Origin of the sequence: Streptomyces luteolus (genome assembly GCF_029968015.1) — a bacterium.
GTDB classification, from domain to species: domain Bacteria; phylum Actinomycetota; class Actinomycetes; order Streptomycetales; family Streptomycetaceae; genus Streptomyces; species Streptomyces luteolus.
Window position 1 is genome coordinate 167,739 of record NZ_JASCIS010000004.1, and the last position, 55,273, is coordinate 223,011.

60 protein-coding genes and 2 pseudogenes (1 of these 62 running past the window's edge) are annotated in these 55,273 nt (G+C 69.8%); 43 read left to right on the plus strand and 19 right to left on the minus strand.

Annotated features, from left to right (window positions below):
- The 29 genes from QIT00_RS05375 to mtnA form a co-directional block, all read left to right on the plus strand.
- Positions 1-39: the end of a PD-(D/E)XK nuclease family protein gene (locus tag QIT00_RS05375; protein ID WP_282533919.1), read on the plus strand. 1,035 nt of this gene lie to the left of the window's left edge; 39 of the gene's 1,074 nt are visible here — the last part of the coding sequence; the start codon falls outside the window, past its left edge; the stop codon is at positions 37-39.
- 120 nt (positions 40-159) lie between these two features.
- A complete protein-coding gene (locus tag QIT00_RS05380) occupies positions 160-765 on the plus strand; it encodes a hypothetical protein (RefSeq protein WP_282533920.1) in 606 nt (201 codons plus the stop codon).
- A 2-nt stretch (positions 766-767) separates the two neighbouring features.
- A complete protein-coding gene (locus QIT00_RS05385; protein ID WP_282533921.1) occupies positions 768-1,100 on the plus strand; it encodes a hypothetical protein in 333 nt (110 codons plus the stop codon).
- Positions 1,097-1,888: a helix-turn-helix domain-containing protein gene (locus QIT00_RS05390; RefSeq protein WP_282533922.1), complete on the plus strand. Its 792-nt coding sequence runs from the start codon at positions 1,097-1,099 to the stop codon at positions 1,886-1,888. Before QIT00_RS05385 ends, QIT00_RS05390 begins: the two co-directional genes overlap by 4 nt.
- A gap of 56 nt (positions 1,889-1,944) precedes the next feature.
- Positions 1,945-2,217, plus strand: a complete 273-nt coding sequence (locus tag QIT00_RS05395; protein WP_282533923.1) for a hypothetical protein — start codon at positions 1,945-1,947, stop codon at positions 2,215-2,217.
- Positions 2,218-2,316: 99 nt separating this feature from the next.
- Positions 2,317-3,363, plus strand: a complete 1,047-nt coding sequence (locus QIT00_RS05400; RefSeq protein ID WP_282533924.1) for a hypothetical protein — start codon at positions 2,317-2,319, stop codon at positions 3,361-3,363.
- Between the two features lie 117 nt (positions 3,364-3,480).
- Positions 3,481-4,245 carry a PP2C family protein-serine/threonine phosphatase gene (locus QIT00_RS05405; RefSeq protein WP_282533925.1) on the plus strand — a complete coding sequence of 255 codons (765 nt, stop codon included), beginning with the start codon at positions 3,481-3,483 and terminating at the stop codon, positions 4,243-4,245.
- Positions 4,242-4,958 carry a hypothetical protein gene (locus tag QIT00_RS05410; protein WP_282533926.1) on the plus strand — a complete coding sequence of 239 codons (717 nt, stop codon included), beginning with the start codon at positions 4,242-4,244 and terminating at the stop codon, positions 4,956-4,958. The genes QIT00_RS05405 and QIT00_RS05410 overlap by 4 nt, the downstream gene beginning before the upstream one ends.
- Positions 4,955-5,500: a hypothetical protein gene (locus QIT00_RS05415; RefSeq protein WP_282533927.1), complete on the plus strand. Its 546-nt coding sequence runs from the start codon at positions 4,955-4,957 to the stop codon at positions 5,498-5,500. The genes QIT00_RS05410 and QIT00_RS05415 overlap by 4 nt, the downstream gene beginning before the upstream one ends.
- A 35-nt stretch (positions 5,501-5,535) precedes the next feature.
- Positions 5,536-5,919: a hypothetical protein gene (locus QIT00_RS05420; protein WP_282533928.1), complete on the plus strand. Its 384-nt coding sequence runs from the start codon at positions 5,536-5,538 to the stop codon at positions 5,917-5,919.
- Complete coding sequence (locus tag QIT00_RS05425; RefSeq protein ID WP_282533929.1) at positions 5,916-6,311, plus strand: hypothetical protein; 396 nt, start codon at positions 5,916-5,918, stop codon at positions 6,309-6,311. The genes QIT00_RS05420 and QIT00_RS05425 overlap by 4 nt, the downstream gene beginning before the upstream one ends.
- A gap of 219 nt (positions 6,312-6,530) precedes the next feature.
- Positions 6,531-7,523 (plus strand): N-6 DNA methylase, encoded by a 993-nt coding sequence (locus QIT00_RS05430; protein WP_282533930.1) that lies wholly within the window; start codon positions 6,531-6,533, stop codon positions 7,521-7,523.
- Positions 7,520-8,320, plus strand: coding sequence for an adenine nucleotide alpha hydrolase family protein (locus QIT00_RS05435; protein ID WP_282533931.1), 801 nt, complete (start codon positions 7,520-7,522; stop codon positions 8,318-8,320). Before QIT00_RS05430 ends, QIT00_RS05435 begins: the two co-directional genes overlap by 4 nt.
- Before the next feature lie 37 nt (positions 8,321-8,357).
- The gene (locus QIT00_RS05440) at positions 8,358-9,050 is read left to right on the plus strand and encodes a hypothetical protein (protein WP_282533932.1); all 693 of its coding nucleotides are present in this window, start codon (positions 8,358-8,360) and stop codon (positions 9,048-9,050) included.
- Positions 9,051-10,785: 1,735 nt separating this feature from the next.
- Positions 10,786-11,193, plus strand: a complete 408-nt coding sequence (speD, locus tag QIT00_RS05450; RefSeq protein ID WP_282533933.1) for an adenosylmethionine decarboxylase — start codon at positions 10,786-10,788, stop codon at positions 11,191-11,193.
- A gap of 101 nt (positions 11,194-11,294) precedes the next feature.
- A complete protein-coding gene (locus QIT00_RS05455) occupies positions 11,295-12,416 on the plus strand; it encodes an NAD(P)-dependent oxidoreductase (protein WP_282533934.1) in 1,122 nt (373 codons plus the stop codon).
- A gap of 1 nt (position 12,417) precedes the next feature.
- On the plus strand, positions 12,418-13,251 hold the full coding sequence (locus tag QIT00_RS05460) for a class I SAM-dependent methyltransferase (protein WP_282533935.1): 834 nt from the start codon (positions 12,418-12,420) through the stop codon (positions 13,249-13,251).
- Complete coding sequence (locus tag QIT00_RS05465) at positions 13,248-13,967, plus strand: class I SAM-dependent methyltransferase (protein WP_282533936.1); 720 nt, start codon at positions 13,248-13,250, stop codon at positions 13,965-13,967. The genes QIT00_RS05460 and QIT00_RS05465 overlap by 4 nt, the downstream gene beginning before the upstream one ends.
- A gap of 47 nt (positions 13,968-14,014) precedes the next feature.
- Entirely contained in the window at positions 14,015-15,142 is a 1,128-nt protein-coding gene (locus QIT00_RS05470; RefSeq protein WP_282533937.1) for an aromatic ring-hydroxylating oxygenase subunit alpha, read from the plus strand.
- Between the two features lie 14 nt (positions 15,143-15,156).
- The gene (gene mtnB, locus QIT00_RS05475; protein WP_282533938.1) at positions 15,157-15,846 is read left to right on the plus strand and encodes a methylthioribulose 1-phosphate dehydratase; all 690 of its coding nucleotides are present in this window, start codon (positions 15,157-15,159) and stop codon (positions 15,844-15,846) included.
- Positions 15,843-16,433, plus strand: coding sequence for a 1,2-dihydroxy-3-keto-5-methylthiopentene dioxygenase (locus QIT00_RS05480; protein ID WP_282533939.1), 591 nt, complete (start codon positions 15,843-15,845; stop codon positions 16,431-16,433). Before mtnB ends, QIT00_RS05480 begins: the two co-directional genes overlap by 4 nt.
- Complete coding sequence (mtnC, locus tag QIT00_RS05485) at positions 16,430-17,167, plus strand: acireductone synthase (protein WP_282533940.1); 738 nt, start codon at positions 16,430-16,432, stop codon at positions 17,165-17,167. Before QIT00_RS05480 ends, mtnC begins: the two co-directional genes overlap by 4 nt.
- Entirely contained in the window at positions 17,164-18,369 is a 1,206-nt protein-coding gene (locus QIT00_RS05490) for an aminotransferase class I/II-fold pyridoxal phosphate-dependent enzyme (protein ID WP_282533941.1), read from the plus strand. Before mtnC ends, QIT00_RS05490 begins: the two co-directional genes overlap by 4 nt.
- 42 nt (positions 18,370-18,411) lie before the next feature.
- Positions 18,412-19,203 (plus strand): S-methyl-5'-thioadenosine phosphorylase, encoded by a 792-nt coding sequence (locus tag QIT00_RS05495; RefSeq protein ID WP_282533942.1) that lies wholly within the window; start codon positions 18,412-18,414, stop codon positions 19,201-19,203.
- A gap of 73 nt (positions 19,204-19,276) precedes the next feature.
- Entirely contained in the window at positions 19,277-20,503 is a 1,227-nt protein-coding gene (gene metK, locus QIT00_RS05500) for a methionine adenosyltransferase (protein ID WP_282533943.1), read from the plus strand.
- Positions 20,504-20,694: 191 nt separating this feature from the next.
- Positions 20,695-21,315 (plus strand): TetR/AcrR family transcriptional regulator, encoded by a 621-nt coding sequence (locus tag QIT00_RS05505; RefSeq protein ID WP_282533944.1) that lies wholly within the window; start codon positions 20,695-20,697, stop codon positions 21,313-21,315.
- Between the two features lie 111 nt (positions 21,316-21,426).
- Positions 21,427-22,686, plus strand: coding sequence for an MFS transporter (locus QIT00_RS05510; RefSeq protein ID WP_282533945.1), 1,260 nt, complete (start codon positions 21,427-21,429; stop codon positions 22,684-22,686).
- Positions 22,687-23,339: 653 nt separating this feature from the next.
- Positions 23,340-24,161: an AfsR/SARP family transcriptional regulator gene (locus QIT00_RS05515; protein WP_282533946.1), complete on the plus strand. Its 822-nt coding sequence runs from the start codon at positions 23,340-23,342 to the stop codon at positions 24,159-24,161.
- A gap of 26 nt (positions 24,162-24,187) precedes the next feature.
- Complete coding sequence (gene mtnA / locus QIT00_RS05520; protein ID WP_282533947.1) at positions 24,188-25,702, plus strand: S-methyl-5-thioribose-1-phosphate isomerase; 1,515 nt, start codon at positions 24,188-24,190, stop codon at positions 25,700-25,702.
- Here mtnA and QIT00_RS05525 read toward each other — a convergent pair.
- Positions 25,635-26,189, minus strand: a complete 555-nt coding sequence (locus QIT00_RS05525) for a transposase (protein WP_282533948.1) — start codon at positions 26,187-26,189, stop codon at positions 25,635-25,637. The genes mtnA and QIT00_RS05525 overlap by 68 nt on opposite strands.
- A gap of 1,068 nt (positions 26,190-27,257) precedes the next feature.
- Between QIT00_RS05525 and QIT00_RS05530 the strand changes: the two genes are divergently transcribed.
- The gene (locus QIT00_RS05530) at positions 27,258-27,533 is read left to right on the plus strand and encodes a hypothetical protein (protein ID WP_282533949.1); all 276 of its coding nucleotides are present in this window, start codon (positions 27,258-27,260) and stop codon (positions 27,531-27,533) included.
- Positions 27,534-27,560: 27 nt separating this feature from the next.
- Here QIT00_RS05530 and QIT00_RS05535 read toward each other — a convergent pair whose 3' ends face one another.
- Entirely contained in the window at positions 27,561-28,241 is a 681-nt protein-coding gene (locus tag QIT00_RS05535) for a DUF899 family protein (RefSeq protein ID WP_282533950.1), read from the minus strand.
- A 231-nt stretch (positions 28,242-28,472) separates the two neighbouring features.
- On the opposite strand from QIT00_RS05535, the gene QIT00_RS05540 reads away from it, so the two are divergent.
- Positions 28,473-29,270, plus strand: a complete 798-nt coding sequence (locus QIT00_RS05540) for a bestrophin-like domain (RefSeq protein ID WP_282533951.1) — start codon at positions 28,473-28,475, stop codon at positions 29,268-29,270.
- A 33-nt stretch (positions 29,271-29,303) separates the two neighbouring features.
- On the opposite strand, the gene QIT00_RS05545 is transcribed toward QIT00_RS05540, so the two are convergent.
- From QIT00_RS05545 to QIT00_RS05580, 8 genes and pseudogenes are all read right to left on the minus strand, one after another.
- A complete protein-coding gene (locus QIT00_RS05545; protein ID WP_282533952.1) occupies positions 29,304-29,810 on the minus strand; it encodes a phospholipase A2 in 507 nt (168 codons plus the stop codon).
- Between the two features lie 256 nt (positions 29,811-30,066).
- A pseudogene (locus tag QIT00_RS05550) lies at positions 30,067-30,282 on the minus strand (DUF6332 family protein); the annotation flags it as partial.
- 228 nt (positions 30,283-30,510) lie between these two features.
- Complete coding sequence (locus QIT00_RS05555) at positions 30,511-33,084, minus strand: ABC transporter permease (protein ID WP_282533953.1); 2,574 nt, start codon at positions 33,082-33,084, stop codon at positions 30,511-30,513.
- Positions 33,085-33,197: 113 nt separating this feature from the next.
- Positions 33,198-33,983: an ABC transporter ATP-binding protein gene (locus QIT00_RS05560; protein ID WP_282533954.1), complete on the minus strand. Its 786-nt coding sequence runs from the start codon at positions 33,981-33,983 to the stop codon at positions 33,198-33,200.
- 307 nt (positions 33,984-34,290) lie between these two features.
- Positions 34,291-34,959, minus strand: a complete 669-nt coding sequence (locus tag QIT00_RS05565; protein WP_282533955.1) for a response regulator — start codon at positions 34,957-34,959, stop codon at positions 34,291-34,293.
- The gene (locus QIT00_RS05570) at positions 34,956-36,653 is read right to left on the minus strand and encodes a sensor histidine kinase (protein WP_282533956.1); all 1,698 of its coding nucleotides are present in this window, start codon (positions 36,651-36,653) and stop codon (positions 34,956-34,958) included. The genes QIT00_RS05565 and QIT00_RS05570 overlap by 4 nt, the downstream gene beginning before the upstream one ends.
- Before the next feature lie 274 nt (positions 36,654-36,927).
- Positions 36,928-38,349 (minus strand): NAD(P)/FAD-dependent oxidoreductase, encoded by a 1,422-nt coding sequence (locus QIT00_RS05575; RefSeq protein ID WP_282533957.1) that lies wholly within the window; start codon positions 38,347-38,349, stop codon positions 36,928-36,930.
- The gene (locus tag QIT00_RS05580) at positions 38,346-38,984 is read right to left on the minus strand and encodes a rhomboid-like protein (RefSeq protein ID WP_282533958.1); all 639 of its coding nucleotides are present in this window, start codon (positions 38,982-38,984) and stop codon (positions 38,346-38,348) included. Before QIT00_RS05580 ends, QIT00_RS05575 begins: the two co-directional genes overlap by 4 nt.
- Positions 38,985-39,027: 43 nt before the next feature.
- On the opposite strand from QIT00_RS05580, the gene QIT00_RS05585 reads away from it, so the two are divergent.
- Genes QIT00_RS05585 through QIT00_RS05605 form a run of 5 tightly spaced genes read left to right on the plus strand, consistent with a single transcriptional unit; the run spans position 39,028 to position 43,190 of the window.
- A complete protein-coding gene (locus tag QIT00_RS05585) occupies positions 39,028-40,002 on the plus strand; it encodes an aminoglycoside phosphotransferase family protein (RefSeq protein WP_282533959.1) in 975 nt (324 codons plus the stop codon).
- Positions 40,003-40,038: 36 nt separating this feature from the next.
- Complete coding sequence (locus QIT00_RS05590) at positions 40,039-40,512, plus strand: GNAT family N-acetyltransferase (protein WP_282533960.1); 474 nt, start codon at positions 40,039-40,041, stop codon at positions 40,510-40,512.
- 58 nt (positions 40,513-40,570) lie between these two features.
- Complete coding sequence (locus QIT00_RS05595) at positions 40,571-41,860, plus strand: DUF7224 domain-containing protein (protein WP_282533961.1); 1,290 nt, start codon at positions 40,571-40,573, stop codon at positions 41,858-41,860.
- On the plus strand, positions 41,857-42,444 hold the full coding sequence (locus tag QIT00_RS05600) for a hypothetical protein (RefSeq protein WP_282533962.1): 588 nt from the start codon (positions 41,857-41,859) through the stop codon (positions 42,442-42,444). The genes QIT00_RS05595 and QIT00_RS05600 overlap by 4 nt, the downstream gene beginning before the upstream one ends.
- Positions 42,441-43,190 carry an ATP-binding cassette domain-containing protein gene (locus QIT00_RS05605; protein WP_282533963.1) on the plus strand — a complete coding sequence of 250 codons (750 nt, stop codon included), beginning with the start codon at positions 42,441-42,443 and terminating at the stop codon, positions 43,188-43,190. The genes QIT00_RS05600 and QIT00_RS05605 overlap by 4 nt, the downstream gene beginning before the upstream one ends.
- Positions 43,191-43,278: 88 nt before the next feature.
- Here QIT00_RS05605 and QIT00_RS05610 read toward each other — a convergent pair whose 3' ends face one another.
- From QIT00_RS05610 to QIT00_RS05620, 3 genes are read right to left on the minus strand one after another with little or no spacing between them, the layout of a single operon-like run.
- A complete protein-coding gene (locus QIT00_RS05610) occupies positions 43,279-43,596 on the minus strand; it encodes a hypothetical protein (RefSeq protein WP_282533964.1) in 318 nt (105 codons plus the stop codon).
- The gene (locus QIT00_RS05615; RefSeq protein ID WP_282533965.1) at positions 43,581-43,802 is read right to left on the minus strand and encodes a hypothetical protein; all 222 of its coding nucleotides are present in this window, start codon (positions 43,800-43,802) and stop codon (positions 43,581-43,583) included. Before QIT00_RS05615 ends, QIT00_RS05610 begins: the two co-directional genes overlap by 16 nt.
- The gene (locus QIT00_RS05620; protein ID WP_282533966.1) at positions 43,799-44,017 is read right to left on the minus strand and encodes a hypothetical protein; all 219 of its coding nucleotides are present in this window, start codon (positions 44,015-44,017) and stop codon (positions 43,799-43,801) included. Before QIT00_RS05620 ends, QIT00_RS05615 begins: the two co-directional genes overlap by 4 nt.
- A 118-nt stretch (positions 44,018-44,135) precedes the next feature.
- Between QIT00_RS05620 and QIT00_RS05625 the strand changes: the two genes are divergently transcribed.
- From QIT00_RS05625 to QIT00_RS05640, 4 genes are read left to right on the plus strand one after another with little or no spacing between them, the layout of a single operon-like run.
- Positions 44,136-44,966 carry a helix-turn-helix domain-containing protein gene (locus QIT00_RS05625; protein WP_282534034.1) on the plus strand — a complete coding sequence of 277 codons (831 nt, stop codon included), beginning with the start codon at positions 44,136-44,138 and terminating at the stop codon, positions 44,964-44,966.
- On the plus strand, positions 44,963-45,172 hold the full coding sequence (locus tag QIT00_RS05630) for a DUF397 domain-containing protein (protein ID WP_282533967.1): 210 nt from the start codon (positions 44,963-44,965) through the stop codon (positions 45,170-45,172). The genes QIT00_RS05625 and QIT00_RS05630 overlap by 4 nt, the downstream gene beginning before the upstream one ends.
- A 23-nt stretch (positions 45,173-45,195) precedes the next feature.
- Entirely contained in the window at positions 45,196-45,405 is a 210-nt protein-coding gene (locus tag QIT00_RS05635) for a DUF397 domain-containing protein (RefSeq protein WP_282533968.1), read from the plus strand.
- Positions 45,406-45,618, plus strand: a complete 213-nt coding sequence (locus QIT00_RS05640; protein ID WP_282533969.1) for a DUF397 domain-containing protein — start codon at positions 45,406-45,408, stop codon at positions 45,616-45,618.
- Here QIT00_RS05640 and QIT00_RS05645 read toward each other — a convergent pair.
- Together QIT00_RS05645 and QIT00_RS05650 are read right to left on the minus strand one after the other, a co-directional pair.
- Entirely contained in the window at positions 45,615-46,856 is a 1,242-nt protein-coding gene (locus tag QIT00_RS05645) for a GNAT family N-acetyltransferase (protein ID WP_282533970.1), read from the minus strand. The two genes, QIT00_RS05640 and QIT00_RS05645, sit on opposite strands and share 4 nt — an antisense overlap.
- Before the next feature lie 10 nt (positions 46,857-46,866).
- A complete protein-coding gene (locus tag QIT00_RS05650) occupies positions 46,867-48,381 on the minus strand; it encodes an MFS transporter (protein WP_282533971.1) in 1,515 nt (504 codons plus the stop codon).
- 341 nt (positions 48,382-48,722) lie between these two features.
- Here QIT00_RS05650 and QIT00_RS05655 point away from each other — a divergent pair.
- A pseudogene (locus tag QIT00_RS05655) lies at positions 48,723-49,408 on the plus strand (pentapeptide repeat-containing protein).
- A gap of 202 nt (positions 49,409-49,610) precedes the next feature.
- Here the strand turns inward: QIT00_RS05655 and QIT00_RS05660 are convergent.
- The 3 genes from QIT00_RS05660 to QIT00_RS05670 all read right to left on the minus strand — a co-directional run bounded on the left by QIT00_RS05660 (position 49,611) and on the right by QIT00_RS05670 (position 51,995).
- A complete protein-coding gene (locus QIT00_RS05660) occupies positions 49,611-50,108 on the minus strand; it encodes a hypothetical protein (RefSeq protein WP_282533972.1) in 498 nt (165 codons plus the stop codon).
- A 70-nt stretch (positions 50,109-50,178) separates the two neighbouring features.
- On the minus strand, positions 50,179-50,808 hold the full coding sequence (locus QIT00_RS05665) for a response regulator (RefSeq protein WP_282533973.1): 630 nt from the start codon (positions 50,806-50,808) through the stop codon (positions 50,179-50,181).
- Positions 50,805-51,995, minus strand: coding sequence for a sensor histidine kinase (locus QIT00_RS05670; RefSeq protein ID WP_282534035.1), 1,191 nt, complete (start codon positions 51,993-51,995; stop codon positions 50,805-50,807). The genes QIT00_RS05665 and QIT00_RS05670 overlap by 4 nt, the downstream gene beginning before the upstream one ends.
- 403 nt (positions 51,996-52,398) lie before the next feature.
- Here QIT00_RS05670 and QIT00_RS05675 point away from each other — a divergent pair, with 403 nt between their 5' ends.
- Both QIT00_RS05675 and QIT00_RS05680 read left to right on the plus strand, forming a co-directional pair.
- Positions 52,399-52,971 carry a GlcG/HbpS family heme-binding protein gene (locus QIT00_RS05675; RefSeq protein WP_282533974.1) on the plus strand — a complete coding sequence of 191 codons (573 nt, stop codon included), beginning with the start codon at positions 52,399-52,401 and terminating at the stop codon, positions 52,969-52,971.
- A 299-nt stretch (positions 52,972-53,270) separates the two neighbouring features.
- Positions 53,271-54,665, plus strand: a complete 1,395-nt coding sequence (locus QIT00_RS05680) for a M1 family metallopeptidase (RefSeq protein WP_282534036.1) — start codon at positions 53,271-53,273, stop codon at positions 54,663-54,665.
- Positions 54,666-54,704: 39 nt separating this feature from the next.
- On the opposite strand, the gene QIT00_RS05685 is transcribed toward QIT00_RS05680, so the two are convergent.
- A complete protein-coding gene (locus QIT00_RS05685) occupies positions 54,705-55,232 on the minus strand; it encodes a GNAT family N-acetyltransferase (protein ID WP_282533975.1) in 528 nt (175 codons plus the stop codon).
- Positions 55,233-55,273: the final 41 nt, after the last annotated feature.

Consider the following 55,273-nt stretch of genomic DNA (forward strand, 5'->3'; position numbering starts at 1 on the left):
CGCACCATCAACGTCTCGCGCCTCTCTGACGCTCCCTGACACCCCGACCAGCTGGCCACCGGGGCGCGGGCCGCGGCGCCCGGTGGCCGGCCTGCCCCGACACCCCGACAACCAGATCCCCGAATCCCCGCTATCCACCCAACCGCCGGAAGGTCTTCCATGGACACCACGGTCTTCAGCGAGCCCTGCACGAACCCGCTCACCGACACACCAGAAGCCCGCATCGACGCCGCACTGGATCTGCTCACCACTCAGGACGGTGGCGGCACCGACAACCCTGTGCCCGCACTCCTCGCCATCCTCCAGCCCTCGACCGACGCACTGGGCACCGACGCGCAGCCCGCAGGCCCTCCGCCCGCCGTACTGCAGGAGCGCATCGCCGACCACCTCGCCTCCTGCTGGCCTCGCCTGGGGCATGCCGATTTCTCGACCGACCTGGCCAGTGACGCGATGAAGGTCGTCGCTCCCGTCATCGACCAGCTGCAGCGCTCGGCCCGGTCATGGCGGCAACGTGCCGTCGCGGCTCTCATCGAATGCGACCAGGCCCGGGACATCGCGGTCGTCCTGGAGCAGACGAACGCCGAAGCCGTCCGCCTGCTGCGATCAGGCCGCCACGAGGCCGCTCTCGCCGTTCTCGAGAGCGACGGCATCCCGCCCGAGCCGCAGACCGGTACGGACGAGGCCGCGAGCGGTCCCGAGGCCGAGCACCAAGCCGCACGGGACTCGGACCACGGCCGCACCTTCGACGACGCACAGCGAAGGTGATCATGTCCACCACCTACGTGTCGGGGCCACACAACACCGCTTCCGCATCCGTCGTCGGGGCTACCGACCCCTCCCGCCAGGCGCGGGTCCGTCACATCCACGTCAGCACCACGGAGACCGGAGCGTCCGGCATGGACTTCCTGGCCGTCGAACGTGCCGTCAACGGCGATTTGCCAGTGCCCGAGCTCAACCACGCCGAACAGCAGCTTGCCGCGCGCCTCATGACGAGCGAGGGGCATGCCCTCGCGGCAATCGCCGACCTCCTCGGCACCGAGCAGCGCACAATCTCGCGCTGGCGTGCCGCGTGGAAGAAGGAGCAGGGGGACCGGACTTGAGCATTGAGGCCGTGGCGTGGGCTTTCCGCCAGAGCATCACCAATCCCGGAGCGAAGCTCGTCCTGCTGGCGTTGTGCGATTTCGCAGACGAGGCCTGGTCGTGCTTTCCAGGACAGGAGACCCTCGCGATCAAGACCAGCCAGGGGGAGCGCACGGTTCGTCGGCACCTTGAGTGGCTGGAGCGGGAGGGCTTCATCGTGTCCAGGCCCCGGTTCTCCCACGGGCGCCGTACGAGCAACCGCTACACCATCCAGAACCCTCGCCCGAGTGCACCTCCTCCCAAGGATCCTCCCAAGGAGGCGCCGAAGCGGGACGGCGAAGGGGCGAAACCGGCGGCCAGAGTGACCGGAGGCCAGATTGGCCAGCGGCCAAGTGAGGCAGACCAACCGGCCAATCTGGCCGGGGAACCGTCAGAGAACCACCAGCAGAACAACCCCCTGCCCCACCGCGAGAGCGATCACGAGGCCCCGGACCGAGGGAGCGTCTGCGCCGCACATCCGCACGCACCCGGCGTGAACTGCCGTGGTTGCGGCACGAATCCGCGGGCGCAGCGCAGGGCAGCTGACGCCGACGCTCACCAAGAGGCCGCAGAACGCGAACACCTGCGCACCCAACTGTGGTTGCAGGGACTGCGCGCACGCCGAGGGCAGGTCGCGCGGCAGGAGCGCGACGGCACGCTCGCCGAAGCCCGTCGGGCCGCCCGCGAGGCGATCCAGCGACACGGCGAAGGCCACGCAACCCAATCCGTCACCGATAGAGGAGCCTTGACGGAGAATGATCAAGATTGATAAAGTTATATCAATCAACCCAATCAACACTCACCGACCGGCGAAGGGTTCAGCCAGTGTTCAAGCCCGTCACCCCGCACATGCGGGAAGCGCTCGAAACGAGCCTCGTCCGCGAAGGCGTCACCCCAGGGCAGTTCACCGAGGCGCAGCGACTGGCCACAGAGGCGGGTGAGCGCATGGCGACCGCGTACGGCGAGGTGGTCGGACGCGAGATCAGCCCGCCCGAATTCGCGCGCGACGTCCTCGGCATCGAAGGCACCGGACACCTCCTGATCGCCGCGTTGCGCGAGGTCACCGGCCGAGCCGGCCTCTATCGGGATCTGCTCTGACGAGCAGTCTCATTTCTATGGCCTTTCCATACGTGGAGACAGTGCCTAGCCATTCCTGACCCTTGCAGGGCCCGACAACACCAGAGTGCGAGGAACCAAATGGACATCACCGACATCGCCGCGATAGTCCTCGCGGCCCGCGTCGTCGGCATCCCCACCCAGCGCCAAGCAGACGGCGCCACCGTCCACAGGCTGTCACTCCACGGCCAACAAAGAGGCCAGTTCGCCCACTTCAGCCTCCGCGAAGGCCATCACCGATGGCGCCTGGAGTCGGTCACCGACGACCACGGAACCAACCCCCTGCCGCGCACCCTCGGCAGACGCCTCTCCGCCCGACTCACCGACCTCCACAGCCAGGCCACCGACAGCCCCACCTCCCCTAGCCCCGCCAGCCCCCCGCCCGCGGCGGGACCTGGCGGACCAGCTCACACACGAAGGAAACAGACCGTGGACCAGCACACACGCGAACAACTGCTGTACGCCGAAGCCGCCAAGCGCGACGTCAGCCCCCTCCAGATCCACGAGGCCGTCAGCCTGGTCGCCAACTCGCTGCAACACGACCTGCGCGCTCACGAACAGGCCATCGGGCGATCCATGACCGCACAGGAGTGGACGGACCGGCACTCCCCGGACGTATTCCGTCAGATGTGCCGCCGAGCCGCCGAAGTGGTGGGGCTCGGCGACGGCAGGGAAGACCTCGTCTACACGATCGTCTCGGCCGCGATGGAAGCAGAGGAAGCGCTCCGGAACGACGCGCGCCCCTGGCAGTTCGAAGCCCGCCCACTCACCCATCCCGCCGAGGTCACCTTCCCCGCGTACGCGGTCGCCTACCAGGAGTCATACGGCCTGCCGGACCACCACCCGAGCTCGGTGATCCGCTCCGGTGGCCGCGTACGGATGGCCATCGTGCGCGCCGTCAGAAGCGACGGAGGCGCGGCAAGCCTGGAGGAGGTCACCGGCGTGGTGAGCTTCACCTACAGCGGCCTGCCCGGGGTCTTCATCGCCACCCCGGTCCCCGACCCCGGCCACCCCCGCTGCTCGGGCTGCGGCCAATGGGCCACCGAACACAGCCCGCCCGACAGCGACGCCTGCACCCACTTCCAAGCCGCAGCCACGGACACCACCCCGACACCCCAGCCGGCGTAACCGCCCTGATCGCGCCCGAGGCCGCGCCGGTGCGAGCGGCCGGCCTCGGGCTCCGCTCCGGTCCACAGCGCGGGCACATCCCCGCGACTTCCACGAAGAGAGAGCAGGAACTCACCCATGCCCAGCCACAAGTGGCTGACCGGCTCCGCCCAGAGCAAGGGCCGCAGAGACATCCAGGCTGACGCGTACGCAGTCAGCCGCAACGACGCCGTGGGACGTATCGCCGCCGCCGTCACGGACGGGATCGGCGACACCGAAGAAGCAGCCACGATCGCCCGGCTCGCCGCCGCAGCGGCGGCAAAGGCCACCCTCGCCCACGACCCCGGCCAGGGCTGCCAGGCGGCACGCGCCCGCCGAGCCACCCACTACGCCTCCATCCAGCAGGGCCAGTACGTCCAGCAACACAACGTCGCGCGCGCCGCGGAACCGGCCGACGCCTCCATCGTGACCGCGATGCTCGCCGCCGATCACAGCCGTCTGTGGATCTCGTGGGCCGGGCTGTGCCGCGCCTACGTCCTGTACGAGTCCGGAGTCCTGGAACGCGCCACCTTCGACCACCGCGCCGCCACCCCGATCCACGAGGCAACTCGACGCGGGAGACACCCCGCGCCTTACGGGCCGGAAGTCACCCGCACCGTAGGCCGCAACGAGTTCGTCACCGCCCACCTGCCCGTACGGCACGTCACCCGCCTGCTGCTGTGCAGCGACGGCGTTCACCGACACCTGGCCGAACACGCCATCGCCACAGTCCTGCGCGACTCCAGCACCGACGCCACCGAGGCGGCCAACATCCTCGCCCGCGCCGGCGGACTCACCGGCGCCGACAACGCCACCGCCGTCGTCATCCAGCGCGCCGACCACCAGCAGCAAGGACGCTCATGAACGAGCAACCGGAGGTCACCGAGACGCTGCGCCACCGCGCCACAGCAGTCCGCGCCTTCAACCAAGCCCAGGCCCACTATGAGATCAGCGTCCTCGACCACATCGCCGCCCGCATCCGCGCGGCCTTCCCCACCGCCACACACCTCACCTTCGCCCACTACGCACGGGCACAGCAGGCAGACCTACGAGCGCTCTGGCAGCCCGGGGCCGACGAAACCCAGGCACGCATCCCAGCCGAAGTCGCCCAGGCAGCACTCGACTTGGACGAGATCACCGACGACCTGACCGACGCGCTCTCCGGCCTGACATCCGCAGCGTGGAGCGCGGTGCGCCCCGAACCGGACGCGGATGGCCTGTGGGTACTCGATCTGCCTCCCGCAGACCGTGCGTCGAAGATCGCCGAGCTCGTTCGTACGCACCATCCGGACGCCGCCCTGCTCACCGTCGACTACTCGGCCGACCCCTGCCGCGTCCGGGCCGTCACCAAGGCAGAGATCTGGGAAGTGGCTCGAACGGTCGACGGACCCATGGTCGCCGACGACCAGCACCCGCTGTGGCCGCCCGAGACCGAACGGCAGATCAGCGCCCTCGCCACCCAGATGCAGGCCCTGCCGCACCTGAGCGCACAACACCTGCTGCCCATGGGCGGGCCGGAAGACCGCACCGCGCTTCTCTTTCTTCCCGCGGTCGACAGGAAGGGAAGCTTGTCATGAGCCTGACTGTTCAGTGCACCACGGCGCCGACAGTTCCTGCCCAGCACGCGCAGGCCCTGGCCGTCACCGTGCTCAGTACCTGGCCGACCACGATCGGCCTCACCATCGAACACGTCACGCACCACGACCACGGCCCCCAAGGCTCCGTCACCCTGGCCGTCGTACGCACGACTGCTCCCACCCCCAGCGAGTTCCTCGTCCGCTGCGACGGCTACGGCCATGTCACCCGAGGCTGCGAGCACACCCACCCCGACGGCGCCCTGTGCTGGAGACCGTCGGCCTCGCATCTCTCGCTCCGCGACCCCGGGCTGTGCGACCAGCACCTGCCTCCGCTCTCCGAGGGCGATTGGGTCCGCCATCCCGATCTCCCCGCGTACGGCCTCGTCACCTCCCTGAACACCGAACAGGCCACGGTGACGGTCGACTTCGGCCAGGGAGACGTAGTCCTCGCCGCTGTCCGCGTGCCCCGCGTACCACCGCACATCGCGGACGAACTCGACCACGGCCCTCTCGGCAAGCCCATCACCGTCCTCGACGAATAGCTCCCGTGCAGGAAGAGCCAAGGAAAGGAGAACCTATGACCAGCAGCGGAAACGCCCTGATCACCATCAGCTTCGACCGCCCTGTCGAAGCCAGGGAGCTGCGCCCCGGCGACGTGTTCAGCCTCGACACGACACCCAGGACACCTCTTGTCGTGCGTTGGGTCGAGGACCTCGAGGTCGCCCCCGACGTACATCTCGTGGACATCGCGCTCCCCGGCGCCGGACCCCGTCTTCACCTGCCCCGGCAGACGCACGTACGGATGCACCGCATAGTCCGCACCATCACCATGAAGTGCCTGCTGTGCGGAACCACGGAGACCCTCGACGTCAATCTGCCAGAGGAAGGCGAACCGCTCACCCTCGTCTGCGAGCGCCACGTCCCACCGGACCTCACCTATGACCAGGGGGGCGAATCGTGACCCTCACCTACCTCAGCGCCGTCCAACTCCTGCGCCAGGCCGACGAGGACAGAGCACGCTCGCTCTACGCGGACGTGATCGCGGCCCTCGAAGAACACTGCACGGATGTCGGCGTGGACTGGTGCGGCAACGAGCTGAACATCACCGTCCAGCTCACCGGCGACGGAGAGCAGTACGTCGCCATCGCGGGCCGCCACTCGCTTCCCTGGCACGACGACCGCTCGGAGCTCGGCGGCTGGAGCGCCGTCCACATCGACAACACCTACGGCACGTCGAAGGTCATCTACGACACGACGACGCCCGAAGGCGACCCGTCCGGCGACCTCGCCCTGAGGCCTCTGGCCGAAGAGGTCGGCGCCTACGTGACCGCCTGGAAGTCCGAATACGCGTAACGAACCCCTGACTCCCCGGGGCCGCGCAGGTGCGAGCGGCTCGGCCCCGGGGCTCCCACCCATGCCACGAATCGGAAAGAGACCCATGCTCACTTTCACAGTCGGCTCAAGACCGGCTCAGCAAAATGCCGAATGCCTGGACTTCAGCGGATGCGCCTGGAGCCGGGAGAACGTCATCGTCCCCACGTCGGCCGCCTCGGCGATCGGCCGGTGATGGGCGTGACGCAGTACGACCTCTTCGGCGAGGTGCAACAGAAGCTGGAGGAACGCGAGAAGCGGCGCGCGACCGAAGCCGCGAAGCCCAAGCTCCGCCGACGTCGCCCCGGCGACCGCAGCCTCTTCATCGCGGGTGACCCCAACCGGTTCGCCCACGAGATCGCCGAGAACGTCATCGCCGCTTGGTACAGCCACTACGGCGGAAGTCGCATGGAGATTCCGCTCGGCACGGTGGCTGCGCTCTCCTTCTTCAGGGAGCCCCTCGTCAGCGACTGGCTTCTGACTCTTGTGCCGGTGCAACTCCCCGCCCTCTTCCGGGAGATCTGGGGAGTCCAATGGTTGCACCGACCGGATCTCATCGAGGTCGCTCGCCCCCTTCACGACTGGGTGGAGGAGGAGCCAGATGAACACCAACTCCGTGCCGTCCAGGCGGTGATCCACACCTCGATCTACAACGGGCTGTTCGACCTCACTGCCCAGGACGATCCGTCAGCCCGAGCCGAGGCCGACATCCTTGGCCCCCTCCTCACCGGCCTACGGCACAAGAGCGACAAGAAGTGGCGCGGCGAGTACCACACACCTCCCAGCCTCTCCGACCTGATGGCGCGCGTACTCATCGACAACGGGACGTCGCAACCCGGCATGGCCGTACGAGAGCCGGCCATCGGCAGCGGCGGCATGTTCCGCTCCGTCGCCCAGGCCATGCGGGACCGCGACCTCGATCCGCACGACTTCCGCTGGCTCGGCAACGACGTCGATCCCCTGGCCACAGCCTGCGCCGCCGTGAACGCGATCAGCTGGGACCTCGGCCCCAAGGTCGCCATCTGGTGCGGCAACACCCTCGCCACAGAGGACGGCGGACTGAGCGATGCCCTCACCAGGCGCGCTGACACCATCCGGCACCGCAACGCGGTCGTGGAACAGGCTCAGTTCGAGCACAAGGCGCGCCGCATGCTTCGCGCTCTGGATCGCCTTGCCGAGGGAGCGGCCGCATGAAGATCGTCTCCTACGGTGGCGGAGTACAGTCCACCTCGCTCCTCGTCCTGGCTGCCAAGGGTGAAATCCCGTACGACACCTTCCTGTTCGCCAACGTGGGCGACGACAGCGAGCACCCCGAAACGCTCCGCTATGTCCGTGAGGTAGCACAGCCTTACGCGGCAGCTCACGGTCTCAGGCTGGAGATCCTCGAACGGCGACGCCGAGACGGTCGCACTGAAACGCTCCGTCAGCAGCTCCTCCGGCCAGAATCCCGCTCCATCTCCATCCCCGTGCGGATGAGCAACGGAGCCCCAGGGCGACGCTCCTGCACAGCCGACTTCAAGATCAAGGTAGTCGGCCGCTGGCTCCGGGAGCACGGAGCGACGCCCACGGACCCCGTCACCGTGGCCATCGGCATCTCGGTCGACGAACTGCATCGGGCCAACCGGCGGCGCAGCGAACCGTACGAAGCGATCGAGTACCCACTGCTTGACCTCGGCCTACGCCGAACCGACTGCATCCAGATCATCGAGAACGCCGGTCTCCGAGTCCCGCCCAAGAGCGCCTGTTACTTCTGCCCCTTCAAAACGATCAAGGCCTGGCACGAGCTACGTCGAGACGAACCAGACCTCTTCGCCCAGGCCGCGGAACTCGAAGCTGCGCTGATCGAGCGCCGCATCTCTCTGGGCAGGGACGCGGCCTACCTGACCCGGCGAGGAGTCCCGCTCGATGAAGCCATCCCGCAGGACACCGCCCCTCTCCCGCTCGCAGACGACGAAGACGCGGACTGCGACTCCGGCTGGTGCATGACCTGACCACCCCGGTACGCCGCAGCGAACGACAAGGACAGCAGTGAGCACCAAGAGCCCCGACAGCAAGAAGAACCAGACCATCGACTTCGCCCACTTCGGCCAGTTCGCCGAGAACACCGCTGAACAGCTCGGCAGCGGCTGGACCGTCGACCCCGACAGCGTGACCAGTCCCGTCGCCTTTCTCACCCACCCCGATGGCCGCCGCGTCGGCCTGCGCCACCTGTGGCGCGGACAAGCCGTCCAGACCTGGGCTGCCGATGTCCCGCCCCGCGAGTACGCCAACGAGAACGACGCCAAGGTCATGGCAGCCAACAGTGTCCACCTCACGGAAGGCAGCCGCTACAACGCCGGCGTCACCTTCACCCACACGTCGCCCGCCGCGGCCACCGCCAAGAAGATCCGCACCCGCCTCTTGCCTGCCTACGACAGCAAGCGCCCGTCCCTGCGCTCCTTTCCCAGCAAACGCTCCCGCACGAACACCACACCACAGAGCGGCTCGGCCACCACGTCCACCTCCGAGTCCCGGAAACAGCGGAGCCCTCGAAAGCGCCGGACCGCAGCTCCAGCCACCGGCGGCGCCAAGACCACTGCAGCGCCCCGCTCCAGGCGCACCCAGAAGGAGCCGGAGAACACCACGACGGCGACTGCTCAGGTCCGCGGCGGAAACACCGCGATCAAGGCGCCCAGTAAGCGGCCGCGCACCACCGAACCCGAAATCGCCTGCACCCCCTGACGCCAGCTGAACCGGCCCACCGCCCCGGGGGTGCGGGCGACTCCATCGGAAAGCCCGCGCCCCCTTCATCCAGAACAGACAGAGCGCCACCATGACGTACCCCGTGTAAGGCGCCCTCTCTGGCGAACGCCAAGCCCTTCGTGGCCGAGCCGAAGCCCGGGACCGACACCATGGCCGCCGCCCAGCGAGTCCAAGAATGGCTGAATGAGAACACACTGGACAACTTGGGGGGAACCTGGATGAACGTGACACCCGCCTTCGAGCCTTAGTGCGCTTGCCGACAGCACGCAGTCCCCATTGCCCCGCCGCACGTACGCCCCCGGGCCACTCGCGCCGTCCCGCAGATCGCGACGAGCGCGAACGAGTCGAGCGCCCGCCCTCCCGAGTCCAGGGCATCGACCTCCGAGCAGGGGCCAGGCCCGAGTAGCGGCAGCACGCCGCTCTCGGGCACACTTCAAATCGAGGCTTCATGGGGGAGTAGAGAAGACGCGCGTGTCAGAACGGCACTGCGTAGGCCCCGATTTCGCCGCCCCCTCCGTCACCTGCGGCGTCGAACATGATCGCCCTCCCCTCGGCTCGACAGCCCTCACCCCGACCGAAATGTTCGGCCCACGTTGGGCCGAAGGCCCTTCGTTTGGCCGTCGTTTGGCCGGACCGCCCGAGAGCGATCTTGACGGTGCGGGACGCGGCGGGACGGGAAGAGACTGGATAGGAGCAGGTCAGGAGCCCCATCCTGACGTTGAGGCGGGAAAGTCCCAGGCCAGAGCCTTGATCAAGGATCTTGGTGCTTGATCGCTTGTAATGCGTAGGTCGTCGGTTCGAATCCGACAGGGGGCTCCGGGAAGGCCCAGGATAGATAGCTTCTGACCTGGGCCTTTGCTCTTTCCGTGATCGATTCTTGGGTGCGGCGCGACCCGCTTGGAGCGCCATGATCGGGCCCGGTGGACGGGTGCGCAGCGGGCGTGCAGGCCGGTGGACAAGGAGGTGGCCGCCGACGGGTGCTGGGAGAGCGGTACCCGGAGCGCATCAGTGGTCAAGGGGCAGCGCTCCGTTGCGAGTGCTCTTGTGGGGTTCTTATCAACAGGCTGTGGCACGGCGCCGCCTGATGGAAGATCGGTCAGTCGGAAGAGCGGCGGGTTGAGGACCCGGTCGCGGACGTGGTGCGCTTCGAAGCGGAGGCCGCCGGCGAGTTCATCCTCGGCGTCCGGGACGAGAGCGTGCAGCTTCTGCGGGCACGTACAGCCGGGACGAGGCCAGAGGGCTGATCGCCAACGTCGCGGCGCTGCGGACGATCGTGGACGAAGCCCGTCTGAGCGTTCCGAGGTGGTTGGTGAACCGGCTTCGCATATAGACCGGAGCCCCGGTCAGCTCCGTATGCCGCGATGGTCCCGTCCTCGACCAACGCGGCAAGGGCGTCGAACACCTCGTCGTCCGCGTAGACCGGGTTCGGCGGGCAGTGGAGTCGCACCAGGTCGAGTCGCTCGATTCCCAGGCTGCCATGTACGACAGCGCCTGCCCGGGCATCCCGAACTGGCCTGCAGTCTGATATGCCTCCGCCGCCCGCGAACCTCCTTCCGAAATGATCAGTTAGCGGTTCGTTAGGGGAACGGGAGGGGCCGACTAGGGCGGGCTGGTTCGGTAGCACCAGGGCGCGGAAACGGATAATTGATTCCGCATCCCGGAATAAGCACCGTTGACGCCGTCACCGGTGCACCACCGAGTCAGGAGGACCGACGTGACCGTTGCGCCTGAGACCGTGGAGAAGCTCCCGGGCGAATACCGGATGGATGACTACGGCCTCTCCTATGCCGGAATCCACATCACCCTCGACATGTGGGGTGCCGAGTCACTCGATGACGAAGTGATCGTGTCCAACGCTATGCGGGACGCCGTCGAGGCCTGCGGTGCCACCCTCCTGGAGCTGAAGCTGCACCGTTTCGCCCCGCAGGGTCTGACCGGAGTGGCCGTCCTGAGCGAGTCGCACCTGTCCATTCACTGCTGGCCGGAGACCGGGTACGCGGCGATCGACGTGTTCACCTGTGGCGACTCCGATCCGCGGAAGGCGATTCCCGTGTTGCGCAAGGCGTTCAACCCCGACCACGTGCAGGTGGCTGAGCTGAAGCGCGGCATCAACCACGTGTGAGCGAACTCCTCTGACGGGTCCCGGGTCGTTCCTGGGGCCGGTTCCGTGCGAGGCGCCGACTGATCCGAGCCAACAGTGCACGTTGAATTCGTGGAGGGAAAATGGCAGCGAGTAAGCGCGTTTCCGTACTCAAGGAGACACGGGCAGGGGAAAAGCGAGTCATCGCTCTGCCGGAGCAGGTGAGGGAATTCCGGAATGCCGGATTCGACGTTCTCGTCGAGGCCGATGCCGGGGCCGGAACAGGCGTCCTCGACCGGGACTACAAGGCCGCGGGCGCGGAGGTCGTCACCACCGAACAGGCCTGGCGCGAGAGCGATTTCGTGCTCAAGTACAAGGCGCCGGGGCCGCACGAGTACCAGTACCTGCGAGAGGATCTCACCCTGGGGGCCTTCTTCCACGCCGAAGGCAACCCTGAACTCACCGCCAGACTCCTCGAGTCGGGGACCAGGGCGTACGCCTACGAATTCTTCAAGACGCCGGAGGGTATCTTCCCGCTTGCCGTTCCGGACAGTGAGATCTCGGGCAAGCTGGCAGTTCTCTTCGCCGCTTATCACCTGCAGAGCCACCTGGGCGGTTCGGGGGTGCTCCTCGCGGACGTGCCATATGTGAGGCCGCCGCGCGTCGTCGTCATCGGCTACGGCAACGCCGGTGCCGCCGCCGCCCGTACGGCCCAGGCCTTGGGCGCCGACGTCGTGGTCCTGGGTACCAACCGGGAGCGCCTGCGCCGGTACGCGGCCTCGGCGCCGGGCGTCAGGTGCCGACTCAACACCCCCGACGTCCTGGAACAGGAGGTGGAGCAGGCCGATCTGGTGGTCGGCGCCATCCTGATCTCGACGTACGACACCCCGCCGATGATCGATGAGGACCTGGTCCGGCGGATGAAGGCCGGCTCGGTGATCGTCGACGTCACGGTCGGCTACGGCAGCGGTTACCTGCCCACGTTCCATCGTGAGACCACGCACACCGAGCCGGTGTACGAGCGGTTCGGTGTGCTGCACTGCAAGATCGACGCGATGCCGGGCTCGGTCCCGCACACCGCGGCCCGCGCGGTGAGCCCGCTGATCACGCCGTACCTCATCGAGCTGGGGAACTCCCTGCACGAGGGCATCGCCGCGCCCACCGCCGACAACGGAATGATCACCGAAGGCGGTCGGATGACCCACCACGAGATCCGCCGGCACATGGTTCACGATGGCGGCGCCGCCGTGGCAGGGGCACGCTGACATGACACTCTCCGACAGCGCCGCCCCGGAAGCGGGGTACGAACAGCGCGCGCAGTTCTACGAGGTGGAGTACCGCACGACGGTCGACCAGGCCTTTCTGAGCAGCCTCGTCACCGACTCCGTCACGTCGATCCTGGAGATACCCTGCGGATCCGGCCGCAACACGGACTGGCTCATCTCGACCGGCCGTGCGGTGACGTGTGCCGATCTGGAACCGGCGATGGTCGAGCGCGTCCGGGAGCGCATCATGGCCGCCGGAGCCGGTGACCGGCTCACCGCCGTCCAGGGAGACATGTGCGAGCTGGATCTGGGCCGCCGCTTCGACCTCATCCTGGTCCCGCAGGAGGCGTTCCAGCTGGTGGCCGGGGCCGGTGACGCCGAACGCGCCCTGGACAGGCTGACCCGGCACCTCGCCCCGGACGGCACGCTCCTGCTCGACCTGTACAGCTTCAGCCAGGACGGCCGCGACGGCTCCGCGCTGCCCGACTACTTCGATCCGGAAGTTCCCGACGGGAAGCCGGTGACCGAATGGCGCCGGCAACTGCAGCCATCGGGCTGGCTTGAGCGCTCCCGTCTGCAGCGTGCCGAAGGCGCCCACATGCGTGTCGACTACTCCTACCGCAGAGGCGAAGGGGACACCGTCCACGAGCGCTGGCAGTCCTCGATCCGGCTGCGCCGCTATAGCCGTGAGCAGGTCGAGAAGCTGGTCGGCGGCGCGGGGCTGCGCATCGAGCGGATGCTCCGTGACTACTCGGGCACGCCGTGGGTGCCCGGCTCCGCACGCATGATCACGCTGCTTCGACCGGCTGCTGCCGATCAAGGGGAAGGGAAATGAGCGCACTCCCGCTGAGTCTCGATGACGACCAACTCGCCTATTACCGCTCCTACTTCACCGACTTCTTCGTCGGCGACTTCTGCCCCGGGATGGGGACCGAGCATATCCTCGACACCCTCGCCGACTCGGGAGCAAGCGGTGACTGGCTGGACCTGGGCGCCGGGCCGTGCACCCTGTTCTGGTCCATCGCCCTCTCGGACATCCGGTCCATCCAGAGCACCGATGCGGCGCCGGAGGCCCTCGCGGTGCTGAGGGAAGTCGCCCAGAGCGGGGAAGTGCCCCGGGCATTCGGTCAGGTCCTCGACCGCCACGGCAAGGACACCGCACACCTCGATCAGATGCGTGCACGGATGAGCGGATACCACGTCTTCGACGCCATGCAGTCATGGCCCGACACGTTCACCGGACAGCGCTTCGACCTCATCACGGAGTTCGGGCTCTTCGGCCTCTCCCCGTCGGTCGACGGCTACCGCGCGTGTTTCCGGCATGTCAAGGAACATCTACGCGCCGGTGGCCGGGTCGTCGGCGCGGACTGGATCCGCAGTGCGCAGTACGTCGCCTCCGCGGGCCACGACAACACCTACTTGAGCGAAGACCTCATCGCCTCCGCCGTCAGCGGTGCAGGCCTGCGACTGACCTCAAGTCGCCTGTGCCCCATCGCCGGTGACGAGCTGTACGACGCGCTCATCGTGTGGTCCGCCGAGCACACAGAGTGACTCACCGCACTCACGTGGCACCGACAACGACAGAGAGGACGCGAAAGATGACGGCCCCCAGCCTGCCCGCCAGCCTGATGGCGACCCTTCCCGGCCGCTACTACAGCGACCCGCAGATCTTCGATCAGGAACAGGACCGGCTGTTCCACCAGTACTGGTACGGCTTCACCCACATATCCGACGTGGACGCGCCCGGCAGGTACCGCACCGCCCAGGTCGGCAAGGAGAACGTGATCGCGGTGCGTGGGCACGACGGCGAGCTCAGGGCCTTCCTGAACGTCTGCCGACACCGCGGCACGCGCCTGTGCACGGACGAGTTCGGCTCGGTCAAGCGCAATATCCGCTGCACCTACCACTCGTGGACCTACGGCCTGGACGGCAAGCTGGTCACGGCTCCGCACATCGCCAGGATGCCGGACGTCGACCCCATCGAATGGGGCCTGAAGGAGGTCCACGTCCGCGAGTACCTCGGCTACGTCTGGGTGTGCCTCGCCGAGGAGCCGCCGTCCTTCGAGGACACCGTCATCCGTACGGTGACCGAGCGCTTCGGTGACGAAACGGCCGTCGACGGCTGGTCGATCCCCGACCTCAAGGTGGGCCGCCGGATCAGCTACGAGGTGAAGGCCAACTGGAAGATCGTGGTGGAGAACTTCATGGAGTGCTACCACTGCGCCTCCATCCACCCCGAGTTCGTCAGCGTGGTGACCGAGTACAAGAAGGGCTACGCGGCTCAGCACTACGTAGGAAAGGGCATCAGCTTCGGCGAGGACGCCGAGGCGTTCACCGTCGACGGCACCGGCGGATTCGGAAGGCTCCCCGGCGTCACCGAGGAGCAGGACCGCAAGTACTGGGGCGTCACGGTCAACCCCCAGGTCTTCATCAACTTCGTCCCGGACCACGTCATCTTCCACCGCATGTTCCCCGTCTCGGTGGACCGGACGATCGTTGAATGCGACTGGCTCTACGCCAAGGACGTTCCCGACTCGGGCCCCGAACTCGACCACTCCGTCGAGCTGTTCCACCGCATCAACCAGCAGGACTTCGAGGCTTGCGAGCGCTGCCAGGTCAACATGAAGTCCCGTGTGTACGAGCCCGGCGGCGTGCTCGTACCCCATGAGCACCACATCGGTGCGTCCTTCCATGACTGGTTCACCAAGGCGTTCGGCGCGCCGTGAGCACGGGAGCGCAGATGGCTGTGAGCACTGATTCCCCGAGGAGTGGCACCGGGGTGGAGCTGGAGCGCGGTCAGGTCGCCGCCGCCTGCCGTGACATGTTCCGGCGTGGCTGGATGCCGGGCACGGCGGGCAACGTCTCCGTACGGGTCGAGGGACGCGTGGTGATATCGGCCAGTGGACGGGCCAAGGGCACCATGTCCATGCGGGACACGGTCGCCGTGTCTGCCCCGGACGGCCTGCCGCTGTCCGGGGAGAGCAAGCGGCCGTCCGCCGAGACGGCCATCCATCTGGCCGTGTACCAGACCGTGCCCGAGGCCGACGCCGTCGTGCACACCCACGCGCCCTACTCCACCGCACTGTCCGCCGGCATTCCGGTCGGCGGACGAGCTGAGTTCAACCAGTGGGAGCTGGCCAAAGGGCTCGGCGTGCGGGACCACTCGCACGTGGCGGTTCCAGTCTTCGCCAACTGGGCCGATGTACCACGCATCGGCCGGGACGTGGCGGCACACCTACGCGACGCCGGCCGGAACGCCCCCGCCGTGCCCGCACTGCTCATCTCCCGGCACGGCGTGACCACGTGGGGCCGGGATCTGACGGAGGCCGTCAACCGACTCGAGTGCGTCGAAATGCTGTGCCGACTCGTCCTGATGACGAGTGGCGGCCGCGCCCTCCCGGACGGCCCGGAAAGCGAGGAAGCACCGTGACACACTTGTCTGTGATGCCGGACGACGAGCCGGAGCGGGTGCTGCTGCACACCGGGGCAGCGGAACGCATCCGGGAGGAACTCGGCGCCATCGGGGTCCGGTTCGAGCAGTGGCAGGCCACCCGCCCGCTGCCGAACGCCGCGGACAGCGACACCGTCCTCGGCGCCTACCGGCCGGACGTCGACCGCATCTGCGAAGAGGGCGGCTATCGGCTTGTCGACGTCGCACGGCTGCGCCCGGATCCCGAGGATCCGCAGTGGCCCGAGAAGGCCCGCGCGGCGCGGACGAAGTTCCTGGACGAGCACTTCCACACCGAGGACGAGGTCCGCTTCTTCGTGGACGGCTCCGGCTGCTTCTACCTCCATCTGAACCAACGGGTCTACGCCATGGTGTGCACGGCGGGGGACCTCATCTCGGTGCCTGCGAACACCGTGCACTGGTTCGACATGGGCAGCACGCCCGACTTCACCGCCATCCGCTTCTTCCAGGAGGAGGACGGCTGGGTCGGGAACTTCCTGCCGACCAGCATCGCGCACCGCTTCCCGACCCTGGACGACCTCAACTCCGCTTTCGAGGCCCTGACATGACGGATGCCGTGGTGCTCGACGTGGAAGGCACTACCAGCTCCGTCGGATACGTGGCCGAGGTCCTGTTTCCCTACGGGCAGGCCCGGCTGGCCGACTGGGTGAACCGGCACAGGCACGAAGCGCGGACACGCTCGATCCTCGACGAGGTGGACCGCGCCTGCGGCCGCCCTGAGGGCGAGGACGACCAGGCCACCGTACGCACTCTGCAGGAGTGGGCGGAGTCTGACCGCAAATACGGCCCCCTGAAGGACCTCCAGGGGCTGATCTGGGCCGCGGGCTACGCGAACCGAGAGCTCACCGGTCACGTATACGACGACACCCTCCCCGCCTTACGGCTGTGGCACGGCCGCGGAGCGCGTATCCACATCTACTCCTCCGGCTCCGTGCAGGCCCAGCGCGACCTGTTCTCCCACACCCAGCATGGAGATCTGACCGGGTGGCTGACCGGCTACTTCGACACCCGGTCGGCCGGCGGCAAGCTCTCCGCGGATTCCTACCGGACCATCGCCCGCCAGATCGACGTCCCGGCCCGGAGCATTCTCTTTGCCTCGGACAGCGTGGCGGAGCTCGACGCCGCACGCGAAGCGGGCTGGAACACCGCATGGGTGACCAGAGCGGAGGGGCAAGACACCAGCCGGGACACGAATCCCGCGGTGGCCAACGGCCACCCGCGCTTTCCCCGGCTGCTCGACGTCGCCGACGCCACGCACAGCCGAGCGACGGCACCGCGATGAGGAGGGGTGCTACCGCGCCGCCGGGCGGCCCGCGGGCCGCCCGGCGGGCCGCCCTGGGGACCACCGTCTTCACCGAGTTGACCGAGCTGGCGCAGCACACCGGAGCCATCAACCTGGGCCAGGGGTTCCCGGACTCAGACGGCCCGCGCACAATGATCGACCAGGCGCGCAAAGCGCTGGCCTCCGGCGCCAACCAGTACCCCCCGCTAGGCGGCGCGCCCGAGCTGCGGCAGGCCATCGCACGGCAGCGCGCCCGGCGCTACGGCGCGCGCTACGACCCCGATGACGAGATCGTGGTGACGACCGGTGCCACCGAGGCCGTCGCCGCCGCCGTCATGGCCTTCTGCGATCCGGGAGACGAGGTCGTCGGGTTCGACCCGAGCTACGACGCCTACCAGGCGGCTGCCGACCTGGCGGGAGTGGCCTACCGGCGGGTCTCGCTCCGCCGCACCGCAGACCACTTCGCCTTCGCACCGGACGAGCTGTGCCGAGCCGTGTCACCGCGCACCCGGATGCTGCTCCTGAACACGCCGCACAACCCTACGGGCAAGGTGTTCACCCACAGCGAGCTGGCCGACATCGCCGAGGTGTGCCGCAGCCACAACCTCATCGCCGTGGTCGACGAGGTGTACGAATACCTGACCTATGACGGCGCCGAGCACCTCCCCCTGGCCTCGCTGCCGGGGATGCGCGAGCGCACCATATCCGTCTCGTCGGCGGGCAAGACCTTCAGCCTCACCGGCTGGAAGGTGGGCTGGGCCTGCGGCTCCGCGCCGCTCGTCGGAGCCCTGCGGTCGGTCAAGCAGTATCTGACCTTCGCCGGCGCGGCCCCCTTGCAGAGCGCGGTGGCCATCGGTCTCGACCACGAGGAGGAGTGGGTCGAAGGCCTCCGCGGCCGGCTGCGGAGGCAGCGCGACCTGCTCGCCGAGGGCCTGGCCGAGGCAGGGCTTGGCGTGCTCCGTGCGGAGGGCGGCTATTTCCTCCAGGCCGACACGGCGGGCTCCGACCCGGCCGAGGCCGAGCGGTACTGCCGCGAGCTGCCGCTGAGCCGTGGCGTCGTGGCCATACCGACTGCGGTGTTCGCCCAGGACACAGCCGAATACCGGCACCTGGCGCGCTTCGCCTTCTGTAAGGACCCCGACCTGCTGCGCCGCGCGGCCCGGGCCATCGCCTCGCCCTCCGCCGCACGAGCAAGTCCGTGACAAGCCCGATGCGACAACCGCGTACACAAAAGAGGAGATCACATGACGACACCCCGCCCCGAGATCGGCATCATCGGGGGTTCCGGCCTGTACTCGCTGTTCACGCACGGCCGCGAAGAGATCCCCGACACCCCTTACGGCAGGGCCAGCGCCGAGGTGACCATCGGCGAACTGGCGGGCCGTCAAGTGGCGTTCGTGCCCAGACACGGGCGGCACCACCAATACGCCCCGCACGTGATCAACTACCGGGCCAATCTCTGGTCGCTGCACACGCTGGGTGTACAGCGGGTGATCGGAGTCGGCGCAGTGGGCAGCCTGACTCCGTCGGTTCCCCCGGGCAGCCTCGTCATCCAGGATCAGCTGGTAGACCGCACGACGAGCCGTGTCCAGACGTACTTCGACTGCCCGGACGTCGCCCACGCCTCATTCGCCGACCCCTACTGCCCGTCCGGCCGACGCACGGCCGTCCAGGCCGCCGAGAAGTCGGGCTGGCCGCCGGTCGAGGGAGGAGTGCAGGTCGTCATCGAAGGGCCGCGCTTCTCCACCCGGGCGGAGTCACAGTGGTACGCCGCCCAAGGCTGGTCGACCATCGGCATGACGGCCTACCCGGAGGTCGTGCTCGCCCGCGAACTGGGCCTGTGCTACACCCCCTTGTCGCTTGTCACTGATCTGGACGCGGGCGTCGAGGCAGGCAGCGGCGTGACCCAGGACGACGTCATGGATGCGTTCGCAGCGAACCTGGGACGCCTGAATGCGGTGCTTGACGAGCTGGTCGCGTTGCTCCCCGGCGAGCGCGACTGCGACTGCGCGTCCTTGAAGCCCGGCGTGATGTGACCGGGCTCCGACAGCCATCCCACGTTCAAGCAGCTGACGGCTGTTCAACGGTTCAAGCAGCTAAGGACACCCCATGCCAAACTCCCGCCTGTTCACTTCGGAGTCTGTGACCGAGGGACACCCCGACAAGATCGCTGACCAGATCAGCGACACCATCCTCGACGCCCTGCTCCGTGAGGATCCAGCGTCCCGGGTCGCGGTCGAGACCCTGATCACGACCGGGCAGGTGCACGTCGCGGGCGAGGTGGCGACGTCCGCGTACGCCGATATCGCGACGCTGGTGCGCGAGAAGATCCTGGAGATCGGCTACGACTCGTCCGCCAAGGGCTTCGACGGCGCATCCTGCGGCGTCTCCGTCTCCATCGGCTCCCAGTCACCCGACATCGCGCAGGGCGTCGACACGGCGTACGAGAAGCGGGTCGAGGGTGCCGCCGCAGGTGCGGAGGGCGACGAGCTGGACAAACAGGGCGCGGGCGACCAGGGCCTGATGTTCGGCTACGCCTCGAACGAGACCCCGAGCCTGATGCCACTGCCGATCCAACTCGCCCACCGGCTCTCGCAGCGGCTCACTCACGTACGCAAGGACGGCGCCCTTTCCTACCTGCGCCCCGACGGCAAGACCCAGGTCACCATCGAGTACGACGGCGACAGGGCTGTCCGCCTTGACACGGTCGTGGTGTCCACGCAGCACGCGGCCGACATCGACCTGCACTCGCTGCTCGCCCCGGACATCAGGGAGTTGGTGGTCGAGCCCGAGCTGGCAGCTCTGGAAGACGAGGGCGCCAAACTGGACATCGACGGCTACCGGCTCCTGGTGAACCCCACCGGCCGGTTCGAGATCGGCGGCCCGATGGGGGACGCGGGCTTGACCGGCCGCAAGATCATCATCGATACGTACGGCGGCATGGCCCGGCACGGCGGTGGCGCATTTTCCGGCAAGGACCCGTCCAAGGTGGACCGCAGTGCCGCGTACGCGATGCGCTGGGTCGCCAAGAACGTGGTGGCCGCGGGCCTGGCCACGCGCTGCGAGGTCCAAGTGGCGTACGCCATCGGCAAGGCCGAGCCGGTCGGCCTGTTCGTGGAGACCTTCGGCACCGGCACGGTCGCGACCGGGGAGATCGAGGACGCCATCTCCGAGGTCTTCGACCTGCGCCCCGCCGCGATCATCCGCGACCTCGACCTGCTCCGCCCGATTTACTCCCAGACCGCGGCCTACGGCCACTTCGGCCGCGAACTGCCCGACTTCACCTGGGAGACCACCGACCGCGTGGACGCGCTGCGCAGGGTCGCTGGTCTCTAGAGTCCAGCTCCCCGATCGCTGCGGCGAGCAGGCCTGGCATGCGTGCTCGCCGCAGCGGTGTCCGGTACGCAGGCCCGGCGGTATGCGAACCGAGGCCGGCGAGCCAGGACCGGGTGCCCAAGCGCAACTCCGGCAGGCAGATGGAACGTTCCGTCTATGCAGGAGATAGAACGGTCCGTATAGTCATGGCTATGACGCTGCACTTCGAGCCGGCACCCCGGCCCTCCGCACGGAGCCGCCTGCTTGCCGCCGCCGACGACCTCTTCTACGCGCACGGCGTGGATGCCACCGGAGTGGATGCCATCATCGAGGCCGCCGACGTGGCCCGCATGACGTTCTACAAACACTTCCGCGGCAAAGACGCCCTGGTCGTCGCGTACTTGGAGCAGCGTGACGCCCGCTGGCGGCGACTCCTTGCGGAGACGTGCAACGCTGCGGGGCCGCAGCCGCAAGCTCGCATCCGCGCGGTGTTCGACGCGCTGGCGACTTGCCACAGTGAGCCGGGATTCCGCGGATGCTCCTTCGCCAACGCCGCGGCCGAGCTGGCCCACCGGGATCATCCTGCGCGCGCGATCGTGCAGGGCCACAAGGAGGCGCTCCGCGCGGACCTGGCCCGATTCGTCGACGAGGCCGAGTTCCTGGCCGTCGACGAGCTGGTCGATGTGCTGCTCATCCTCTACGAGGGCGCGAGCACCACCCAGGCACTCGGAACGGTCACCGACGCTATCGCCAAAGCCCAGGCCACCGTGGACCGGCTCCTCGACTCCTGGCCGAAGAACAACCCCGCGGCGGCCGGCCGGCCGACGAGCTGAGCCGCGCCGACGCATCACATTGCCACCTCAGGTGCGCCGCTCCGACGAGCCGCGTCGCGGTGTGAGGTGCGCCGGATCAACGCAGCCTCTTCAGGGAAGGCCCAACCCGCAATGACCAAGCGCAATCCGCGACTTTCCGTCGCGTGGAAAGTCGGTATCGCCGGAGTCGCGGCTCAGGGGGTGACCTTCGGGTTCGCCCGCTACGGATACGGCCTCTTCCTGCCCGAGATACGCGACCAGTTCCAGCTGTCGGTCTCCCTTGTGGGAGCGATCGGCAGTGCCACGTACGTCAGCTATCTGGCCGCCCTGATGCTCGTCGGTGCCCTCTCGGGGAAATTCGGCCCGCGGCCTCTGGTCATCGCCGGAGGGCTGTCAGCCGCGGGCGGCATGCTCCTTGTGGCATACGCCCAGGGAACGGGCATGCTGGTGATCGGCCTCGTCATGGCCGGCCTGAGCCCAGGGTTCGCCTGGGCACCCTATTCCGACGCGGTGGACCGGATGGTTCCGGAACGGCAGCGCGAACGCGTCATGGCGCTGATCCCCAGCGGCACGGCCTTCGCCGTGATCATTGCCGGGCCGCTGGCCGTCGTCGCCAAGGGGCCCGCCTGGCAGTACGCATGGACGGCCTTCGCCGCGGCAGCGCTTGCGGTGACCCTTTACAACGCCCGCATTCTGCCCGGCGGACCGCACCGGCAGCCCCCGGTGGCGCGTCAACAGCGCCTCGGTCTGCGCTGGTTCGCCCGCCGGCCTGCCATTCCGCTGTACTCCACTGCCCTGGTGTACGGCCTGATCGGAGCGGTCTACTGGACCTTCGCCGTGGACGCTGTCTCGCAGAACTTCGCCGAGGACGATCCCACCGGGCCGCTCTTCTGGACCCTAATGGGCCTCGCCGGGACCGCGGGGGTGTTCACCGGAAACCTGATGGAGCGTCTGGGACAGCGCCGGACACAGGCGCTGCTGTTCCTTTCGATGGCCGTGGCCATCGCGCTCCTGGGGGTGGCGCCGGGGACGATCCCGGTGGTGGTGACCTCGGCCGTGCTGTACGGCCCTGCCTTCATGGCCGGTTCGGGACTGCTGGCCGTCTGGAGTTACAAAGTGTTCCCCGAGAAGCCGTCCACCGGCTTCAGCTCGACCGTGTTCTTCCTCGGCATCGGCACCATCATCGGCCCTGCCGCACTGGGCGCCTTCGCCGACCGCTTCAGCATGAGCGCGGCCTTCCTGCTGACCGCCGGCATCGCCCTCCTGACGCTGTTCGCAAGGCCCGTCAAGGAGACGCGTCCAGTCGTCCTTGAGGGCGGATGCAGCGCGGATTCCGTACCCGATTCTGTAACCAGCGAAGAAGGCAGCCGCCGCTCGGGAATACGCGGCTGACACCATGACCGGCCGTCCATTCTGGTCGGCGTTCCGGCCTGTTCGGGCGCTGCACGCAAGGACTGCAAGGCATCCCGCAACTTCTGAGGAGGGGAATGTGGTGCGGAATTTTCTCCGTGTTATCTTCCGGTTCGTCATGGACGTGGCGCATGGCATAAACGAGGGTAATGCGATCCGGCACGGGGTGAGGCCGGTTCCGCGGAATACACGTCGCAGGAACATGGCATACGCGGACCCCCGCGAGGCAGACGGTCGAGGTGTCGGCGAAGCAACCGCACAGCGGTCGGGCATCTTACCTTGAAAAGGTCAGCCCCGACGGGGAATTGACGAACTTTGGCACGTGGCCTCTACGGCTTGCACGCTGTCCAGGAGTGACGGAATCGGGCCACGCGTGGCCGATGGGCGACCTCCCACATTGGCCCCGCCGCAGGCCTGATATCCACTCACCCGCTACTTCGACACCCTTTTCGCTAGGTGGAATTTCAGCGCGGATTAATTCAGGCATACTCCACCTATCGGACCCCGAGCATGGTGTGGCGCAATCAATTTATTGACCATGGAGGCCGTGGTGAATATGCTGATTGAGCTTGCTCGGATGTTGGGGAAGAATCCTTCGGAGGGTGCGGCCCTGTTGTCCACCCTGAGGAGACTGCGTGATAGTTAATATTCTCGGCCCCCTTGAAGTAAGCGATGAAGGGGTCTGCCTGCTTCCCTCGGCACCCAAGACGCGTCAACTCTTAGCCCTTTTCCTGCTGCGCAACGGCGCCCCGGTCTCGGTGGCGATGTGCCTGGAGGAGCTGTGGGGGCCGAGGAGCCCACGCAGCGCCATTCAGAGCCTCCACACGCGTGTGCTGCACATCAGGCAGACGCTGGCCGCTTCCCCCCTTATCGGTTCACAGGAGCGGGCCAAGCGGGTATTGAGCACCGCGCACCGTGCGTACGTCCTGCGTGCTGAAAAGGAAGACTTCGACCTCAGCCGCCTCGAAGACAACGTTGCCGCGTCCCGCGACGCCGCAGCCGTGGGAGACGACCGGGCAGTCAGCACCGCCCTGCGTGCGGCCATCCGACTGTGGCGTGGCCCCACGCTCTCCGACATCAACCTGGGCCCCTACCTCCGTGCGCGCGTCACCGGTCTGGAAGAGCAGCGCCTGACCCTCACCGATCAGTGCATAGAAGCCGAGCTGCGCCTCGGCCTGCACCACGAACTCCTTGCTGAACTCGGCCAATTGACAGCCGAGTACCCCACATACGAGAACTTCCACGCGCAATACATGCTCGCTCTCTACCGGTCCGGGCGAGCGGCGCGGGCGCTCGGCGTCTACCACGCGCTGAGGGGGCGACTCAGGACGGAGCTGGGCATTGAGCCCTCTCCGCGGCTGCGCGAGATCCAGACGGCGATCCTCAACGCCGACCCCGAACTCACGGTCGCGCCCTCCCACGGGCGCGGGCTCTCCCTCGACATGTTCAGTGCCTGACAACGCGGTCGAAAGGACTCACCTCCGTGGAACGGTCCATCACCTGGGACGACGGCGCCATCCGGACGCTCGATCAGCGTGCTCTGCCCGACGAACACCGCACGCTGCGACTGACGACGATCGACGAACTCATCGAAGCCATAGCCACCTTGGCGATACGGGGCGCGCCGGCCATCGGCGTGGCCGGCGCGCTCGGCGTGGCTCTCGCCGCTCGGCTCCACACCGTGGACGGCAGGTTGGACGAGACCGCCGTACTGGCGGATGCCAAGCGCATCGCCACGGCCCGGCCGACCGCCGTCAACCTCACCTGGGCAGTCGAGCGGGCGCTCTTCCGGCTTCCTCAGGGCGCGGACGCAGTACTCGACGAGGCGCTCGCCATGCTCGACGGGGACGAGCGCACCCACCGCGCCGCCTCTCGAAGAGCGGCGGACCTGCTGCGACAGCAGTGCGGCAAGGGCCCGCTGCGCATCTTGACGCACTGCAACACCGGGCGCCTCGCCACCACGGCATGGGGCACGGCTCTGGGTACCATCCGCGAACTGGCAGCCTCCGGTGAGGTGCAGGAGGTCATCGTCGGCGAGACCCGTCCGCTGTTGCAGGGTGCGCGACTGACGGCCTGGGAACTGGTCGAGGACGGCATTCCGCATCGCCTGTGCGTGGACTCCGCCAGCGCGTGGGCCATCGCCTCCGGATTGGTGGACTGCGTCGTCGTGGGCGCCGACCGGATCACCACGCGAGGGGACGTGGCGAACAAGATCGGTACATATGCGCTCGCCGTGGCTGCGCAGCGGGCCGGCATCCCCTTTGTGGTCGTGGCGCCCGAATCCACTGTGGACGAGAGGCTCCTCGACGGCTCCGGGATCATGATCGAGGAGCGAGCGAGCGACGAGGTCACCCACCACGGCGGCCGCCGCATGGCCCCTGAGGCGACGCCGGTCTTCAACCCGGCGTTCGACGTGACTCCGTCGGACCTGGTCACTGCGGTCGTCACCGAATCGCGGATCCTGGTGCCCGGCGGCGACCTGGCGGACCGCATAGCCGCGTGCACCCGGGTCGTGCCGGACTTCCCCACAGCCGGGGTGAGCTTCCAGGACCTCGGCCCCGTCTACGCCGACGCGACACTCGTCCGCGACACGGCGGCCGCGATGCACCGGGCCTTCCAGGGGCGGTTCGACTCCGTGCTGGCCCTGGAGGCGCGCGGATTTCCCCTGGGCGCCGTCGTGGCACAGCGGGCCGGAACCCCGCTGGTACTCGCCCGCAAACCCGGCAAACTGCCGGGGACTGTGGACTCCGTGCAGTACGGACTCGAATACGGCAGCGACCGCCTGGAGACCCAGTCCGGTGCACTCACTCCAGGCGCACACGTGCTGGTTGTTGACGACGTACTGGCCACCGGCGGCACCTTGGAGGCCGCAGCTCGACTGGTGGAACGAAGCGGCGCGCGGGTCAGCGGACTGGCCACGGTCCTCGAACTCACCGCACTCGGGGGCCGCGAGAAGCTGGCCGCCCACGAAGTGTTCGCGGCGCGTCACGTGACCTGATGTCGGCGTACCGTCGAACTCCCGCGCGACCAGCCGTGATCCGTTTCTGGAGTTTCAGGTCCGTGATCCGGCCTTCGTTGACGCCGGAGTTGAGCGGGGTGGTGATGCCTTGTACGACTGCGGCCTGGTCCTCGCGGAGGGACTTGGCGAGGTCGGCCAGGGCCGGGAGGTTCGAGGCCGTGAGGTGATCGAGCCAGTCCGGTAGCGGAGCGGCGTCGCGAGTGTCGAGCATGGCCGCGAACTGCCGTACGAAGTCGTGGGCTTGGTCCAGTTCCGGGCGGTGCGAGATGAGTCGCCGAAGTGCCTCGGTGGCATGCAGGCCTCGCCGGGACGGTGTGGTGGTGGTCCAGCGGGCGACCTGTCGGGGCGAAAGCGGCCGCTCGCGTGGGGTGTCGATCGGCAGACCACGGCGCAGAGGCGCGATGGCCATTTTGACTCGCTGGTAGGGCCCCAGGTAGCCCTTGGCGACGATCTCCTGGTGCAGCACCGTCGTGGTGTGCTCGCCTTCTTCCAGCGTTGACGCAGATACTCCAGGTACGGATCGAGGCGCGTGGACCGGCGGGGCGGGGTTCGGCGTACGCAGCCCTGCCAGGAGGCAGCCTGTGCGTACTTGGCCACGGTGCGGCGGTTCAGTCCCAGCTCGCGGGCGACCGCGCTGAGCGGGCGGCCGGTACCGGAGACCGCGTGCACTGCCTCGAACAGCGGCTTGGCGTGGCGGCGAGCAGGAGAATCAACCAGCTCGAATGGTTCCACCGACGGTGGTGAGACAGTTTCGGTTTCAGGTACTGCGGCGGACAGGCAGCAGCGGTGCGCGGCGGCAATGTCCGCGACCCGTTTCGACAGCCCTTGCCAGAGGTGAAGGCGGTCGCTGACCTGTACCGGGCCCGGGACGCCGTCGCTGATGCCCTGCCGGTAGACCAGCGAGCCGTCCCGGCACGCGACCTCAACCACACCGAGAAGTAGCGACTCCAGCATGTCCCGGTGACATCAAGCATGTCCTGGGCCGGCCTGGCCAAGATCTTGTGGGACCTCACACCGTCAACTCATGCCCGCGATGCCGTCCCGACAGCGACACACCGGGCACAGATGCGGCGTGACCCGCTGATGCCCACGCTGGCCACACGATCGGGCATCGCCTGGACCGCGTGTGGCGATTGTTGAACCCTGACAACCACGTCGGACTGCGCGCGGAATCGGCATCAGCCGTGCCACCAGCGCAAGCAGAGGGGCACTGAGAGCCGCGCGGAGACGCGCTCCGGTGGACAGCCGGTGGACAGACGCCTTTGGACGAGCCAGTACGAGGCCGCGCGAGGGGAACTGTTGCACATCGTCTGATCAGGGAAAACGTCACCAGGCGGCATCGTCCGGCACCACTCGACATGAACGCTTTCGGTCTTGTAATGCGCAGGTCGTCGGTTCGAATCCGACAGGGGGCTCCTGAGGAAGGCCAGGTCACGCCACTGTGACCTGGCCTTTTTGCGTGCGTGTGTGATTCTTGAAGGTGGAGCCCCCCGTGCACGGGCGAGGGCGGACGCCGCACCCGGGGAGGTGTGTGATGACGCGGAACCACCACTTCCACCTCGACTTCGCGGGCCACTCGGTGACCGTGAACGTCCACAACAGTCACCGGGTGATCGCCGAGTTGCTGGTGGACGGCAAGGTGACGGATCAGCAGCAGTCGCGCGGGCACCGGCCCCTGCTGCTCTCCGGTGAGCTGGCCGACGAGCCTTCCCGGCCCGTCGGGGTGCGGGTCATGCCGGGGCCGGGGGTGCCGCGCTGCACTGCGGTGATCGACGGGACCGAGGAGCTGATGTCTCCGCGGGCCTTCTGATGTACCGGGAGGGTGGGGAGGCGCCCCCTAATACTTCAGCGCGGCGTACCAGTCGCCGCGCCCCCCGCGGGTGACGTCGAGTACGTGCCAGACGGGGCTGAGCAGGTCGATGCCGCGCTCGTCGATGGTGTCGGAGAGGCGGGGGTGCACCGAGTAGAAGTGGCGGACCGAGCCGTCGGCGTCGCGGCTGAACACCGAGACCGTGGAGTCCTGTTCGCCGTCGGCGTCCTCACTGCCCAGGTCGTACTTGAAGGTGCCGGTCCCCGCGCTGAGCAGACGGAGGTTCGTCCACCGGCGGCTGCGGGCGTGTGCGCGGAGTGCGGGCAGTGCGGCCGCGGCGACGACGGCGAAGTCGACGTTCTGCGCGAGATGGTGGGCCACTCCGTTGAAGCCGTCGCACCACATCGTGCACATCGGGCACGGCTCGGTCTGCTTCTTGCCGTACATCAGGTGGTAGACGACGAGGTCGCGGCCGGGCCGGGTGAACAGGTCACTCAGGCGTACGGTCCGGGCGGGGTCGTCGCCGGCCTCCAGGTAGGCCGGGCCCTCCTCGAACGCGTAGTCCTCGACGACCGGGCCGGGCGGCAGCCGCCTGCGCAGGTCGGCGACGCGCTCGCGGTGGCGCATCAGCTCGATCTCGGCCTGCCGCAGCTCCTCTCGGGCGCTCACGTAGTCGGCCGACTCCGCGGTGAGGTTGGTTGGACGCATCGCTGCTCCCGGGGTGGCTGAGGGCTGAAGCCGCCGTTTGTCCTGCCTCACCACCGTAAGTCGCGGCGCCGGGCGTGGCAGCGCGTAGACCCGGTGCAGCAAGCGGTGTCCCCCGATCGTGCGGGAACAAACATCCACCGCTCTCGCGTACGCACCCCGCTGGGAGAGATCGACAAGGCCCCGGAGACGGGGCCGCGTCCCCGTAGACACCGTTCCCCAAGGCGGCTGCCCGTGATCCTCATCATCGTCATCGCTGTCCTCGCCCTGCTCGCCGGGCTGGCCGCCAACCGCTATCTGCGGCCACGCCTCGTCTCCGACGGGGACGAGGGGATGGCCGTCAAGGACCTGATCGGGCCGCTGCTGACGCTGACCGTGCTGCTGCTCGCGTTCGTCCTGGTCACGGCCTCGGGCTCGTACGGCAAGGCCGAGGTGGCGGCCCGGGGGGAGGCGCGGGCCCTGGACAAGATCGTCGAGCTCGCCGAGTACGCGCCCGCCGGGCCGAAGGCCAGGGTCCAGGCCGACTCCGTCTGCTACGCCCGCGCCGTACGCACCCAGGAATGGCCCGCGATGGCGGACGGCGAGGGCTCGGCCGCGCCCAGCGTCTGGTCCACCGACCTCCGCAAGACGTTCCGGGCCGTGGAGGGCAAGCCGGTCTTCGGGATGCTGATCGCCGCGGACAACGAGCGCTCGCAGGAGCGTGAGGAGCGGCTGACTCAGTCCACGGCCAGCATCCCCAGCTCCATCCTCTGGTTCCTGCTGATCACGCTGACCGTGACCGTGGTCGCTCTCGGTGTCTGCCTGCCGCGGCGGAACAACCGCGCCCAGATCGTGGCCCTCGTGGTGATCACGGGACTGCTCACCACGACCCTGTGCATCATCCGCGACGTCGACCGGCCCTTCGGCGGCATCACCTCCGTCGAGCCGACCGCCATCGCCGAGACGGAACGCCAGGCGACCCGCGACTACCGCACCAACCACCCCGACGCCCCCCTGCCCTGCGACGAGAACGGTGACCGCAGGGCGAGTTGAGGGGGCCGGGGCGGGGCGGAGGGGCGCGCGGGGCTACGCGTAGAAGGCCCGGTCTCCGCCGATCCGGACCGCGTCGTAGAACGTGTGGGCCGCGCCGTAGCAGGCGGTGTGGCGGATCGGGCCGGGGCGTTCCTGGTCGCAGATGCGCCGCATCTCCTCCCGGAAGCGCTGGTCGATGGCCGCCTTGCGGGCGGGCGTCGGGTCGAGCGCGAGCGTGCCGGCCCGCGAGCCGTAGTTGCGGTAGCCGAAGTCGTGCTGGGTGCAGGCAGGGGTGAAGAGCCTCATGTACGGGGCCATGCCGCCCGGCACGGAGCAGCCGTCCGTCGTCCAGTTGAACGGGGGCGTCCGCTCCACCGTCATGAAGCGCTCGACGGGCAGGGCCATGATCCGGTCGGCCGCCTGGACGAGTTGGGGGTTGGGGGCGGGGGCGGGAGCGGGAGTGGGGGCGGGAGTGGGGGCGGTGGCAGCGGTGGCGGTCGGGGCGAGGGTGAGCAGGGCGGTGGTGAGGGCTGCGGCTGCTGCTCGGGCGAGGGTGCGCATGGGGCGGCTCCTGGGTGTTTTTTTCCAGGTCAACCGCCTCTGCGCGGAGAAGGTCACCGGCGTCGTCGGGCAGTTCGGCCATTGCGGTGCCCTGCGGAGGGAGCCTCAGCCCCAGCCTCAGCCGCCGCCCCCGCCCCCGGGTCTGCCGCCCCAGTCCCCGCCTCCGCCCCCGGGGCTACCGCCCCCGGGTCTGCCGCCCCAGTCCCCGCCCCCGCCCCCGGGTCTACCGCCCCAGTCCCCGCCACCGCCCCCGGGTCTACCGCCCCAGTCCCCGCCACCGGTCGAACCTCCGGAGTACCCGGACCACCCGCCACACCCCCGCGACGGCGCCCGCGATCGCGCCGGTCTTCGCGTCGAACAGGGCCGTCGCCGCCGCGAACACCAGGACGGCGAGGGCCGCGCCCGTGACCAGGGCGAAGGCGATCTCGACCGTCATCGTGTCCTTCTCCCAGCGGGATTCCCGGCCCTTGTCCCCACGACTGTCCCCACGACTGTCCCCACGACTGTCCCCACGACCGTCCCCACGGCCACCCGTGCCCGTGCCCGTGCCCGTGCCCGCGCTCAAGTCCTTGTCCATGAAGGGAGCGTGACAGGGCGGGGGCGACAGCGGGAGGCCTCGCGGGCTCTCACATCGGGTGGGCCTTGTGCAAGGCCGCCAAGCCACGCCGGGGGCGGGGCCCCCGGCGTGGCTTGGCGGCCCTCACTGCGCGTTGATCGCCCCCAGCATGTTCAGGCGAGCCGCCCTGCGGGCCGGCCAGATGGCCGCGAGGACGCCGATCACGAGGGCCAGGGCCAGGAACAGGGACAGGCGGTCCCACGGCAGGGTCGTCGTGTAGTCGGGCAGGCCCGCGGCGGTGAGGCTGCCGCCCGCCCAGGCGAGGAAGACGCCCGTGCCGATGCCGAGGAGCGCGCCGAAGACGGAGATCACCACCGATTCGAGGCGGACCATCTGCCGGACGCCCTTGCGGTCGAGGCCGATCGCGCGGAGCATGCCGATCTCGCGGGTGCGCTCGAAGACCGACATGGCCAGGGTGTTGATCACACCGAGGACCGCGATGACGACGGCCATGCCGAGCAGCCCGTACATCATGTTGAGCATCACGTCGATCGCGCCGGACTCCTCCTTCGTGAGCTGTTCCTGGCTCTGCACCTTCAGCAGCGGGCTGTTGCCGAGGGCCTCGCGGAGGTCGCGGTCGAGGCCGGTGGCCTTGCCCGGTTCGGCCTTGACGAGGACGGAGTCGTACGTGCCGCCCATCGCGTACGGCAGGACGTCGTCGAGCCGGGCGAGGGCGCTGTCCACGACCTGGTTCTCCTGGTAGACGCCGACGACCTTGAGCCGTTTGCGGTCCGCCGACTCCTCGCCGTCCGGGGTGAATTCGCCGGTCAGCCGGTCGCCGACGCCGAGGCCCGTGCGCTTGGCGAGGGTCGTGGAGATCGCGATCTCGCCGGGGCCGAGGTCGTCGGCCGAGCCGGAGTCGAACGTCAGGGACGCGACCTTGCCGAGCTGCTCCGGGTCGACGCCGGAGATCATCGCGTACTCCCCGTCCAGCGTGACCCCGGTCGAGGCGACGGGGGTGGCCGCCGCGACGCCCGGGACGTCGGCGACCTTCTCGCCGAGCTTCGGGTCCAGGCCCAGATACGCGGAGTTGGAGAGGGAGTAGTCGGCGGTCAGGCCCTGGACGGCCGCCTGCTTCATGGCCCGGTCGACCGAGTGCCCGGCCACCGTCAGGCCGGTGATCAGGGTCAGGCCGATCATCAGGGCCGAGGCGGTCGCGGCGGTACGGCGCGGGTTGCGCAGCGCGTTCTCCTTGGCGAGCTTGCCGCTCACGCCGAACACCCGCGTCGTGACCCGGCCCGCGAGCGACACCAGCGGCCGCGAGAGCAGCGGGGCGAGCACGATCATGCCGGTCAGGGTGAGGAACGAGCCCAGCATGGCGATCATCAGGTTCGTCTCGTCGCCGTCATCGAGGGTCGACACGTACAGCATCACCGCGACGCCCGCGCCGGTGAGCAGCGCGCCGAGGATGTTGCGTACGACCATGCCGCGTACCGGAGTTGCCGCGTCCACCGTGGACAGCGCCTCGACCGGGGCGATCTTCGCGGCCTTGCGGGACGGCAGCCAGGCGGCGAGGACGGTGACGAGGACGCCCACGATCAGGGACCACAGCAGGGCGCCGGGACCGACGACCAGCGGGCCGTCCGGCAGGCCCGCGCCGCCCGCATTGAGCAGCGGACGCAGACCGGCGGCGATGCCGAGGCCGAGGGCGAACCCGGCGGCGGACGCGCCGAGTCCGAGCAGCCCCGCCTCGATCAGGACGGAGCGGACGACCTGCCGGCGGGAGGCGCCCACGGCGCGCATCAGGGCGATCTCGCGGCCGCGCTGGGCGATCAGCATGGTGAACGTGTTGGCGATGATGAACACGCCCACGAACAGGGCGATCCCGGCGAACACCAGGAGCATCTTGGTCATCGACTCGGTGGACTTCTCCGACTGCTCGGACTGGAGCGCCGCCAGCTCGGCCCCGCTGGTCGCGCTCGCGCCCTCCTCCGGAAGCAGGGTGCTGATCTTCGCGGTCAGGGCGGCCTGGTCGGTGCCGGGCTCGGCGGTCACGGAGAACTCGTCGTAGTGGCCCGGGGTGAGGAACAGGCCCTGCGCGGTGGGGGTGTCGAACACGGTGAGGGTGCCGCCCGCGGTGACGCGCGGATCGTCGGTATGGACGGTGCCGACCAGCTTCTTGGTGAGCGCGGGCCCGGTCGTGGCGAACCGTACGGTGTCACCGATCCGGTAGCCGGCCTTCTCGGCGGTCTTCGCGTCGAGCGCCAACTCGCCCTTGCCGGAGGGCGCGCGGCCGCTCACGAGGGGCAGCCGCGGGTCCTTGCCGTCCGGTCCCGGTACGTAGTTGGCGGCCAGGTTCTGCCAGGAGTTGTCGGCGTTGACGGGCGTGCCGTCCTTCCCGGCGAGCGTGGCGCTGCCGCCCACCCCGGCCCGCACGGAGGCGACGCCGGGCAGCTCGCGGACGCGGTCGGCGAGCTTGCCGTCGAGGGCGGTGGGGCGGTGCTCGTCGTACGGGCCGTCGCCCGGCAGGTACTCGGCCGCCACCGAGACGTCGACGTCCTTCAGGTTCTTGGTGGAGGCGGCGCGGAGCGCGGACGTGACGGTGTCGCCGAAGACGAGCGTGCCGGAGACGAAGGCGACGCCGAGCATCACCGCGAGCGCGGTCATGATCAGCCGGGCTTTGTGCGCGAGGACGTTGCGCAGGGCTGTTCGCAGCATGGGGGTGGTCCAGGGGTTCGAAGGCGTACGGGTTTCGAAGGCGTACGGGTTCTGAAGGCGTACGGGTGACGGGGCGCGGGCTCAGCTCGTGCGGCCCTCAGCTCGTCCGGCCCTCAGCTCGTGCGGCCCTTGGCGTCGAAGAGCCGCATCCGGTCCAGGACGCTCTGCGCGGTCGGGGCGAGCAGCTCGTCGGTGAGGCGGCCGTCGGCGAGGAAGACGACACGGTCGGCGTGTGCGGCGGCCACCGGGTCGTGCGTGACCATCACGACGGTCTGGCCCAACTCCCGTACGGATTCCCGCAGAAAGCCCAGGATCTCGGCGCCCGAGCGGGAGTCGAGGTTGCCGGTCGGCTCGTCCGCGAACACGATCTCCGGCCGGGACGCGAGCGCGCGGGCCACGGCGACGCGCTGCTGCTGACCGCCGGACAGCTGCGCGGGCCGGTGGTTCAGTCGGCCCGAGAGCCCCACGGTGCGTACGACGCCGTCGACCCACGCGTGGTCCGGGCGGCGGCCCGCGATGGCCATGGGCAGCGTGATGTTCTCGTACGCGGTGAGCGTGGGGAGCAGGTTGAACGCCTGGAAGACGAAGCCCACCTTGTCGCGGCGGAGCCGGGTGAGCCTGCGGTCGTCGAGGCCGGACAGCTCGGTGTCGCCGATCATCGCGGAGCCGGCGGAGAACGAGTCCAGGCCCGCCATGCAGTGCATCAGCGTCGACTTGCCGGAGCCGGACGGCCCCATGATCGCGGTGAACCGGCCGCGCCCGAACTCCACGGACACTTGGTCGAGGGCGACCACACGGGTCTCGCCCGTGCCGTACACCTTGCTCAGGCCGGTGGCGCGGGCGGCGGCGTCGGTGGCCGGGGAGTGGATCGGGGCGGGCGCGGCGGCGGCCTGGGACATGGCGCTCTCCTGGGAACGTGGGGCGTTTTCGGGTTCGCTCCATGCTCGGCGTGCGCCGCGGCCGTTCCGTAGGCCTCAGGGCGTGAATACGGGCCCTGCCGGAAGTCGGGCGGAGGGGGGAGGGGTAGTACTCGGGAGGGACTCGGGGTCTTACTTGTGGCAGAGGCGGGACCTTGGGTTAACCTCGCGTGCCCTGCTTCGTACGGGAGAAGTGCCCTGCTTCGTACGGGAGAAGTGCCCTGCTTCGTACGGGAGAAGTGCCCTGCTTCGTACGGGAGAAGTGCCCTGTTTCGTACGGGAGTCGGCGTCAGTCGACGAGACCCGAGCGGTGGGCCAGGACCGCCGCCTGCACGCGGCTCTCGCAGCCCGTCTTCTCCAGGATCGACCCGACGTGGGTCTTCACCGTGCCCACGCCGATGCCGAGCAGCCGACCGATCTCCAGGTTGGCGAGGCCGCGTCCGAGCATCACGAGGACCTCGCGCTCCCGGTCGGTGAGGCCCGCGAGGCGTGCGGCCCGGTCGTCCGTGCCGGGCCGGGTGCCGCCTTGCAGCATCCGGCGGATGACGGTGCCGGTGACGCCGGGCGAGAGGACCGCGTCACCGGCCGCCGCCGCGCGGACCGCGTTGATGAGTTCCTGCGGGCCCACGTCCTTGAGCAGGAAGCCGGTGGCGCCGGCGTGCAGGGCGCGCGTCACGTTGTCCTCGTCGCCGAACGTGGTGAGCATGACGACGCGCGGCGCCGGGTCCAGGGCGAGCAGCGGCCCGATCGCCGCGAGCCCGTCCATCACCGGCATGCGGACATCCACCAGGGCGACGTCCGGCCGGAGTTCGGCCGCGAGCCGCACGGCCTCGGCGCCGTTCGCGGCCTCCCCGACGACGTCGATGCCGTCCGCGTGCCGCAGGATCAGGCGTACGCCGTGCCGGATCATCTCCTCGTCGTCGGCGAGGAGTACGCGGACGGGGGCGGGGTCGGTCATGGCTGCTGCTCCTGGGGTTCGGTGGACGTAGTGGGCGCGGTGGGTGAGGGGGTGTCCGTCGGTTCCGTGACCAGCGGGACCGTGAACCGGTCGATGGCCGTGAGCTTGTCGCCGGTGAAGCAGTAGCGGACGAGCTCCATCTCGCCCTCCTCGCGGTGCTTCGGGTCGTTGCCCGTGAACGGATACATGCAGCTGGTCGCGGACTTCGGCCGAGGCGGTTCGCGTCCGAAGGCCGCCGCGCGGGCCTCGTCGCCCTCGCCGTACAGGGCGGCCTGCACCTCGTCGCGGCTCATGCCGAGGCGGGGGTCCGCCGGGGGTTCGTAGTTCTGGCCGGGCCTGGCCTGGTCGACGAGGACCATCCCGAACAGCATCATCACGCCGACGCCCGCGAGGCCGAGCAGTCCGGTCGCCGCGTCCGCGAGCCGCCGCTGCATCCCCGGCAGGCCGCGCCCGGACGCCGCTTCGGGTGCGTGGGCGTACGCGGGTTCCGCCGGTGCGTCCGTCTCCGGGACCGTCTCCGGCTCGGCGGGCAGGTCCGCCGCCACCTCGAAGCCGCCGGGCGGGGTCGGGCCCGCCGCAAGGGTGCCGCCGAGCAGTGCGACCCGCTCCCGCAGGCCGGTCAGCCCGCGCCCGGTGCCGATCCGCTCGGCGTCGCGCGCGGCCGGGGGTGCGGCACCGGCGGGCGGTACGCCGTTGCGCACTGTGATCCGCACCCGCTGCTCGTCGTGCGTGACCGTCACGTCGACGCGGGCCCCGGCGGCGTACCGGTGCACGTTGGTCAGCGACTCGCGCACCACGCGGTGCACGGCGCGGCGCACCCGGGCCTCGCGGCGGTCGAGGTCGGGTCCCGACCAGGTCAGGTCGACCAGGACGCCGCCGCCGCGCGACTCCTCGACCAGGGCCTCGATGTCGGCGCGGGTGCCGGTGGCGTCGGTGAGCGCGTCGGTGCCGGTGTCGCGCCCCAACGGGCCGAGCACGCCGAGGACTTCGCGCAGCTCGCGCATCGCGTCCCGCGTGGCGCCGCGCACCAGGGCGGCCTCGCCCTGAAGGTCGGGCGCCTGCTCCCGCAGGGCCAACTCAAGGCCGCCCGCGTGCAGCGAGATGAGGCTGAGCCGGTGGCCGACGAGGTCGTGCATCTCGGCGGCGATCCGGGAGCGTTCGTGGATCCGGGACGCGCTGTCGGCCTGCCGCTCGGCCTCCTCGGCGGCGGCGGTCCGCTCCCGCAGCGCGAGCAGCAGCCGGTCCTGCTGGCCTGCGGCGGCGCCCACGAGCCCCGGTACGAGCACGGTCGTCGCGGCGAGGACGGCGCCGAGCGCGACGCCGAAGATGGGCGGGCCGACGCCGGTGTACGGGGCGGTGAGCCCGCAGCTGACGATCGCGAGGACGCTGCCTGCGAGCAGCAGCACGGTGCGGCGCCGGGCCACCGTCAGCTGCCGGGTGGCGGTGTACGCGGCGATGCCGGTGAGCAGCCCGACGGCGGGCACGACCCCCATCAGCGCGGCGAGCCCGAGCCCGCTCGCGAGCGGGTAGCGCCGTCGTACGACGAGGAGGGCGAGGGCGCAGAGGACGAGCAGGACGAGGAGGTCGGGGGCGAGGGCGTCGCCGAGGCTGTTCGCGACGGAGAAGGTGCCGAGGACGAGGATGCCTCCGGCGGTTGCTTCGAATCCGGCTCGCCAGAGTTTGCGCCCACGCATGGGTCCCAGTATCGGTGCGGCTGCGCCCCGGGCTGTGCTCCTCCGGAGGGATACGGGTCTCTGCCGTTCGGCAGAGGACTTTCTCCCCGCCCCGCCCCTTCCCGAAAGCCTGCGGCGCTTCGGGGGCTCCGCCCCCGGACCCCCGCTCCTCAAACGCCGGAGGGGCTGAATGGGGCCCCGAAAGGGGCGCGGGGAACTGCGCGACCAGCCACGACGGCGGGTCAGCCGAACGACAGCGCCGCAGGCTTTCGGGAAGGGGCGGGGAGGGGAGAAATCAGCCCCGGCCCGCCACCCGGTCCGCCCACCCCGCCAGACGGTCCGTCGAAGACGACGTGGTCGGGAGGGACGCCTCCCGCCGGTCCGCCGTGCGGTACGCCGCGTACAGGGACTGCACCCCCAGCCACCGCAACGGCTCCGGCTCCCACTTGCGGACCTTGTGGTTCACCCAGGGCAGCTCGGTGAGCTCGGTCGAAGCGCCCTGCCCGGAGTCCTGCCGGACCAGATCACGCAGCGTGCGCGCCGCGAGGTTGGCCGTGGCGACGCCGGACCCGACATAGCCGCCCGCCCAGCCGAGCCCCGTCGACCGGTCGAGCGTGACCGTGGCGCACCAGTCGCGGGGCACGCCGAGCACCCCGGACCAGGCGTGGTCGATCCGGGTGCGGGCCAACGCCGGGAAGAAGCGGACCAGGAGCGACCGCAGCGCGTCCACGGTCCCCGGCTGCGTACGGCCGTCGTTGTCGGTGCGGGACCCGTACCGGTACGGCACGCCGCGCCCGCCGAGCGCGATTCGGTCGTCGGCGGTGCGCTGCGCGTACATGTAGGCGTGCGCCATGTCGCCGAGGGTCTCGCGGCCCTCCCAGCCGATGGACTTCCACAGCTCGGCGGGGATCGGCTCGGTCACGACCATCGAGGAGTTCATCGGCAGCCACTCGCGCCGCAGCCCCTTGAGCGCTGCCGTGAAGCCCTCCGTGCAGCGCAGCACGTAGGGCGCGCGGACCGTGCCGTACGGCGTGACCGCGTGTTTGGGCTTGATCTCGGTGACGGGCGTCGACTCGTGGATCGTGACGCCGAGCGCCTCGACGGCCGCAGCGAGCCCGGTGACCAGCTTCGCCGGGTGCAGCCGCGCCCCGTGCGGGGTCCAGCTGGAGCCGACGGCTCCGGAGACCTGGATCCGGTCGGCGGTCTCGCGCGCACCGAGCAGCAGCCGCTCCCGGTCCCCGTACGCCACCTCGTCCTCGTGGAAGGCGCGGAGACGGGGCAACTGGGCCGGGGTGTACGCGACTTCGAGAACTCCGCCCCGGTGGACGTCCGCCGCGATGGACTCCTCCTCGGCCACCCGGACGACCTCGGCGACCGTGTCGTTCATGGCCGTCTGGAGCCGGGCGGCGGCGTCCTTGCCGTGCAGCTTCGCGTACCGGTCGCGTCCCGCGATGCCGTTGTAGAGCCAGCCGCCGTTGCGCCCGGAAGCGCCGTAGCCGCAGAACTTCTGCTCCAGGACGGTGATCCGCAGGAAGGGCACGGCCTTCTTCAGGTAGTACGCGGTCCACAGACCGGTATAGCCGCCGCCCACGACGCAGACGTCGGCGGTGGCGTCCCCGGTGAGGGGCTCGCGGGCCACGGGCAGGCCGTGGTCGTGGAACCAGTGGGATATGTGACCGTTGAGGGTGTGGCCGTCGAGGGCGCGGGGCGCGTTCATGGCCGGGAACGTACCCGACGCGTCAAGGGCCGGCACCCCAGACCGACGAGGACGGCGACGGCATGCCCGACGTCCGTGAAGGTCCGGTCCACGGCGAGCGGCAGCCCGTAGAACAGCAGGACCGCGAAGAGATACGGCCCGCGCCAGCGCCCCGGCAGGCGGTAGGTCAGCACGGCCACGACCCCGGCGAGCGCGTAGCTGACGCCCACGTCGAGGGTGTCGGCGGCCGAGGCGGGCGCGCGCCCGTGCCGGATCGCCCAGGCAAGGAGGCCCTCGCTGACCAGCGTCGCAAGCACGTGCGCGGCCGCGCACACCGCGAGCCAGCGCAGCGTGCCCAACCAGCGCTCGGCGGGGGCGTGAAAAACGCTGTAGAGCAGGGCGTACGGCCACCAGGTCGCGCCGTCGATCCAGAACGCGCTGGAGATCAGCACGCGGACCGGGTTCCGGGAAAGCCCGTGCAGGTTGGTGGACCGCTGCCGCAGGAACTGCTCCTCGAACGCGGGCGACATCTGCCGCAGGGCGACGGTCGTCACGAACAGCAGGGCCAGCCACACGTACGTCCCCGGCGCGCTCCGGACGTACGCCCACACCCGGCGGGTGGCGCCGCGCGCGCGGACCAGGGGCGAAAAGGGCATGAGGGGATTGAGCCACGTCCCTAGGATCGGCACGGTGACCGACATGACCGATAGGACCGACAGGGCCGACAGGACCGACAGGACCGACAGGACCGACATCCGGATCCCCGCCGAACTCACCCGCACCCAGCTCAAGTACAACGGCGAGGCGGGCCGCGCCTTCATCGAGGCGCTGCCTGGCCGCGCCGCCGACCTCCTGGACCGCTGGCAGCTGCGCGTCACGGGCCCGTCGATGTACGGGATGGCCTCCCTCGTCCTGCCGGTGCGGCGCGCCGACGGCACCCGCGCCGCCCTCAAGCTGCAACTCCTCGACGAGGAGAGCGAGGGCGAGCCGGTCGGCCTCAGGGCCTGGGACGGCGCGGGCGTCGTGCACCTCCTCGACCACGACCCGGACACCGGCACGCTGCTCCTCGAACGCCTCGACGAGCAACGGCACTTGTCCACCTTGGTCCAGCGGGGCGACGCCCGCGAGGCCACCCGCATCCTCGCCGGACTGCTCGCCCGCCTCACCGCCGTCCAGGCCCCGCCCGGCCTGCGCCACCTCGGGGACATCGCGCGGGACATGCTGGACGACGTCCCCGGCGCGCTCGGCTCGCCCCTGGTGGACGCCCCGGCCCGCCAGACGCTCCTGGCCTGCGCGTCCGCCGTACGGGACGTGGTGGGCGAGCCCGGCGACCGGCTCCTCCACTGGGACCTGCACTTCGACAACATCCTCGCCGCCGACCGCGAACCCTGGCTCGCCATCGACCCCAAGCCGCTCGCCGGGGACCCGGGCTTCGACCTGATGCCGGCCCTGTTCAACGAGCTCGCCGACAGCGCGGACGGCTTCGACACGGCCGAAGTCCTGTACCGCTTCGACCTGTTGACGGAGACCCTGTCCCTGGACCGCTCCCGAGCGGCGTCCTGGACGATGGGCCGGGCGTTGCAGAACCTGCTGTGGAACGTCGAGGACGAGGAGGACGAGCTGGACGCGGACCAGCTGGCGATCGCGGAGCTGCTGCGGGAGAAATACCTCTGACGCCCATGGGCCCGGGGCCCCGGCTAACCTGCGCGCATGATCCGCACAGCGACCCCCGAAGACGTCCCCGCCATCCTCGCGATGATCCGCGAGCTCGCCGAGTACGAGAAGGCCCTGCACGAGGTCCGCGCCACGGAGGCCCAACTCCACACGGCCCTCTTCGGCGAGCGGCCCGCCGCGTACGCGCACATCGCGGAGGACGAGTCCGGCGAGGCCGTGGGCTTCACGCTGTGGTTCCTCACCTTCTCCACGTGGCGCGGCGTGCACGGCATCTACATGGAAGACCTCTACGTACGCCCCGAGGCCCGCGGCGGCGGCCACGGCAAGGCGCTGATGGCGGAACTGGCCCGCATCTGCGCGGCCCGCGGCTACCAGCGCCTGGAGTGGGCGGTCCTGGACTGGAACGAGCCGAGCATCGCCTTCTACGAGTCGCTGGGCGCGCGCCCGCAGTCGGAGTGGTCGGTGTACCGGCTCACGGACGAGGCGCTGGGGCGGTTGGGGGCGTCGTAATGTGGGGCCGCCGCGCCGAGGGTGTGGCGGCCCGGCTCACTTCCCCCTACGAGGGTTCATGCGCATCTCCACCGCACTTCGCACGCATTCCGCAGTGCTGGCCTTCCCCGTGATGGGCCTCTTCTTCACCTACGTCTTTCTCACGACCACGCGTCATCTCGACCGGCTCATCCCCGTACCCTGGCCGGCGCAAGCCGCCTCGTACGCGATACACGCGCCGGTCCCGATGGCCGCTGCTGCCGTGGCGGCGCTCACCGCGGTAGAGGCGACGAGGCTTCGGGCCCTGGGTGTCTGGGACTTGGGGGCTGCGCGCCCCACTTGGCGGGTCGCAGTCCAGCCGATCCTCATCTCCGTGTCGGCCTTGTTCCTTCTCGTGGCAGGCATCGCCGCAGGCGGGTTGTGGGTCGTCGGCGCGACTCCCGACTGGTATGTGCTGCAGCTATTGGGGATCGTCGTCGTCCTGCTCACCGCACACGCGGTGATCGGGTTCGTCGTCGGGCATCGATTCCACGCGCTGTACGCCGCGCCACTGCTGGCTGTTGTGGTCTTCGTCGGGATCAGTTTCCCGCTGGGGACTGACCACTACTGGGCGCACCATGTCAGCGGGTCCATCGGCTGGGTGGGGTTCGGTGAGACGTACTCGCCGGCCATGACCCTGGCGGTGGTCCTGCCGACGGTCTGCCTGGCACTCGCGTGCGTTGTGCTGGCTGCTCCGCTCCGCGACCGGATCACCTCGGTCTCCGCGTCTCTCGTGATCGCGGTCGGCGGCCTCGTCGGGGCCTACGGCCTTGCCATGGACTGGCCTTCCATGGCTCCGGCCACCCAGGGGCTTGCACCGGTCACGTGTGAGGGGAAGACACCCGAAGTCTGCCTGCCGACAGCGGCCTCCGAGCACATCAGGGAGATTCAGCAGCAACTCGCCGAGATGACCGGAACGCTGGAGGCCAAGGGGCTCATCGACCGGACTCCGAGCCGTATAACGGATCGCAGGGTGGCTGACGTCCGGCTACCCGGAGTCAAGGGTGAGCACTGGACGCTCGGTCTGACCCCCGGGAACGCGGATGCGGTCCTTCGAGAGGAGATCGCCATCTCCGTGGTCGGGACGCCGTGCAAGGAACCGGACTGGAACACGCTGCACTACAACACCCTCTGGGTCGCCCGCACCATCGGGGTGGAGAGGGACTATGTCGCCTGGCTGTCCCGCGAGACCGATGGCTTCAGCCAGGGACAGACGAAGCGGCAGCTCCTTGCCGAGATGGACAGGGTGGACAAGCTCCCTTCGAACGAGCAACAAGCCTGGTATGCCGAGCGGCTCCGGCAAGCCTGCCGGGCAGGTGAACCATCGTGATCTGGTGGTTGCGTCAGAGAGGTGCCCTGGGGCTGCTGCCGGGGGCTCTGCTCGCCTTCGCGGTGAGTGTCGTTCTCACGCTCCATGTGGTCCTTGTTTTCCCCGCATTCCTGGGGGACCACACGATGGCGACACAGCTGAGCAACTTCCTCTGCCTGATCCCCAGCGTCGCCCTGGTCGTCTGCCTGGAGCGGCGGATGCCTTCGGTGGAACGTTCCGCGGTGCGTCGTCTCGACGCGAGAGACGTCGCGTTGGTGGCCGGATTCGCCCTCTTGGCCACCGGAGTGGCGATGACGATGGCGATCTTCGGGCCCGACGAACTGTGGACGGCCGCGCGGAACAACCTGCTGTTCTGTGGATTCGCCCTGGGCGCCTGGCCATTGCTCGGCCACCGCGCGACATTGCTCCCCGCTTTCTGGATGATGCAGGCCATGTTTCTCGGCGGGCGCAGCCGCAATGATCCCTACCCCTGGGTGATCGTCACGGAGGAGCCCGGTGTCGTACACGCAGCCGCAGGCGCTGCCGCCGTCTTCCTGGCCGGGGTGCTTTCCCTCATCTGTTTCGTACCAAGGACCGCCCGATGACCCTGCTGCTCGACCGTGTCACGTTCAGGTACCACCGCTGGAGCCGCCCCGTCCTGTCCCACCTCACCTACGAGGTTCCCGGCCGAGGCCTGACGATCCTGCTCGGACCTAACGGGGCGGGAAAGTCCACCACGATGGCCCTCCTCGCCGGGACGGCCGCGCCAACCGCGGGCAAGGTGCTGCTCACTGGATCGAGGCTCTCGTCCACAAGCCGTGAATATCGTCGCCATGTGGCCTGGCTGCCTCAAAAGGTCCCCAGTTCCCGGCAGTTGACGGCACGCGAGTACGTGGCATACGTGGCCTGGCTGAAGGGAGAGAACCGCTCCGACGCCTGGGCGGGGGCAGGATCAGCCCTCGATCAGGTCGGCCTCGGCGAGCAGCAGGGCGACAAGACGGCGCGACTCTCCGGTGGGCAGCTCCGCCGTGTCGGCATCGCCTGCGCTCTGGCTCACGACGCCCGCGTCATCCTCCTCGACGAGCCGACCGCGGGCCTTGACCCGCACCAGCGCACCGTCTTCCGTGACGTATTGCGGGAGGTCACGGAGAAGACCCCGGTGCTGATGTCGACCCACGACATCGTCGATCTGGCCGACGAAGCCGACACGGTCACGCTCATGGACGGCGGCCGAGTGCGCCACCACGGCGGAACTCCGAGCTTCCTCGATCACGCACACCCGGAGGCCGCACCGGCTCGCCGCGCCGAATCCGCGTACTCGGTGCTCATGGGGCTGGGCCGCGCACAGTGAGGGTCGAGGTCGCTGCGTCCGTGGCGCCTGTGTGGCCGCTTGATGTCACTGTGTGTCATGACTTTCTGCATGGGGCTGGGGGGAGAGGTCATGCTGCGGCGCGTACGGGGGTGACGAGGCTGTCGAGGGGTTCGGCGGGGTGGTCGTAGTCCACGCCCAGCTCGGCGAAGGCGGCGGCCCACACCCGTTCGCGCTGCGGCGCGGGCAAGGAGAGGGTCCACTCGTCCCGGAAGATCGCGCGTACGTCCGCGGCCGAGGGGGAGGTCCACGGCCGGGCCCACGGGGATACGGGTTCGGAATCGGGTACGGCGGCCCGCTGCGCGGCGAGGTGTTTCGCGCTGTGCCGTCCGGGCCGCCGCCGGAGGGCTGCCGCCCAGGAGCGGGCCCGGGTTAAGAGTCGGCGCATGGGTCGCTCCCCGCACGCAGAGCAGCGGCGAGTGCCCTGGCCGTGGTGATGTTGCAGCGCCCCAACTCGACCAGCGCGAACGGTCGTTGATCCGTGTACGCGATCAGGTCGACGTCCAGGGACGGCAGGACGATGCCCGCTGCGGTGAGGGCCGCGTCCAGTTCGGCGCGGGCGTCCTGCGCCTCCTTGAGTGCTTCGGTGGTCACAGCAACTCCCCTCGGGATCGGGCGTTCGCCCGGGCGGTCGCGATGCGTAGGCGTTGTTCGGGGGTGGCGGCCCGGGTGTTCTCGGGAGCGACCTCCCACTCCCTCCCGCCGAGCGCGGGCCGCAGGAACCAGCGCGCGCCCAACGCGCCTCGGAATTCGCCGAGTTGATCGCGTACGAGGTCCAGGAGGAGGGTTCCGATGGCGGGAGTGGACATGTGGGCTGGGCACACAATTGCTCCTCTCTGTAGTCATTCGACTACCGGAGCCTTCAGCGTGGCCTAGGGTCGGATCATCTTCAACTTGCGCAAACTGGTCGGAGAGTGGGGCGACTTGATGACGAACCGCAAAGAGCTGGACCCCGAGAAATCGCCAAGTGCGGCGTTCGGCCTGCTTCTTCGCAGGTTACGAGACGAGAAGGGCTGGACTCAGGACGAGCTGGCGGAGCGCACGGGGTGCTCCGGGACGCACATTTCCGCCGTCGAAACTGGTCGGCGTCCTCCAACTACCCGCTTTGCGGCAAGCTCTGATAGGGCGCTAGGCGCTGGCGGCAAGCTCGTGCGCCAGAGTCAGGCAGTGCGTCACACGGCGCTCATCGAGGGGTTTCCGGAGTACGTCACCCATGAGGCGCGAGCCTCGGAGGTCCGGCTGTACGAGGTGGGCGTCATCCCGGGACTGCTTCAGACGTCGGAGTACGCGACCGCCCTGGAAGCGGACACTGTTCGGCGAGAAGCGATTACCCCCGAGCAGGCCGAGGAGCGAGTCGGGCTGGTGACGACGCGGCAAGCCGCACTGAAGCGGTCGCCGTCACCGCTGATTTTTGCGGTACTTGACGAAGGGTGCATCCGTCGACCGATGGGGACCCGTGCCGTCATGGATGAGCAGTTCACGCGCTTGCTTGAGTTCGCCGAGCAGCCGAACACCGTGCTGCAGGTCGCACCGTTCGCCATGGGAGCGCGGCGGCCGTTCAACCTGCCCGTCACCGTGCTGACGATGCCGGATCGCTCGCTGATGTCCTACGCCGAATCCGCCCATCGGGGCCACCTCGAACGGGAAAGTACTTTCGTGCTGCCGATACTGACGGCCTACCATCAGCTACAGGCTGAAGCACTCTCCCAAGCGGAGTCCGTGGCCATGATCGAACAGGTACGAAAGGGCACCCCGTGAAGTCCGAATCCCCTCGTTGGGTCAAGTCCTCATACAGCGGCAACGGTGGCCAGTGCGTAGAGGTCGCCATTAACCTCGCCGCCTCACACAGCACTGTCCCCGTACGCGACTCCAAGAACCCCACCGGCCCCGCCCTGACCGTCCACGTCGACGCGTTCTCGTCTTTCGTCGCGGGCGTCAAGGGAGGACAGTTGGGCGCGATCTGACCGTCCACAGTTTGAGGTGAGGCATGGCGACCGAAGCCCCGCGTTGGGTCAAGTCTTCGTACAGCGAGAACGGCGGCGACTGCGTCGAGGTAGCCATCAACCTCGCCGCCACCCACCACACCGTCCCCGTACGCGACTCCAAGAACCCCACCGGCCCCGCTCTGACCGTCCACGTCGACGCGTTCGCCACGTTTGTCGCGGGCGTCAAGCGCGGGCAGTCGGGCGGGATCTGAATGGCGACCGAAGCCCCGCGCTGGGTCAAGTCCTCGTACAGCAGCAACGGCGGCGACTGCGTCGAGGTAGCCATCAACCTCGCCGCCACCCACCACACCGTCCCGGTCCGCGACTCCAAGAACCCCACCGGCCCCGCCCTGAACGTCCGCGTCGACGCGTTCTCATGCTTCCTCGCGGGCGTAAAGGGCGGGCTGGGTGGGGCTGAGCGTTAGAACCCGTCCACCGTGTGCGGTGCCCGGTCCGTTCGCAGCGCCGCAGCCAGGCGGGCCGCCGCGCCCGGCGTAGCCTCCGTCGCCAGGCCCGCCTGGACCAGGGACACCGGGCTCGTACCGCCCAAGTAGCACGCCGCCAGGTCGCGGACCGCGAGGGACAGGTCCGCCGGGGCGTGCGTCGGCTCGTACGCGGCACCGCCCTCGGAGGAGTAACTCAAGCGGTGCGGGCCCGAGTTGGCGGGCAGGTGGGCGTCGTGGACGTCCAGTACGACGTCGACCGGGGCCGCGTACGAGCGGCGGAGCAGCGCCGTGCGGACGTCGAGGAGGCGGAGCCACAGGGCCGGGAACCCGGCGGTGACGCGGACCTGGTCGCGGTCGGCGGCGAAGAGGAGCAGCGGGTCGTCCACGGGGCGGCCCCACGCGCGGACCTTGGCCGTGAGGTCGATGGAGGTCACGTACTGCCAGAGCGCGGCGGCGACGGCCGGGGACTCCGCCTCCAGGTCGTCGACGCGGACCAGGCCCGGCGCGTCGTCGTCCCGCTTCGTGCGGTAGACCACGTACCCGGCGGCCGGTTCGCCGAGTGCGACGACCCGCGGCGGCGAGAACGACTCGTCCTCCTCGTCCTTCTCCACCAGCCACTCCTCGGCCCACCACGCGCGCGTGCGGTTGATCCGGCCGGGGCGGTCGGCGCGGGTGCTGTCGTAGAGGCCGGCGAGCCGGGCCGGGGCGTCGGCCGGGTCGAGCAGGCGCAGCGGGCGGTCGTCGGGGGCGATGCGCAGGGCGAGCGGGCGGGTGGAGTCGATCTCCACGGTGAGGCCGCGGGTGCCCTCGCCGAAGCCGAAGCGGCCGTAGATCACGGACTCCGACGCCCAGAGCGCGGCGATCGGCCAGTCCTGGGCGGTGCAGCGCGCGAACAGCTCGGCGAGCAGGCCGGACAGGGCGCCGCGCCTGCGGTGGGTGGGCGCCACACACGCGAACGTCACGCCGGGGCAGGGGAGTTCACCGCCGGGCACGGACAGCGTGAAGGGCAGCGCGGAGACCATGCCGACGAGCTCGTCGCCGTCGTACGCGCCGACGCGGGTGCAGCCGCGAAGGAGTTCCTTGTGGTGGGCGCGCAGCTCGGCCTCGGGCTTCTCGTGGAACGCGAGATAGGCCAGGTCCAGGGCGCGGTCGAGCTCGCTCTCCGGAAGTTCCTGGAACTTCAGGGCGGGGGTGCAGGGGGTAGGACGGGTAGCCATATACCGGACACTAGTTCCCGTAGGTCGAACGGGCATCGGCATTTTCGGCCGCCGCTTCCCCGGCGGGCGGTACGAGATGGCGGGGCGCCCGTGCCGTCACCATCAGGCCCGCCACGAGCCCGCCGAGCACCATGATCCCGACGGCCCACCAGATGGCCACGGTGTAGCCGTGCACCACCCCCTCGGCGGTGATCCGGGCGCGCTCGGCCGGATCGCGCAGGTGGGCGGCGACGTACGCGGTGGTGGAGGTGGTGGCGAGGGTGTTGAGGAGCGCCGTGCCGATGGAGCCGCCCACCTGCTGGGAGGTGTTGACGGTCGCCGAGGTCACCCCCGCGTCCCGGGGCGCGACGCCCGCGGTGGCCGTGGCGAACACCGGCATGAACGTCAGGCCCATGCCGAGCCCGGCGAGCAGCATGCCGGGCAGGACGTGGGTGAGGTACTCGCCCTCGACGCTCAGGCCGGTCAGCAGCACCAGGCCGAGTGCGGCGAGCAGCATGCCGGGGACGATCAGGAGGCGCGGCGGCACGTGGTGCAGGAGGCGGGCGGAGATCTGCGTGGAGCCGGTGATGATCGCGGCCGTCATCGGCAGGAACGCCAGGCCCGTCCTGACCGGCGAGTACCCGAGGACGAGCTGCATGTAGTACGTCAGGAACAGGAACACCCCGAACATCCCGATGGTCGCGAACGCCATGGTCAGGAAGCATCCGGCGCGGTCGCGGTCCTTGACGACGTGCGGCGGAAGCAGCGGGCTCGGCGCGCGGGTCTGCCACCACGCGAACCCGGCGAGCAGCACGACCGCCCCGGCGAACAGGCCGAGCACCATGGCGTGGGTCCAGCCCCGCGACTGCGCCTCGCTGACCCCGTACACGAGCGCGACGAGCCCGCCGCAGCCGAGCAGCACACCCGGTACGTCGAGCCGGGCGCCGGTGTCGCCCGGACGGTGGTCGCGCAGGACGGCGGCCGCGCCGAGCAGGGCGACGAGGGCGATGGGGACGTTGACGTACAGGCACCAGCGCCAGTCCAGGTACTCGGTGAGCAGGCCGCCCGCGAGCAGCCCGATCGCGGAGCCGCCGCCGGCCATCGCGCCGTAGATCCCGAAGGCCTTGCCGCGTTCCTTCGGGTCGGCGAACGTCGTGGTCAGCAGGGAGAGTGCGGACGGGGCGAGGACGGCGGCGAAGACGCCCTGGAGGGCGCGGGCCCCGAACAGCATGCCGGGCCCGCCCGCGGCGCCACCGAGCGCGGAGGCAGCGGCGAAGCCGACCAGGCCGATGATGAACGTCCGCTTCCGCCCGACGAGGTCGGCGACGCGGCCGCCGAGCAGCAGCAGTCCGCCGAAGGCGAGGGTGTACGCGGTGATCACCCACTGGCGGTTGCCGTCGGACATGCCGAGGGCGCGCTGGGCGGAGGGCAGGGCGATGTTCACGATGGTCGCGTCGAGGACGACCATGAGCTGGGCGAGCGCGATGACGACGAGGCCCCACCAGCGACGGGGGTCCGGTGCGGGGCCCTTTCCGGGGGAGCTCATGCATTCCAGGACAGCATGGTGGGGGTGGGTTGCGCCTGTTTTGTCCCCTACCCGCCCCTTCCCGACTGTGTCCGATATGCGGCTGGCGCCGCGTGGCTGCGGAGCTTCGGGGCTCCGCCCCGGACCCCGCTCCTCAATCTCCCCCAGCTACCGCTGGGAGGTGCCCCCAGAGGGGCTCAAATTGAGCCCCCTCGGAAGGGGCGGGTCGGGGAAATCTACGGCTTCAGGACCACCTTCCCGACCGTCCCCGGCTCTCCAGCGCACGGTGGGCGTGCGACCTCAAGCAGGCTTGAGGTCAATCGCGGCGGAGGATTGTCAGTGGTGTCGCGCAGGATGGACGCATGGCACCCGCAGCAAGCGAACGACCCACCCCGCCGGTGAAGCCCGCCCGCCGCCCCGACCTGCACCTGCCCCCGCTCCGGCCGTACGGAGACCGGCAGTTGACCCCGGACGGGGACTACGACGGCCTGCTCTTCGACGGCACCGACCTCTCGTACGGCGAAGGGGCCGGGGCCCGGTTCCTGGACTGCTCCCTTGAGGGGTGCGCCCTCGACGAGGCGGTGCTGCGGAACGCCCGCTTCATCGACTCGCGCCTGACCCGCGTGCGCGGCGTGGGCACGGAGCTCGCGGCTGCGTCGCTGCGGGACGTGGAGCTGGTCGACGCCCGGCTCGGCGGGACGCAGCTGCACGGCGCGGTGCTGGAACGGGTCGTGATCAGAGGCGGCAAGATCGACTATCTGAACCTGCGCCGGGCCAAGCTGCGGGATGTGGTGTTCGAGAGCGTCGTCCTGTCCGAGCCGGACTTCGGCGGGGCGAGTTTGGAGCGGGTGTCTTTCGACGGGTGTGCGTTGCGGGGGGGGTGGATTTCACGGGGGTGCGGATGAAGGACGTGGACCTGCGGTCGGCGGCTCAGGTGGACATCGCGCGCGGGGCGGATGCCCTCGCGGGGGCGGTGGTGAGTACGGCCCAACTCCTTGACCTGGCACCGGTGTTCGCGGCGGCGCTGGGGGTGCGGGTAGTGGACTGACCTTTCCCCACCCCGCCCCTTCCCGAAAGCCTGCGGCGCTTCGGGGGCCAGCCCCCGGACCCCCGCTCCTCAAACGCCGGAGGGGCTGAAAATTCAGCCCGTCCGGCGTTTGAGGACGAGCGCCTCAGCGCGATACGGGGTCCGGGGCGGAGCCCCGGGAGCTGTCCGCAGGACTTTCGGGAAGGGGCGGGGAGGGGAGAAATCAGACGCGTGGGAAGCGGGCCTGCAAGTCCCAGATCACCGGGTTCTCCGCCAACTCATCGTGCATATCCGAGAGATCCGCGATCAGGTCATGCAAAAAATCCCGCCCCTCCCGCCGCAACTCGGAGTGCGAGAACGTCAACGGCGCCTCACCCCCCGGCAACCACTCACCCTCCACATCCACCCACCCGAAGCGCCGCTCGAACAGCATCCGGTCACTGGACTCCGTGAAGTCCAGCTCCGCGTACTGCGGCCGGGAGGCGCGGGACCCCAGCGGGTCCCGGTCCAGCCGCTCGACGATGTCGCACAGCGCCCACGCGAAGTCGAGCACCGGCACCCATCCCCAGGCTGTGGACAGCTCGCGGTCGGCCTTCGTGTCGGCGAGGTACACGTCCCCGCAGAACAGGTCGTGCCGCAGCGCCCGCACGTCCGCCCGCCGGTAGTCGGTCTGGGGCGGGTCGGGGAAGCGGTTGGAGAGGGCGTAGCCGATGTCGAGCACGAGGTCGATGGTGTCATGCGCTCACCTACCGCCCGCCCCATGACCACTCACGGCAGCAGCCGCGGACCACTCACGGCAGCAGCCGCCGCTCCTTCGCCACCGCCACCGCGCCCGCCCGCGTGTCCACGCCCAACTTGTCGTAGATACGGCCGAGATGGGTCTTCACCGTGGCCTCGCTGATGAACAGCGCCTTCGCGATGTCGCGGTTGCCGAGGCCGTGGGCGAGCTGGCCCAGGATGTCGAGTTCGCGGTCCGTGAGCGTCGGCTGCGGGCTGCGCATCCGGGCCATGACGCGGCTCGCGACCGGCGGGGACAGCGTCGTACGGCCCTCGGCCGCCGCGTGGATCGCCGCGAAGAGTTCCTCCGGCCGCTCGGCCTTGAGCAGATAGCCGGTCGCGCCCGCCTCGATGGCCCGGGTGATGTCCGCGTCGGTGTCGTATGTGGTGAGGACGAGGACCCGTACGCCCGTCGGGGCGATCTCGCGGGTGGCGGCCACGCCGTCCATGCCCGCGCCCAGCTGGAGGTCCATGAGCACGACGTCCGGGCTCAGCTTCGCGGCGAGCGCGACCGCCTCCTCGCCGGTGCCGGCCTCCCCGGCCACCTCGATGTCCGGCGCGCTGCCGAGCAGCGCGAGCAGCCCGGCCCGTACGACGGCGTGGTCGTCGCAGAGCAGGACCCGTACGGGGGAGGGAGCGGTCATCGGGGGGACTCCAGGGGGATCGCGGCGGACAGGACCGTGCCGTCGCCGGGGGCGGACTCGACGGTGAGGGTGCCGCCGAGCTGGGCGACGCGCGCGCGGATCGCGGGCAGGCCGTGGCCGCGCACCCCGGAGGGTGCGCCCCGGTCGCCCCGGTCGCCCCGTTCGTCCGGGTCGAAGCCGCGGCCGTCGTCGGCGACGTCGAGGACGACCTGGTCGTCGAAGTAGACGAGGGTGAGGACGGCGGTGCGGGCGGCGGCGTGTTCGGTGACGTTGGCGAGGGCGCCCTGGGCGATGCGCAGGAGCGCCGACTGCACCCGGTCCGGCAGCGGCGCCGGGCCGCCCTCGATCCGGCAGCGCACGTCGAGCCCGGCCCGTGACTCCCGTTCGGCGAGCGCGTACAGGGCCTGTTCGAGGCCGACGCCGCCGGCCAGATCGGCGGGGGCCAGGTCGTGCACGAAGCGGCGGGCCTCGGCGAGGTTGCGCTCGGCGAAGGACTCGGCGGTGCGGACGTGCGCGTGGGCCGTGGCCGGGTCGGTGTCCCAGACCCGGTCGGCGGCCTGGAGCAGCATCTGCTGGCTGGACAGGCCCTGGGCGAGGGTGTCGTGGATCTCCATGGAGAGCCGCTGCCGCTCGGCGAGGGTGCCCTCGCGGCGCTCGGTGGCGGCGAGTTCGCGGCGGGTGCGCACCAGGTCGGCGATGACGGACTGGAGCCGGGCGGCCTGCCGCTGCGAGTGGACGAACATCGCGGTCGCGACGGCGGCCACGGCGGGCGGCGCGAACAGCAGGTTCGGGTCGAACCCGGACTGCACGCGCAACTTCAGCTGGGCCGCGACCACGAACACGGTGATCAGCGCGACCAGGAAGATCGCGGCGCCGGTCCGCAGCGTGCGCAGGCCGGTGTAGAAGAGCGGCACCGCGCACCAGCCGAAGCTGGGCGCGAGGATCACGAGCGTCAGCCAGATCCCCATGACGGCGGCCAGCCACAGCTTGTGGGAGGTGGTGGCGCCGCTGGCGGCGCGCGGGCCCGCGGAGATCGTGGAGACGGGCCCGAGGACCGGGCCCAGTACGTACAGCGTGGCGAGGGCGCCCGCGAAGATGATGATCCAGGTCGTGGCCGGGTCGTCGGGGTGGCGCAGCAGGAAGCGGGTGAGGGAGGAGCCGAGGAGTACGAAGAACGTCACGTGCATGACGACCGCCAGGCGCCGGTTGTCCCGCGCGGCCGCCCCGTGCACCAGGGTCTGCTGGTCCTCCCCGTGCACCAGGTTCTGCTGGTCCTCCCCGTGCACCAGGCTCTGCTGGTCCTCCCCGTGTACCTGGGCCTCCTTGTCGTCCACGGGCCCATCGTCACCCACGAAGGTCCCCCTCGCATCAACCGATCGGCCGACCCCTCTGTCGACCGTCCCGCCCGCAGGTCGCAGCCGGTACGTCGACGGGGAGGGGCCGCCCGCGAGCCCACGATGGACGCAGAGCGACAAATGCTCGAAGACACCGCGGGAACCGATCGGAAATCACCTCCCGCCCCTCCACGTGCAGGCCCCCTGCACACCATGTGCAGGCCGAAGGGCCGCCGCCAGAGAACGAGGAATCTCCATGAAGAAGCTCTCCCTGCGTACCCGTGTCGTCACCGGTGCCGTCGCCGTCGCCGCCCTCGGCGCGGGCACCTTCGGCGCCGTCTCCGCGACCGCCGCCCCGGCCGAGTCCGCCGCCGCCGCCCCGGCCGCCGCGACCTCCGCGACCTCGGCGACCTCCGCGAAGAACACCACCGAGTCGACCCACCTGACCATCGACGCCGCCACCAAGGCCGCGCAGGCCGCGCTCGACGCCGCGGAGAAGGAGAACCAGCGGATCACCGTCGCGGTCGTCGACCGCAACGGCAACACCATCGTCACCCTGCGCGGCGACGGTGCGGGCCCGCAGTCGTACGAGTCGGCCGAGAAGAAGGCGTACACCGCCGTGGCCTGGAACGCCCCGACCTCCGAGCTGGCCAAGCGCCTGGAGCAGGCCCCGAACCTGAAGGACATCCCCGGCACGCTGTTCCTCGCCGGTGGTGCCCCGGTGACCGCGAAGAACGCCCCGATCGCGGGCATCGGTGTCGCGGGCGCCCCGAGCGGCGCCCTGGACGAGAAGTTCGCGCAGGCGGGTGCCGCCGCCCTGGGCCGCTGACCCACACCGGCCCAACCCCGGGTCGCTGACCCACCGGCCCACGTCCCGGGTCGCTGACCCAAGCCCCCGGGTCGCCCTGAGCCGCGGCCGGGCACCACCTCTGCACGCCCCCCCCCCGGTGCCCGGCCGCTCCTCCCTCTCGCAGCAACTGCACCTATCCGCTCAAAGGACGAGCCGCGCGTACCGCCCATAAGATCACTCACGTGATACGCCGACGACCTCTGTCCGACCCCCGCACCCCGCCCCGGACAGGCCGTTTCCGTACGGTCCGCCGCACCGTCCCCCTGGTGCTCGCCGGAATGCTCGCCCTGTCGGTGTGCAGCGGGGCCGGAGTGCGGGGCACGCCGGGCAGCGCGGGTCTGCGGGACCCGTACTTCCCCGATCTGGGCAACGGCGGGTACGACGTCACGCACTACGCCCTCGACCTGGACTACGACCCGGACTCCGGGCGGCTGCGCGGCGCGGCGGTGATCACGGCACGCGCCACCCAGGACCTCAGCGCCTTCAACCTCGACCTGCGCGGCCTCGACGTTGCCTCGGTCACCGTCGACGATCACGCCGCGCGCTTCAACCGGCAGCGCAGCGAGCTGACCGTGCGGCCGCGGGACGAGCTGCGGAACGGGAAGACGTTCCGTACGACCGTCCGCTACTCCGGCAAGCCGAGAACCATCACCGACGCGGACGGCGCCGAGGAGGGCTGGCTGCCCACCCGCGCGGGCGCCGTCGGACTCGGCCAGCCGACCGGCTCGATGACCTGGTTCCCCGGCAACCACCACCCCTCCGACAAGGCCGCGTACGACATCGAGATCACCGTCCCGAAGGGCCTGCGGGCGTACTCCAACGGGGAGTTGACGCATGCGCGCACCCGCGGCGACGCCACGGCGTTCCGCTGGCACAGCGGTGAGCCCATGGCGAGCTATCTGGCGACGGTGGCGATCGGCCCGTACAAGACCGGGACCTCCGTGGTGAAGGGCGTGAGCCGCGAGGGCGGCCTTCCGGTGCGTACGGCGGTGGTGCCCGGCCAAGCCGCGAAGAGCGCGGACACGCTCGCGCGCATCCCGGACGTCGTGCGGTGGGCGGAGCGGCGCTTCGGCCCGTACCCGTTCTCCTCGGTCGGCGCGATCGTCGAGGAGCCGGGCGCCGCCGGGTACGCCCTGGAGACCCAGACCAGGCCCGTGTTCCCCGGCGCCCCCGGCACGATGCTCCTCGTGCACGAGCTGGCCCACCAGTGGTTCGGCAACTCCGTGTCGCCGAAGAGCTGGCAGGACATGTGGCTCAACGAGGGCTTCGCCACCTACGCCGAGTGGCTGTTCAGCGAGGACCACGGCGGCCGGACCGCACAGCAGACCTTCGACCAGGTCTACGCGGGCGAGGGCTCCTACGTGGAGAACGCCATCGGCGGCCCGGCCGAGGCCGCGGCGATCTGGGCCTACCCGCCCGCGAAGCCGACCGGCGCCGACACGATCTCGGCGACCCCCGTCTACTACCGGGGCGCGCTGGTCGTCCACAAGATCCGGCAGGCCGTCGGCGATGCCCGCTTCTTCGCCCTCGTGCGGGGCTGGACCAAGGACCACCGCCACGGCAACGCCGACACGGAGGACTTCACGGCGTACGTGGAGCAGAAGTCCGGCAAGGACCTGGACGCGATCTGGGACGTCTGGCTGTACGGCGAGGGCAAGCCGTCGAAGCCGTAGGCCGTGTCCGCAAAGTCCCTCCCCCAGCCCTGAACTCCCTTACGCGGAAGGTGCGTTGAGCTCCTTGCGCATCAGCACGCACGGCCGCTGCCGCTCCAGGTCCTCTGCGTACCCGATGAGTTCATAGCCGAGGTTGGTCCAGAACCAGCCCGCCTGGTCGTTGCTCTCCAGGATCGCCAGGCGTACGGCCTCGCGGCCCGCGGTGCGGAAGCGGTCCTCGATCAGCCGCGCCAGCTCCCGCCCGACCCCGCCGCGGTGCAGCTTGGCGTCCACCAGGAGCAGCCCGATCCACGGGTCCGGGTCCTCCGGGTTCGGGTGCTGCCCGAGCGTGATCGCGAGCCCGACGAGCCGCCCCTCGGAACGGGCGAGCAGCACCTCGGCCGTGGGCCGCGCCAACTCTTCCGCGAGGGCCGCGGCGACCTGCTCCTCGGTGATGTGCTCCGGGTCCGGGAAGTCCCCGCTGAGCGCGAAGAACTCCCGGTTGGAGGCGTACAGTTCGGTGACTTCGGTGAGGACCGTGCCGGGGAGCGCGCCGCCGTCCAGGACCGGGATCTGTTCGAGGATCATGCGGGCAGGCTAGCCGCGCGTTTCCGGGGAGTCGATGTCGA

Coding starts and splice junctions, on each gene's coding strand:
- QIT00_RS05380 (WP_282533920.1), top strand. CDS start 160: ATGGACACCACGGTCTTCAGCGAGCCCTGCACGAACCCGCTCACCGAC.
- QIT00_RS05385 (WP_282533921.1), top strand. CDS start 768: ATGTCCACCACCTACGTGTCGGGGCCACACAACACCGCTTCCGCATCC.
- QIT00_RS05400 (WP_282533924.1), top strand. CDS start 2,317: ATGGACATCACCGACATCGCCGCGATAGTCCTCGCGGCCCGCGTCGTC.
- QIT00_RS05405 (WP_282533925.1), top strand. CDS start 3,481: ATGCCCAGCCACAAGTGGCTGACCGGCTCCGCCCAGAGCAAGGGCCGC.
- QIT00_RS05410 (WP_282533926.1), top strand. CDS start 4,242: ATGAACGAGCAACCGGAGGTCACCGAGACGCTGCGCCACCGCGCCACA.
- QIT00_RS05415 (WP_282533927.1), top strand. CDS start 4,955: ATGAGCCTGACTGTTCAGTGCACCACGGCGCCGACAGTTCCTGCCCAG.
- QIT00_RS05420 (WP_282533928.1), top strand. CDS start 5,536: ATGACCAGCAGCGGAAACGCCCTGATCACCATCAGCTTCGACCGCCCT.
- QIT00_RS05435 (WP_282533931.1), top strand. CDS start 7,520: ATGAAGATCGTCTCCTACGGTGGCGGAGTACAGTCCACCTCGCTCCTC.
- QIT00_RS05455 (WP_282533934.1), top strand. CDS start 11,295: ATGGCAGCGAGTAAGCGCGTTTCCGTACTCAAGGAGACACGGGCAGGG.
- QIT00_RS05460 (WP_282533935.1), top strand. CDS start 12,418: ATGACACTCTCCGACAGCGCCGCCCCGGAAGCGGGGTACGAACAGCGC.
- QIT00_RS05465 (WP_282533936.1), top strand. CDS start 13,248: ATGAGCGCACTCCCGCTGAGTCTCGATGACGACCAACTCGCCTATTAC.
- QIT00_RS05470 (WP_282533937.1), top strand. CDS start 14,015: ATGACGGCCCCCAGCCTGCCCGCCAGCCTGATGGCGACCCTTCCCGGC.
- mtnB (WP_282533938.1), top strand. CDS start 15,157: ATGGCTGTGAGCACTGATTCCCCGAGGAGTGGCACCGGGGTGGAGCTG.
- mtnC (WP_282533940.1), top strand. CDS start 16,430: ATGACGGATGCCGTGGTGCTCGACGTGGAAGGCACTACCAGCTCCGTC.
- QIT00_RS05490 (WP_282533941.1), top strand. CDS start 17,164: ATGAGGAGGGGTGCTACCGCGCCGCCGGGCGGCCCGCGGGCCGCCCGG.
- QIT00_RS05495 (WP_282533942.1), top strand. CDS start 18,412: ATGACGACACCCCGCCCCGAGATCGGCATCATCGGGGGTTCCGGCCTG.
- metK (WP_282533943.1), top strand. CDS start 19,277: ATGCCAAACTCCCGCCTGTTCACTTCGGAGTCTGTGACCGAGGGACAC.
- QIT00_RS05505 (WP_282533944.1), top strand. CDS start 20,695: ATGACGCTGCACTTCGAGCCGGCACCCCGGCCCTCCGCACGGAGCCGC.
- QIT00_RS05510 (WP_282533945.1), top strand. CDS start 21,427: ATGACCAAGCGCAATCCGCGACTTTCCGTCGCGTGGAAAGTCGGTATC.
- QIT00_RS05530 (WP_282533949.1), top strand. CDS start 27,258: ATGACGCGGAACCACCACTTCCACCTCGACTTCGCGGGCCACTCGGTG.
- QIT00_RS05535 (WP_282533950.1), bottom strand. CDS start 28,241: ATGCGTCCAACCAACCTCACCGCGGAGTCGGCCGACTACGTGAGCGCC.
- QIT00_RS05545 (WP_282533952.1), bottom strand. CDS start 29,810: ATGCGCACCCTCGCCCGAGCAGCAGCCGCAGCCCTCACCACCGCCCTG.
- QIT00_RS05555 (WP_282533953.1), bottom strand. CDS start 33,084: ATGCTGCGAACAGCCCTGCGCAACGTCCTCGCGCACAAAGCCCGGCTG.
- QIT00_RS05560 (WP_282533954.1), bottom strand. CDS start 33,983: ATGTCCCAGGCCGCCGCCGCGCCCGCCCCGATCCACTCCCCGGCCACC.
- QIT00_RS05565 (WP_282533955.1), bottom strand. CDS start 34,959: ATGACCGACCCCGCCCCCGTCCGCGTACTCCTCGCCGACGACGAGGAG.
- QIT00_RS05570 (WP_282533956.1), bottom strand. CDS start 36,653: ATGCGTGGGCGCAAACTCTGGCGAGCCGGATTCGAAGCAACCGCCGGA.
- QIT00_RS05575 (WP_282533957.1), bottom strand. CDS start 38,349: ATGAACGCGCCCCGCGCCCTCGACGGCCACACCCTCAACGGTCACATA.
- QIT00_RS05580 (WP_282533958.1), bottom strand. CDS start 38,984: ATGCCCTTTTCGCCCCTGGTCCGCGCGCGCGGCGCCACCCGCCGGGTG.
- QIT00_RS05585 (WP_282533959.1), top strand. CDS start 39,028: ATGACCGATAGGACCGACAGGGCCGACAGGACCGACAGGACCGACAGG.
- QIT00_RS05590 (WP_282533960.1), top strand. CDS start 40,039: ATGATCCGCACAGCGACCCCCGAAGACGTCCCCGCCATCCTCGCGATG.
- QIT00_RS05595 (WP_282533961.1), top strand. CDS start 40,571: ATGCGCATCTCCACCGCACTTCGCACGCATTCCGCAGTGCTGGCCTTC.
- QIT00_RS05605 (WP_282533963.1), top strand. CDS start 42,441: ATGACCCTGCTGCTCGACCGTGTCACGTTCAGGTACCACCGCTGGAGC.
- QIT00_RS05610 (WP_282533964.1), bottom strand. CDS start 43,596: ATGCGCCGACTCTTAACCCGGGCCCGCTCCTGGGCGGCAGCCCTCCGG.
- QIT00_RS05620 (WP_282533966.1), bottom strand. CDS start 44,017: ATGTCCACTCCCGCCATCGGAACCCTCCTCCTGGACCTCGTACGCGAT.
- QIT00_RS05625 (WP_282534034.1), top strand. CDS start 44,136: ATGACGAACCGCAAAGAGCTGGACCCCGAGAAATCGCCAAGTGCGGCG.
- QIT00_RS05635 (WP_282533968.1), top strand. CDS start 45,196: ATGGCGACCGAAGCCCCGCGTTGGGTCAAGTCTTCGTACAGCGAGAAC.
- QIT00_RS05640 (WP_282533969.1), top strand. CDS start 45,406: ATGGCGACCGAAGCCCCGCGCTGGGTCAAGTCCTCGTACAGCAGCAAC.
- QIT00_RS05645 (WP_282533970.1), bottom strand. CDS start 46,856: ATGGCTACCCGTCCTACCCCCTGCACCCCCGCCCTGAAGTTCCAGGAA.
- QIT00_RS05650 (WP_282533971.1), bottom strand. CDS start 48,381: ATGAGCTCCCCCGGAAAGGGCCCCGCACCGGACCCCCGTCGCTGGTGG.
- QIT00_RS05665 (WP_282533973.1), bottom strand. CDS start 50,808: ATGACCGCTCCCTCCCCCGTACGGGTCCTGCTCTGCGACGACCACGCC.
- QIT00_RS05670 (WP_282534035.1), bottom strand. CDS start 51,995: ATGCACGTGACGTTCTTCGTACTCCTCGGCTCCTCCCTCACCCGCTTC.
- QIT00_RS05675 (WP_282533974.1), top strand. CDS start 52,399: ATGAAGAAGCTCTCCCTGCGTACCCGTGTCGTCACCGGTGCCGTCGCC.
- QIT00_RS05680 (WP_282534036.1), top strand. CDS start 53,271: ATGCTCGCCCTGTCGGTGTGCAGCGGGGCCGGAGTGCGGGGCACGCCG.
- QIT00_RS05685 (WP_282533975.1), bottom strand. CDS start 55,232: ATGATCCTCGAACAGATCCCGGTCCTGGACGGCGGCGCGCTCCCCGGC.